We start from the raw sequence: 56806 nt of genomic DNA on the forward strand, positions 1-56806 counted from the left end.
CCCCTGGCCACGGCGCCTCAGGTCGGCGGTCTGGCCGATTCCGTGTTCGATCATGCCCTCGACGACCCCGACCGGGTGGCGCTCGCGCGCAAGGACGCCGCGGGGCGCTGGCAGGACGTGACGTCGGCCGGGTTCCGCGACGAGGTCCTGGCGCTGGCGAAGGGACTGCTGGCGCAGGGCGTGCGGTTCGGCGACCGGGTCGCGCTGATGTGCCGCACCCGCTACGAGTGGACGCTGTTCGACTTCGCGCTGTGGACGGTGGGCGCCCAGTCCGTGCCGGTGTACCCGACGTCGTCGGCCGAACAGGTCTACTGGATGCTGCACGACGCCGAGGTGTCGGCGTGCATGGTCGAGCACGAGGACCACGCCATGACGATCGGCTCCGTGATCGACCGGCTCCCTCATCTGAAGCGGCTGTGGCAGCTCGACGCGGGTGCCGTGGACGAGCTGTTCGCGGCGGGCGAGCAGATCGAGGAGGAGGTCGTGCACCGCCACCGGCGGGCCGTCACCCCCGACTCGGTGGCCACGGTCATCTACACCTCGGGCACCACGGGCCGCCCCAAGGGCTGCGTGATCACCCACTCCCACTTCATGTTCGAGGCCGACACGATGATCGGCCGCTGGGAGCCGGTGTTCCACTCGCGCCCCGGTGACGAGGCCGCCACGCTGCTGTTCCTGCCGCTGTCGCACGTCTTCGGCCGGATGGTCGGGGTCGCCGCGATCCGCGGCCGGGTCAAGCTCGGCCACCAGCCGGTGCTCCAGGCCGCCGCCCTGCTGCCCGACCTGGTCAGCTTCCGGCCCACGTTCGTCCTCGCGGTGCCCTACATCTTCGAGAAGATCTTCAACGCGGCCCGCCGCAGGGCCGAGCGCGAGGGCCGGGCGGGCCCCTTCGACAAGGCCGTCGAGGTGGCGGTGAAGTACGCGGAGGCGATGGAGCACCGGGCGTTCGGCCTCGGTCCCGGCCCGTCGGCGGGCCTGCGGATGCAGCACCAGCTCTTCGAGAAGCTGGTGTACTCCAAGGTCCGTGAGGCGATGGGCGGCCGGGTGCGCCACGCCATGTCGGGGGGTTCCGGCATGGACCGCAGGCTGGGGCTGTTCTTCGAGGGCGCCGGTGTCACCGTCTACGAGGGGTACGGGCTGACGGAGACGACGGCGGCCGCCACCGCGAACCCGCCGGAGCGGGTGCGCTACGGCACGGTCGGCCAGCCGATCCCGGGCACCACCGTCCACATCGCGGAGGACGGCGAGGTCTGGCTGCACGGCGCCAACGTGTTCTCCGGCTACCTCAACGACCCGAAGTCCACCCGGGCCGTGCTGCACGACGACTGGCTGGCGACCGGGGACCTCGGCTCGCTCGACGAGGACGGCTATCTGACGATCACCGGCCGCAAGAAGGAGATCCTGGTGACCTCCGGCGGCAAGAGCGTGTCGCCGGCCGCCCTGGAGGAGCGGGTGCGCTCTCACCCGCTGGTGTCCCAGTGCATCGTCGTCGGCAACGACCGCCCGTACATCGCCGCGCTGGTCACCGTCGACCAGGAGGGCGTCGACCACTGGCTCGCGATCCAGGGCAGAGGGCCGCTGGCCGCGGCGGACCTGGTGCGCGACCCGGATCTGGAGATGGAGATCCGGCGCGCGGTGGTGGCCGCCAACACCCTTGTCTCGCAGGCCGAGTCGATCCGGACCTTCCGTATCCTGGCCCATCCCTTCAGCGAGGAGCACGGGCTGCTGACGCCGTCGCTGAAGCTGAAGCGCAGGGCGATCGAGAAGGCGTACGCGGTCGAGGTGGACGCGCTGTACAAGTGACGCCCGCCGCTCCCTGTGCGGGACTGCGGGAATGTGTGCGGGTATGTGATCGTTGACCTTGCGTACCCACCGACGACGTTAGGATCGACCGCTCGTGAGCCAGGTCCCCTCCATCACCCTCAACAACGGTGTCGCCATGCCGCAGCTCGGCTTCGGAGTCTGGCAGGTGCCGGACGACGAGGCGGAGCAGGTGGTGACCACGGCCCTGGAGGCCGGTTACCGCAGCATCGACACGGCCGCCGTGTACAAGAACGAGACGGGCACGGGCCGGGCCGTCACCGGTTCGGGCATCGCGCGCGAGGAACTGTTCGTCACCACCAAGCTGTGGAACACCGAGCAGGGCCACGACTCCACGCTGCGCGCCTTCGACGCCTCGCTGGAGCGCCTCGGCCTCGACTACGTGGACCTCTACCTGATCCACTGGCCGATGCCCGCCCGCGACACCTACGTCGACACCTACCGTGCGCTGGAGAAGATCCTCGCCGACGGCCGTGCCAAGGCCATCGGCGTCTCCAACTTCCTTCCGGAGCACCTGGAGCGGCTGATCGGCGAGACCTCGGTCGTGCCGGCGGTGAACCAGATCGAACTCCACCCCCGTCTCCAGCAGCAGGCCGCCCGCACGGCGCACGCCGCGCACGGCATCGCGACCGAGGCCTGGTCCCCGCTGGGCCAGGGCAAGGACCTGCTGGAGGTCCCCACGGTCCTGGCCGTGGCCCGCAAGCACGACCGCACCCCGGCCCAGGTGGTGCTGCGCTGGCACCTCCAGCTCGGCAACGTGGTCATCCCGAAGTCCGTCACCCCCTCGCGGATCGCCGAGAACTTCGACGTCTTCGGCTTCGAGCTGGACGCGGACGACCTCGCGGCGTTCGCCGCCCTGGACGAGGGCAAGCGCCTCGGCCCGCACCCGGCGGACGTCGAGGACTGACCCGCAGCGGATCCCGTCCCACCGGCGCGGCCCTCCTGAGCAGTTCAGGGGGCCGCGCCGTGCTGTGCGGCCCCCCGCCGTGCCGTCCCGCCGTGCCGTGCCGTGCCGTCCCGTGTCCGGGCGGGGGCGGGCGGCCGCGGTGTGCCGGTGCGTTGTCGGTGGCCGGTGCGACGATGGTCGGCGTCGTGGCGCGACGGGCGCCGCGGGCGCCCCGTCACGCGGTGACGTGCGGCGCGGGGTGGTGGCACGGGAGGCGATGAGAGTGAGCGGCCCACTGGAGCCGGGGCTCTATCTGGTGCGCAACGCGGGCAGCGGGCTGGTGCTGGAGGTCGCGGGCGGCGCGCGCGGCGGCGGGGCGAGGGTGCAGCAGGCCGCGGAGAACGGCGGGCCCGGCCAGCACTGGCACATCACCCCGGTGCCGAACGGCGGCGGTCTGCACCATCTGGTGAACGAGGCGAGCGGCAAGCGCCTGGACGTGGCGGGCGCCTCCACCGAGAACGGCGCCCGCGTCCAGCAGTGGCGGGCGAACAACTTCGGCGCCCAGGAGTGGACGGTCGAGGAGCACCTCGACGCGCCGGGCACGGTGGCGCTGGTCAGCTTCGTCAGCGGACTGCTGCTGGAGGTCGCCGGCGGCAGCACCGAGGAGGGCGCGGACGTCCGTCAGTGGGAGGACACCGACGGGCCCCATCAGGCCTGGCGGCTGGAGCCCGTGCGCCCGGTGCGGTAGTCCTGCGGGCTCGTCCCGCGCACCCGTTTGAACGCGGCGCTGAACGCGAACGAGCCGCCGTAGCCGACCTTGCGGGCGATGGCCTCGACGGTGGCGTCGCCGTCCCGCAGCAGATCGGCCGCGAGGGCGAGCCGCCAGCCGGTGAGGTAGGTCATCGGCGGCTCGCCCACCAGGCCGGTGAAGCGGCGGGCGAGCCCGGCGCGGGACACACCGCAGGCGGCGGCCAGCGAGGCCACCGTCCACGGGCGGGCCGGTTCGTCCTGGAGCAGGCGCAGCGCCCTGCCGACGACGGGGTCGCCCATCGCCCGGTACCAGGCGGGCGGCCGGGCGTCGGGGCCGGCGAACCACTGCCGCAGCGCGGCGATCAGCAGCAGGTCGAGCACCCGGTCCAGGACCACGCTCTGCCCCGGGTCGTCCCGGGCGATCTCCTCGGCGAGGACGTCCATCACCGGGCAGCGCCAGGTGTCGCCGGGCAGGTGCAGCAGTGCGGGGAGCGCGTCGAGCAGCCGGCCGCTGACCTCGCCGCGCATCTGGTAGGTGCCGATGAGCATGCCGGCCGAGCCGTCCCGGGCGTTGCCCCAGGTGCGGACGCCCAGGTGCATCGACTGCGCCAGCGGCTCGCCCGTCAGCGTGTGGCAGGTGCCGCCGGGGCCGATCCGCGCCTGCGGCGGGGCGCCCGGCCGGTGCGCCACGGTGTACGGCTCCGGGCCGCGGGCGATCGCGAGGTCACCGGGTGTCAGCCGCACCGGCGGGCCGTCCGCGGGCTCGATCCAGGCCTCCCCGTCGGTCACGCACATCAGGCACAGCGGGGCGCCGTCGTCGATGTGCACGGACCACGGCGGCTCCATCACCATGCGCAGCAGGAACGCCCCCCTGGCCCGCGGCCCGTCCAGAAGTCCGGCGAGAGCGTCCATGGGCGCCAGCGTAGACGCACGCACAGGCAGTTGAGCCTCTGCCGCATGGGAAGCGGGGCCGCCGGCCGCGAGTCTTGAGTCATCGCGGAGCACGGACGGCCGCGACGACGGCGAGGACAGGGGTGAGCGGGATGATGCCGCAGGAGAACACGGGTGTCGCGACGGTGCTGGTGACCGCGGCGACGGGCAAGACGGGCCACCGGGTCGCGGACCGGCTGACGGCGCTGGGGCACGAGGTGCGCCGGGGGTCGCGCGGCGGGACGGTGCCCTTCGACTGGGCGGACCGCGCGACCTGGGAGCCCGCCCTGCGCGGCGCGGACGCCGCGTACGTGAACTACTACCCGGACCTCGCGGCGCCCGGCGCGCCCGAGGACATGCGCGCCCTCGGGCGGCTGGCGGCCGGGGCCGGGGTCCGCCGGCTGGTGCTGCTGTCGGGGCGGGGCGAGCCGCAGGCGGTGGTCGCGGAGGACGCGCTGCGCGAGTGCGGTCTCGAGGTGCGGGCGGTGCGGGCGAGCTTCTTCGCCCAGAACTTCTCGGAGGGCGCGCTGGCGGACGGCGTCGCCGCGGGAGAGCTCGTCTTCCCCGCGGGCGCCACGGCCGAGCCGTTCGTCGACGCCGATGACCTCGCGGACGTGCTGGTCGCCGTCCTCACCGACGAGCGCCCGGGGTCCTCGGTGCACGAGGTCACCGGGCCCCGGTCGCTGACCTTCGCGCAGGCCGCCGAGGAGATCGCCGCCGTCACCGGCGGCCCGGTCGTCTACACCGGCGTCACGGCCGGCGCGTACGCCGGCCTGCTGACGGACTTCGGCCTCCCCGCTCCCGAGGCGCGGTGGCTCGCGGAGCTGTTCGCGGAGCTGCTCGACGGGCACAACTCCGCGACGGCGGACGGGGTGCGCGAGGTCCTGGGCCGGGATCCCAGGGACTTCGCGGACTTCGCGAAGGAGGCGTTCGGGACCCGCCCGTAGACGGGCCCGGGGCCGGCGGCGGCGCGCGGGGCGGTTACTGCGCCCCGTGCGCGGCGGCGATGCCGGCGACGCGCCCGGCGAGGGAGAAGTCGCGGTCGGTGAGGGCGTTCACGTCGTGGGAGAGCACGGTCAGGGAGACCGTGTCGTAGCCGAGGGTCAGGTCGGAGTGGTGGTTCAGCTCGTCCTGGATCCGCGCGATGTGCACCACCATGGCCGTCGCCGCGAAGTGCGACCCGAGGCGGTAGGTGCGGGCGATCCGGTCGCCCTCCAGGGACCAGCCGGGAAGCTCCCGCAGGCGGTCCTCGATCTCCTTCTGCGACAGGGGCTCGGTGGGCATGGGCGTGATCCTTCCGGGAGGGGGCGACGGACGGGCACCGTGGAGACGGGGACACCCTAGATCCTTCGATGCCCGGTAAATCGGATGCCCGCACCGGGACGCGCTGTGTACGTTCGACCGGGTGGAACCATTGACCGACAAACAGATCCGCGCGTCCTTCGTGAACTGCACCAAGGGGGACGCCGGCCGGCTGCGGCTCCCCCTCGACTTCGCCGACCTCCCCTGGGACGACCTCGACTTCCTGGGCTGGGTGGACCCGGGCGCCCCGCTGAAGGCGCATCTGGTGCTGCCGCGTGCCGACGGCCCGGTGGGCATCTCGCTGCGTATCCCGTCGGCCGGCCGGACGAGCGCGCTGAAGTCGAGCATGTGCCAGGCCTGTCTGACCGCGCACGCCTCGTCGGGGGTGACGCTCTTCGCGGCGCCGCTCGCGGGCGCCGCCGGCCGCGAGGGGAACACCGTCGGCACCTACCTCTGCGCCGACCTCGCCTGCTCGCTGTACGTGCGCGGCAAGCGGCAGCCGAAGCTGCGGCACGGCCGCTACGAGGAGAGCCTCACGGTCGAGGAGCAGATCCGGCGCACCACGGACAACCTGTGGGCCTTCGCCGACAAGGTCCTCGGCACGCGCTGAGCCCGCCGCCGGGGCGCCGTCCGGCGGGAGGGGTCAGCGGCGGGCGCCGTCCGGGCGTCAGCGGCGGGCGGCTTCCAGGACCTGCCCGATGGTGTCCGCGTCGGCGGCGCTCCTGTCGGGGCGGTGGCGCAGCACCCGCGCGAAGCGCAGGGCGACACCGGCGGGGTAGCGCGAGGAGCGCTGGAGCCCGTCGTAGGCGATCTCGACGACCAGTTCGGGGCGCACGGTGACGGTCCAGCCGTCGTCCTCGACCGCCAGCGCGCCCAGGCGCTCCGTCTGCCAGCGGAGCATCTCGTCGGTGAGGCCCTTGAACGTCTTGCCGAGCATGACGAAGCCGCCGTCCTCGCCCCGGGCGGCGAGGTGCAGGTTGGACAGCAGTCCGGTGCGCCGGCCGCTGCCGCGTTCGACGGCGACGATCACCAGGTCGAGGGTGTGGACGGGCTTGACCTTCAGCCAGGACCTGCCCCGGCGGCCGGCGACGTAGGGCGCGTCCAGCGCCTTGACCAGGACGCCCTCGTGGCCGATCCGCAGGGTCTCGGCGAAGAACTCCTCCGCGGCGGCGACCTGTCCGGCGTCCTCGGGGTCCTCGACGACCCGCCGGCGCACCCGCAGCGGCTCGGGGACGAGGCGGGCGAGTCGCTCGTGGCGTGCGCGCCCGGGCAGGTCGAGGACCTCCTCGCCGTCGGCGGCGAGGACGTCGAAGTAGACGGGTGAGACGGGCAGCGTGGCACGGGCGGCGGCGACGTCGAGGCGGGAGCCGACCCGGGAGGCGATGTCCTGGAACGCCGCGGGCCGCCCGTCGGGGCCGAGGGCGATGACCTCGCCGTCCAGGATGAACCGGTCGCCGGCCAGCCCCCGGGCGCCGTCGGCCACTTCGGGGAGCCGGGCGGTGATGTCGTCGAGGGAGCGGGTGTAGACGCGGACGTCGTCGCCGCGCCGGTGCACCTGCACCCGGATGCCGTCCAGCTTCTCCTCCACGACGCAGGCGGTGCCCAGCGCCGCGACCGCCTCGGTGACCGAGGCCGCGGTGTGGGCGAGCATCGGCTGCACGGGGCTGCCGACCCGCAGCCGGAAGAGCTCCAGGGCCCCGGGGCCGTCGGCGAGCAGGGCCTCGGCGACCCGGGGCAGCGAGCCCGCCAGCATGACCGCGCGCCGCACGTCGGCCGCCGGGGCGCCCGCGGCGCGGGCGACGGCGTCCAGGGCGACGGCGTCGAGCGCGCCCTGGCGCACCTCGCCGGTGAGCAGCCGGATCAGGAAGCGCTGCTCCTCCTCGGTGGCGGCCCCGAGCAGCGCGTCGAGCGCGGCGCGGCGCCGGCTCTGCGCCCCGGAGCCGGAGATCGCGGCGAAGGCGGTGAGGGCGGCGTCGGTCTCGGTGACGGTGAGGGAGGGCTCCGCGGCGGGCGGCACGTCCTCCCCGAGCAGACTGCGGCCGACTCCGATGCGCCCCTGGGGCAGGCGGCCGGACAGGTAGGCGATGACCAGTCCGACGTCCTCCGGCCGGGCCCCGGCGAACAGCTCCGCGAGGGCGGCGGTCTTGCGGGAGCGGGCGGAGGTGGCGGCGACCTCGCGGGACACGTCGGCGAGCCGTGCGAGCAGCATCCCGCCATGGTGCCCCGCCCCGGCCGCCCCACACGTGACGGCACGCGGGGCGTACCGGGCCCCGGGCCCCGCCCGCCCCCCGGCCGAACTTCGACTGGCCGACCAGGGTCTCCCCCTGGTTCACCCGACTCCCCTAACGTTCCCCCGACTTGACCTGACCACGTCGACTTTCGAGGGACGGATCCATGGGGAAGCTCCTGCGTGCGGCATCGACCGCCTTCGGCGCGGCCGCGCTGCTCGCCGCCGCGCTCGTACCGGCCGAGGCCGCCACCACCGCGGCGGACCCGGGGCAGCTGCCCTGGTCGTCCACCACATCGGTGGGGGTGCACAACGCCTATGAGCAGTCGGCGTACCCGTACTTCGCGGACGCGCTGGACTCCGGGGCGGGGATGCTGGAGATCGACGTGTGGACGAACGTGTTCGGGCGGTCGTGGCGCGTCTCGCACGAGAATCCGCTCGGCAACGCCAACAACTGCGCCGGGGCGGCCACCGCGGCCGAGTTGCGCACCGGGTCGCGGAACCGGGACCTCGGCGGCTGTCTCGCCGACATGCGGGCCTGGCACGACGCCAACCCGGGCCACCGGCCGGTGCTGATCAAGATGGAGCTCAAGGACGGCTTCCAGGACAACGCGGGCCGCGGCCCGGACGAGCTCGACGCGCTGCTGCGCTCGCGTCTGGGCGACGCCCTGTTCCGGCCGGCGGAGCTCGCGGGCGGCCATCCGGACCTGGACACCGCGGTACGGGCGGACGGCTGGCCGCTCCGCTCCGCGATGAGCGGGAAGTTCGTCGTCGAGCTGATCCCCGGGACGGTGGAGCAGGGCAATCCGTTCGACTCCCTGTGGACCGACCGGGAGTACGCCCAGCATCTGCGCGGCCTGAAGGCCGCGGGCCGTCTGGCGGAGGCGGGCGCCTTCCCCGCCGTGCTCAAGGCGTCGGCCGGTGATCCGCGCACCCGCTACGCGGATCTGTCGATCCGGCCGTGGTTCGTGGTCTTCGACGGGGACGCCGCCACGTTCACGAACGGTTCGATCGACACGTCCTGGTACGACCGGAACCGCTATCTGGTGGTGATGACGGACGCGCACAACGTCGCCCCGGCCATCGACGGCACCCGCCCCACCGAGGCCCAGGCGCGGGAGCGGGTCGCCCTGCTGGCCGGCCGGCACGCGAGCGTGGTGTCCGCCGACTGGCATCCGCTGCCCGCCGTGCTCGCCACGGTCCTGCCGAGGGGCGGCTCCTGAGCGCGCCGGACAACTCCGGAAACAGCCGCATAAGCCTTGGGTAAAGCATGACGTGAAGTAATACACATCACATCGGGGCCCGCAGGCACCCGGGAACACCCACCAGTGGTTTACCGTTCATCTAAGCGTGGGTGTGGATGGGACAGTGTCCCCGGGCCTCACCTTCTGCCCGCAGGGAAGATCGTTCGGCTGAAGCCCTGCGGAGCGACTCGCCGAGAGGCGACCGCCATGCACACCCACCTCTTGACCGCCCCGGCCGGAAACCCCCGTTCGGCCGGGGCTCCTCTTCCCCCGTCGCGCTCCCCGGCTGACATCAGCCGGGGAGCGCGGCCGTGAGGTCGACCTCCACGAGCTGGCCGCGGTAGCCGAGCCGGCTCACCCCGAGCAGCGTGCTCGCGGTCGTGAACGCCGCTCCCACCACGGAGTCGCCCAGCCGCCGCCACACGGCCGCCAGCACCTCGGCGTCGTCCGTGCACACGTAGACCACCGAACGCACCACGTCCTCCGGACCGGCCCCCACCGCCGCCAGCGCGATGAGCGCGTTGGCCGCGACCTGGTCGGCCTGGCGCTCGGGATCGCCGTCGCCGACGAGCCCGCCGTCCCGGTCCAGCGGACACTGGCCCGCCAGGTACGCGGTGCGCCCCGCCTCGACGACGGTGATGTGGTGGTAGCCGGGGGTCTTGTGCAGCCGCTTGGGGCTGATACGGGTGATCCGGTCGCTCATAGCCTCGCTCATAGCGGCGAGTGTGGGGCCGGCACCCCTCTCGGGCATCTGTTTTTCGGCCACCGGATCCATCCCGTGACCCGCACGGAGCCCCGGCGGGGGCCCGTCGTACCCGCACCCCCCGGGAAGCATCCGCTTTCTCCCGATATACGGCGGTGCAAGGGTCTGGCCATCCGGGCTCCGGAGTTCGAAGGTTGGTGATGCAGGTCACACACGCCACTGGTGCAGCTCGCACACGGCGAGCCCTGCCGTGACGTCGTCCCGGGCGTGGAGCAACAGCACAGCAGCAGGAGGAGCGAGCGATGTCACCTTCCATCGAGCAATCCGTCGAGCAGTCCGTCACGGCCCGTCTGATCAGCGACGCGGCCCCCTCGCCGGGCGTGCCGGTGATCATGCGCTACGTCCCCGCCGACCCGTTCGCCGTCCGGATGGTCTTCCCGCCCGAGGCGTGCCTCGGCGACACCGCCGTGACCTGGGCTTTCGCCCGGGTCCTGCTCGACTCCGGGCTGCGCGCCCCGGCCGGCGACGGCGACGTCCACATCTGGCCGTGCGGCCGGGTCCAGACCATGGTCGAGCTCCGCTCCCCCGACGGCGTGGCGCTGCTCCAGTTCCCGACGGCGAGCCTGCGCCGCTTCCTCGCCGACGCCTACGACGCGGTCCCGGCGGGCGGGGAGAGCGCCGCCCTGGACATCGACCGCGCCCTGGCCGCGCTGCTCGGCGAGGCCGGGGGGTAGCGCCCGGCGCACCGCCCCCGGGGGCGCGGCGGGAGCGGCGGGACATTCCGTACTACGGTCTGCGTATGACAACTGTCGCGCTCGGTACGGGGGTGGGGCCGCTGCTGCGCGGCTGGCGCGAGCGCCGGCGGGTCAGCCAGCTCGAACTCGCCCTGCGCGCCGACTCCTCCGCCCGTCACATCAGCTTCGTCGAGACCGGACGCTCGCGGCCCAGCGAGGAGATGGTGCTGCGGCTCGCCGAACAACTCGACGTGCCCGTGCGCGAGCGCAACGCGCTGCTCCTCGCCGCCGGTTACGCCCCGCGGTACGCCGAGACCCCCGTCGACGCCCCCGCCCTCGGCGCCCTGCGCGAGGGCATCGACCGGCTGCTCAAGGGATACGAGCCCTACCCGGCGCTGGTCGTCGACGGCACGTACACCGTCGTCGCCGCCAACAGCGGCATCACCATGCTGCTCGACGGCGTGCCGGACCATCTGCTCGCCCCGCCGCTCAACGCGATGCGGCTCACGCTCCACCCCGAGGGCCTGGCGCCGCGCATCCGCAACCTGCCCGAGTGGCGGGGGCACCTGCTGGAACAGATGGAGCGGCAGATCGCGCTCGCCCGCTCGCAGTCGCTCCGCCGGCTGTACGACGAGGTCGCCGCCTACCCGCTTCCCGAGCGGGCGGACGGCGACTGGGACGGTCCCGGGCCGGGCGCCGTCGCGGCCCCCTACCCGTACTTCGCGCTCCCGCTGCGGATCGAGCACCGGGGCAGGGTGCTGTCGTTCGTCTCGTCCATCTCCACGTTCAACACCCCGCTGGACGTCACGGTCGCCGAACTGGCCATCGAGACCTTCCTGCCGGCCGACGCCCAGACCGTGGAGCACCTGCGCGAGCTCAGCGGCTGACGCCCTCGGCCGTCTTCAGCGACGACCACTGGAGCACCGCGAATCCGGCGACGGTCAGCGCCTGGAGCACCGTCCACACGGCGCCGACCGTGGTCGGCTCCAGCCACAGCGCGAGCGCGGCGATGCTGAGCACCGCCCACAGCAGGTTGGCGTCCACGACGGCCCGCACGGCCGGGCCGGGCGGCGCCGGGCGGGAGGCGAGCAGCCCGACGGCCGCGCCGTAGCCGAGCAGGAACAGGCCGAGCCCGAGCAGCAGTGTGCTGTCGACGCCCAGCAGCCGTCCGAGCGGCCCGGAGGCCGCCGTGTAGGCGATCCCGTTGACCCCGGTGACCACGGCGTCGAGGGCGAGGAAGCGGCGCAGCATCGTGCGCGGCGCGGTGGTGCGGGCGAGTCCGGCGAGCAGGGCTTGGGACATGGCGGATCAGCCTCCGTCGGCAGGTGGTCGAGGGCCGGACACCGGGCGGAGTGCGCCGCCCGGTACCCGGTGCCCACAGCCTGCCGGGGTCGGGGCGGGAGGTCGATTACGCCCGAGGTAATGGGGCGGCGGCCGGCCCGGGGGGCGGACGGCCCGCCCGCGCCCGGGACGGCTCCGGCGTCAGCCGTCCCCGTGGGGACGGATCACGGTGACGCCCGCGCCGGGCGCGGTGCCGAGGGCCGTCAGGGCGGCCGGGACGGCGTCGAGGCCGATCTCCCGGGTCACCAGCAGGTCCGGGCGCAGGGCGCCGGAGGCCACCATGGCCAGCATCGCCGGGTAGTCGTGGGCGGCCATGCCGTGGCTGCCGAGGATCTCCAGCTCCAGCGCGACCACCGGCGCCATCGGCACGGCGACCTCGTCGGGGAGCAGGCCCACCTGCACGTGGCGGCCCTGGCGGCGCAGGCTCCGCACGGAGTTCGCGCAGGTCACGGGTGATCCGAGGGCGTCGAGGGAGAGATGGGCGCCGCCGCCGGACGCCCGGTGGACCGCCTCGGGCACGGCTCCGGCGGGCAGCGCGGAGGCGTCCACGCAGACCTCGGCGCCGAAGGTCCGGGCCAGTTCCAGCGCTCCGGGCGAGACGTCCACGGCGACGACACGCGCTCCGGACGCGGCGGCGATCATCACGGCGGACAGCCCGACACCGCCGCAGCCGTGCACCGCGACCCACTCCCCCGGCCGCACCCGGCCCTGCCCGACGACGGCCCGGAAGGCGGTGGCGAACCGGCAGCCGAGGCCGGCCGCCGTCGAGAAGGACATCTCCTCGGGCACGGCGACCAGGTTGGTGTCCGCGTGGCGGACGGCGACGTACTCGGCGAACGACCCCCAGTGGGTGAAGCCCGGCTGCTCCTGGCGCTCGCAGACCTGCTGGGCGCCGCGCGCGCAGGCGCCGCACCGGCCGCACGCGCAGATGAAGGGCACCGTCACCCGGTCCCCGGCGCGGCTGCCGCGCACATCGTCGCCGACGGCCACGACCACGCCGGACAGCTCGTGCCCGGGCACGTGCGGCAGCGCGATCCCGGGGTCGTGTCCGGCCCAGCCGTGCCAGTCGCTGCGGCACAGCCCGGTCGCCTCGACCCGGACGACGACGCCGTCCCGTGCCGGCACCGGATCGGGGACCTCGCGTATCTCCGGGGTCCTGCCGAACTCCTCGTACACCACCGCTCGCACGCGCTCACTCCTCCACGCCGCCGGTGCGGTGCCCGAGGGCACCGCCCGCGCCCGTCCCCTGCGGACGGGCAGGTCTCCACCGCCTCGGCCGGCCGCCGGCCGGCCGGGCGTGCGCCGGTTCGAGGGGTATCTGCGGCCCCTGGCCCTCCCGCAGCCAGCGGCGGAGCACCCGGTGCACCTGCTCGGCGCCGGCCAGCGTCTCACCGGGAGCGACCGGCGGGGACAGCTCCAGCGGCGACAGCAGGAACGGCAGCGACTGCTCGCCGCCGAGCCCGCCGTGCGACCCGATCTGCTCCTCGAAGGCGTGCACCACCCCCGTCCGGGGGTCGAACATCGAGTTGACCATGATGTCGGCGACGTGCGGGAAGGAGTCCGTGCGCCGGACCGCGTCCGCCGCCCCGGGGCCGAAGACCTCCAGCGGTCCGCCGTCGCCGTCCTTCAGCGCGGCGACGGGCTGTGCGGCCCCGTCCCCGCCGAGCACCAGGGAGCCGTGCTCCTCGCTGCGCACCAGCAGGAAGCCGACGCCGGGATGGTCGGCGAGCGTCGACAGCAGCGCGGGATGGCGCCGGTCGATCTCCTCGCGGCTCATGCGGTGGGGCACGTCCGGGAACGAGACGAGCGCGAGGTTCCCGGACGCCAGCACGATCGGGTCCGGGCCCGTCGCGGGCACGTCCTCCTCGCCGCCGGCGGCGGGCCCGCGGTGCAGCGCGGTGCGGACCGCGTCGCGCGCGGCGTCGCGCGCCTCGGCGCCGCTGCGGGTGCGCACGGCACGGCGGGAGACGGGCAGCCCGCAGCCGGCCCGCACCAGGTCGCGCAGGGTCAGCCCGTAGGCGCCCTCGAAGGTGCTGCCCGGGCTCTGCCCGTGGTCCGACAGGAGCACGATCCGGTAGGGGCGGGGGGCGTGCTCGGCGGCCTTGGCGAGCAGCGCGATCGAGCGGTCGAGGCGCTCCAGCACGTCCTGCGCGTCGCGGCTGTGCGGTCCGGAGTGGTGGGCCACCTCGTCGTAGGCGACCAGGTCGGCGTAGACCGCGGTGCGGCCGGCGAGCATGTCCCCGATGACGGCGGCGACGACCACGTCCCGCTCGACGACGGTCGCGAACGCCCTGATGAACGGGTAGAGGCCGCCGCGTCCGACGCGCGGTTCGTCCCGCCGGACGCGGGCGCGCACGGACTGGCCGATCTCGCGGCACACCTCGGCGACGAAGGAGACGGCGGTGCGGACCGCGTTGGCCGGGTCGGAGAAGTACGCGAAGTAGCCCGCGCGGGAGCGGTTGGCGCGGCCGCGGCGGGCGGCCACCGACAGCACGAGCGCGAGCTGGTCGGCCCCGCCGCTGAACAGGTTGCCGCGGCTCGCTCCGTCGACCGTCAGCAGTCCGCCGTCGGCCGTCCGCTCGACGGCCCGGCGCTGGAGCTCGGCCGCGCTCGCGGGCCGGTTGCTGACGACGATCTGCCGGGTGTCCTTCTCGTACCAGCGGAACGCCGGCACGTCGTGGTTGGAGCCGTGCAGGATGCCGAGCTGGCTGGCGCCGGTCTGGCTGGACCAGTCGGTGCGCCAGGGGGTGAGCCGGTGGGTCGCGCCCAGCCAGGAGGCCACGGTCGGCATCACCCCGCTCTCCGCGGCGCGCAGCAGCACCGCGTGGCCGACGCCGTCGAGCTGGACGAAGACCGTGCCGGGCGCGTCGCCGCCGCCGGCGAGCTCCCGCACACCCCGGCGGCGCCGGTCGGCGAGCCGGGACAGCCGGCGCCGGTAGGCGTCGTCGTCGCGCACGGCGAGCGCGGTGGACGTGGCGGAGGCGACGGCCGACATCACGGCCGCGACCACCACCGCGGTCTCCGGGTTGGCGACGCCCCGGCCGTCGGGGATCAGCCACAGGGCGAGCAGCAGCAGCGACCCGTTGAGGAAGAACACCAGCAGGCCGAGCACCAGCGCGGGCACCAGCAGCAGCGCCCGCACCACCACGGGCCACACCAGCGCGCCCAGCAGGCCGAAAGCGCCCGCACCCCAGGCGGCGGTGACGGCCGTCCGGGTGATCGAGTCCCCGTCGGCGGACTGCAGCCGGAAGTCGGGCAGCAGCCCCGCCAGCGCCAGCATGGTCAGCGTCGACACGGCCCATACGACGACCACCCGGACGACCGTCCCGCCCGCCGAGCGCCATCGCCATCGACCCACGTACCGTCACCTCACCCCTCGCTCAGGGTCTCCAGCCTGGCACAACGCAGGAGCCGTCCGTGCCCCGAGCCCCTCCGCTCCGGGGCCGCGGGGCGGCACGGCCCGGCGGACCGCCGTGCTCCGGGGTGGATCACGCCCGCCGGGGAAGGAGGTAACAGGTCTTAGGCTCGTACGGGCGGGGATGTCGGTGAGGAGGGCGGCGCGTGCCGGTGGAGGTCACATGGTGGGGTCATGCCACCTGCACGATCGAGGACTCCGGGGTCCGGGTGCTGACGGATCCGCTGCTGGTGCGCCGGCTGGCCCATCTGCGCCGGCGGCGCGGGGCGCTGCCGTCGCCCGACGCCACCCGCGCCGACGCCGTGCTCGTCTCCCATCTGCACTCGGACCATCTGCATCTGCCGTCGCTGGCCAGACTGGCACCCGGCACCCGGCTCGTCGTGCCGCGGGGCGCGGGCGACGCGGTGCGCGGGCTGCGGCGGGTGGCGGGGGCGGCCGGGCTGGACGTCACGGAGGTGGCGCCGGGTGACGTGCTGCGCGTCGGCGACGTGCGCGTCCGGGCGGTGACCGCCGCGCACGACGGCCGCAGGATGCCGTTCGGGCCGCAGCTCTGCCCCGCCCTCGGCTATGTCGTCAGCGGTGAGGCCGACACCTACTTCGCGGGCGACACCGGGCTGTTCGACTCGATGGCCGACGAGGTGGGCCCCGTCGACGTGGCGCTGCTCCCGGTCGGCGGCTGGGGCCCGTACCTCGGCCACGGCCACCTGGACGCCGGGCGGGCCGCCGAGGCCCTCGCGGCGCTGTCGCCGCGCGCCGCGGTGCCGGTGCACTACGGCACGTACTGGCCGATCGGCATGGACGCCGTACGGCCCCACGAGTTCTACGCCCCGGGCGACGAGTTCGTCCGCAAGGCGGCCCGGATCGCGCCGAAGGTGTCCGTGCACCGGCTCGCGCACGGCGAACGGGTCAGACCGGAGGACGGCCGGTGATCCTCGATCTGTCCGAGACGGTGGGCGGACTGGGCGACGCCATACGGCAGTTGCCGCCGGAGTCGACCCAGCAGGCCGTCGGGCTGCCCTCGCTGTTCCTGCTGGTGGCCCTCGGCGCGCTGGTCCCGGTGGTGCCCACGGGGGCGATCGTCAGCACGGCCGCGGTGGTGGCCTTCCACCAGACCAGCCCGCTCTCGCTGCTGTTCGTCTTCCTGGTCTCCTCCTTCGCCGCGTTCCTGGGCGACGTGGCGCTGTACTGGCTGGGGCAGCGCGGCGTCCGTTCGAAGAACGGCTCCCGCTGGCTGGCCGCCCTGCGCGACCGGGCGGCGCCCGAGCGGGTCGAGCAGGCCGGGCGGAAGCTGACCGAGCACGGTGTCACCGTGCTGGTGCTCTCCCGGCTGGTCCCGGCCGGGCGGATCCCCGTGATGCTGGCGTGCCTGATGGCCGGGATGCGGATGCGCGACTTCGTCCGCGGCGACGTGCCGGCCTGCCTGGCGTGGTCGGCCACCTACGGGGTGATCGGCATCGTCGGCGGCTCGCTCTTCCCGGAGCCGTGGCAGGGCGTGGTGGCGGCCATCGCGCTGACCGTGCTGCTCAGCGGCGCTCCGGCCCTGTGGCGGAAGGTGCGGCACCCGCGGCACGCGGGGTGAGGGGGCGGGCGGAGCCCGCGCGAACAGGGCGGCAGCGGGCGGTGCCCCCACGAACGAGTGCGCGGCCGGGGCGGGACGGCGGGGGCGCCCGCGCGACGGCCGCCGGGGTGTGCCGGGCCGTCCGCTGCGGACCCGGGCCGCGCGCGGCCCTGCGACCCCTCCGGCACCGCTCCGCCGAGGAGCACCCAGGACCCGCGGTCCGGTGCACGACGCCGTGGTCCGTGCACCGGAGGTGTGGGGGCACGGGGGCATGGCCCGCGCCCGCAGGCCCGCAGGCGCCGGGGCGGGGCCGTGTTCCGTGCCGGGAGGGGTGGACGCGCGGGGGCGCCGGTCAGCGCAGTTCGTCGAGGACCGTGCCGAGGTGCCGCAACGCCTCGCGCACCGGGGGCAGTTCCAGCGGACGGTCGGAGCGCAGGGCGGCGAGCTGCCCGTCCGCCGCGGTCCCGAGCAGCGGGCCGGTGGAGAGGCGGACGCGCAGGGCGCCCAGTTCGTCGCCGAAGCGGTGGCCCCCGGGGACGGAGGTGCCGAGCCGGTCGCTCAGGTACTCCTCCAGCTCCATGGAGTCGCCGACGCCCCGCTCGGCCAGTCGCGCCCGCAGCGGCCCGAGATCGGCGTACAGATGGCGGCCCGCCTGCGGGGGCCGGGCCAGCGCGCCCGCGGCGAGCACCGTCCGGTGCACCGCGTCGCCCAGCCGCGCGTGCAGCGCGTTCGCCTCCCCGGTCCGGCCCAGGACCGCCGGGGGCTCCCCGAGGACATGGGCCGCCGCGGCGGCGACGGGGGCGGGGAGGACCGCGCCGAGCGCGGTGAGGACGTCGAGGGTGCGGGCCCGCCGGGCGGCGCCCTCGGGGCCGGCCGGGAAGCGGGCGACGGCGACGGGCCAGGCCGCCGGGGTCAGCGCACCGACCAGGTCGCTGATCACCGTCACGTCCCCGGGGCACATCTCGGCGGGGCTGAGCAGCACGGTCTGGCGGGGCTCGTGGACGGTGTCGCGCCAGGTCTCGTCGCTGATGATGTGCAGCCCTTCGCCGACCGCCGCCTCGCACGCCTCGCGGACCGTCTCGGGCGGGGCGACGGTGCCGGTGGGGTCGTCGGCGACGGACAGCAGGAGCAGCCGCGGCCGGCCGCCCTCGGTGCGCACCCGCCGTACGGTCTCCAGCAGCGCGAACGGGTCCGGTACGCCGCCGCACTCGGCGGGCGTGGGCACGTGGTAGGCGGGCCGGCCGAGCAGCCGGGCCTGCGGGGCCCACCAGGCGGGACAGGGGCGCGGCATGAGGACGTCGCCGTCGTGGGCACCGAGCAGGGCGAACAGGAGCGGCTGCGCCCCGGACGCGGCCACCACCTCGCCCGGGGCGCTGTGCAGTCCCCGGCGGGCCCAGTAGCCGCAGGCCGCCTCGCGCAGGGCCGGCCCGCCGCCGGACGGCTCGCCGGTGGCGGTGTCGCGGGCCCCGGCGAGCACCGCGGCCGACTCGCCGAGTACCGGCAGTCCCGTCTCCGGCGCGTACGGCCCGTACCGCACGGGCCCCCGCCCTCCGGCCGCCGTCCCGTCCATGCCGCCACCCTTCCCGCCGCTTCTCGCCGCGACCGCCCTCGGGCCGTACCGCCGTCGTGCCGGTGGGCGGTCCGTGCCCGGCACGCACCGGGGCGGGTGCCCGTCCCACGAGCCCTTTATACGAAGGTTCGGCGTGGGCCGCGCGGGGTGGGGTACGTCACCCGTGAGGCCCTGGTGTCGCGTACTCGGCGCGTCAAGGGGTATGCGCCCGGCATGGCAGACCTTCACAGACAGTCCACGGGCTCCCGCGAGACCTCCGGCCTGCGCGCCCTGCTGAGCTCCTGGGACAGGCAGGTCTTCACCGGCGTGGCCTCGCGCGAGTGGCCCGGCGCCGAGCCGGTGCTGCCCCGGCTGAGCAGGAGCGCCAACCACGGGCTGCTGTGGTTCGGCGCCGCGGCGGGCATCGCGGCGCTGGGCCGCGACGCGCGCTCCCGGCGGGCGGCGGTGCGGGGCGTGGCCTCGCTGGCCGTGGCCTCGGCCGTGATCAACACCGTGGGCAAGCGGTCCGTGCGCCGCGCCCGGCCGCTGCTGGACGCGGTGCCGGTGATGCGGCAGCTCAAGCGCCAGCCGTTCACCACGTCCTTCCCCTCCGGGCACGCCGCTTCGGCCGCGGCGTTCGCGACCGGTGTCGCGCTGGAGTCGAAGGGGTGGGGTGCGGTGGTCGCGCCGGTCGCGGCGTCGGTGGCGTTCTCACGGGTGTACACGGGTGTGCACTATCCGAGTGACGTCCTGGTGGGCACGGCGCTCGGCGTGGGCGCCGCGCTCGCCGTACGGGGCGCCGTGCCGACCCGTTCGCAGATGCCCGCGCCGGGCCGGCCCCGTGAGCACGCTCCCGCGCTGCCCGGCGGCGAGGGCATGGTCGTGGTGGTGAACCGGGAATCGGGCTCGGCGGACTGCGCCCCGGCGGTGCGGACGGCGCTGCCGCTGTCGGAGGTCGTCGAGTGCGCGCCGGACGAGCTGCCGGTCGAGCTGGCGAAGGCGGCGGGGAGCGCGCGGGCCCTCGGCATCGTCGGCGGCGACGGGACGGTCAACCTGGCCGCCACCATCGCCGCGACCCACCGGCTGCCGCTGGCCGTCTTCCCCGGCGGCACGCTCAACCACTTCGCGTACGACCTGGGCATAGAGTCCGTCGTCGACACCTGCCGGGCCGTCGAGGCCGGCGAGGCGGTCGGGGTGGACCTCGGGCGCTTCCGCCCCGGCCCGGGGGGCCGGCCCGATCCGGGCTACTTCGTCAACACGTTCAGCCTGGGGGTCTACCCGGAGCTGGTGCGGATCCGTGAGCGCTGGTCGCCCCGGATCGGCTCCTGGCCGGCGGGCATCCTGGCGGCGGGGCGGGTGCTGCGCGGCGAACACCCGCTGGAGGCCGAGATCGAGGGCAGGCGCCGGCCGATGTGGCTGCTCTTCGCGGGGAACGGCGTCTACAAGGGGGTCGGCCCCACCCCCGGGCACCGGCACAACCTCGCCGACGGGCTGCTCGACATCCGGGTGGTGCACGGCGGGCGGCTGCCCGGTCTCCGTCTGCTCGGCGCGGCGCTCGCCGGCAAGCTGAACCGCTCCCCCGTGCACGCCGCCCGCCGGCTGCACCGGCTGCGCATCGGCGGCCTCGCCCCCGGCACACTGCTCGCCTACGACGGCGAAGTGGCCGAGGCCCCGCGGGACCTGGTCGTGGACAAGGTCGTCGACGCGCTGACGGTCTACCGGCCGCAGCGTCTGCTGTAGGAAGCGCCGAGGGCGCCCCGGGCGCCGGGGGGCCTCTGCCCGGATTGACCCGGGCGCCGGGGGATCCTCTGCCGGATTGACCCGGGCGCCGTTGGGGATCGTCCGGGAGTCCCGGTCCGTCGCCACCGTGAGCCGGGCCCTCTCCGCGCAGGTCGCCGCCCCTCCGCGGGGGCACCCGGGCGCCGGGGGATCGTCCGTGTGACCCTCCGCGGGGTCCGCCCGGGCGCCGGGGATCGTCCGGCGGGTCCGCCCCGGACGCCGGGTGACCCACCGCGGGATCGCCCCGGCCGCCCGGGTGGCATCCGCGGGGACGGCAGAATCGCGCCATGCGGATTCTGATCGTCACCGCCGGTTCCCGGGGCGACGTCGCGCCCTTCACCGGCCTCGGCCGGCGCCTGCGCGACGCGGGCCACGAGGTGGCCGTGGCCGCCCACCCGTCGTTCGCCGCCCTCGTCACCGGGTGCGGCCTCGTCCACCGCCCGGTGCCGGGCGACCCCCAGGAGCTGCTCCGGGCCTGGTCCCGGGCCGCGTCACGGGAGGAGACCCGGGCGCTGACGCGGGCCTACGCGGACGGCCTGGCCGACGGGGTGGCGGACGCCGTCGCGGCCGGCACCGACCTGGTGCTCACCGCGTTCGGCCCGGCGCCGCTCAGCAGGACGGCCGGGGCGGCGTTCGGCGTCCCCGTCGCCGGCACCTACCTCACCCCGGCGTTCGCCACCGCCCGGTTCGCGCTGCCCGGCGCGCGGAACTCCGACGGCACCGGTCCGCGCGACCGTCTCGCCGCGGGCCGGGCGGTGCTGGCACGGGCCGAAGGGGTCTTCGCGGGCGCCGTGGCCCGGTTGCGCGACCGCTTCGGGCTGCCCGACGGCACGCCCTCGGCGGCCGGAGACCTCCGGCCGGTCTTCCACGGCTACAGCCCGCTGGTGGTGCCGCGTCCAGGCGACTGGCCGTCCGGGGTCGGGGTGAGCGGCTACTGGTGGCCCGCCCGGCCGGACGGCTGGCGGCCCCCGGCCGAGCTGGCCGACTTCCTCGGCGCCGGACCGCCCCCGGTGTTCATCGGCTTCGGCAGCATGGCCCCGGGCGAGGGCGAGCGGCTCGGGGAACTGGTGACCTCGGCGGTGCGGCGCGCGGGGGTGCGGGCGGTCGTCCAGGCGGGGTGGGCCGGGCTGAACGGCTCCGGCTCCGGCTCCGACGTGCTGGCGATCGGTGACGTCCCGCACGACTGGCTGTTCCCCCGGACCGCCGCCGTCGTCCACCACGCGGGGGCGGGCACCACCGGGGCCGGTCTGCGCGCCGGGGTGCCCGCGCTGCCGGTGCCCGTCATGGCCGACCAGCCGTTCTGGGCGTCCCGGCTGTGCGAGCTGGGCGTGGCGCCGCGGGCTCTGCCGTTCCACGACCTCACCGCCGAAGCCCTCGCCGACGCGATCGGGGCCTGTGTGTCGGAGCCCTCCCACCGCCACCGCGCGACCGCACTCGCCCGCCGCATCACCGCGGAGGACGGCACCGCCCCGGTCCTCGCCCACATCGAGGGGCGCGCCCCGGCGGGGGCGGGCTGAGCGGCGCGGGGTGCCGTCGCCGGGCGGAACGGGCTGAGCGGGACGGGTGCCGTCGCCGGGCGGGGCGGGCTGAGCGGGGCGTGGTGCCGTCGCCTGCGGGGGCCCGGCCCGGCGACCGCCCACCGAGGGCCGGGCGGCCGCCGAGGGGCGGGCGGCCCGTTCGGTACGGGGGCGGGCCGAACGCGGCGGCGTGCACCGTCGCGGGTGGTGCCGACCGAGTCGGTGACGGCCGGCGGCCGGGAGCCGCCGTCGAAGGACGTCGCCCCTGGGCGGGTGCGCCTGGAAGGTCGCCCCTGGGCGGGCTCGCGTGGTGGGGCGGGCGGGAGTCCCGTCCTCCCGCGTCGGGGCCTGGGCGCCGGCACTCGTCCGCGCGGCGTCGCGATGAGCGAGGGCGCACGGCGCCGGGGGCGACGCGGGTGCCGGGGGCGACGCGGGTGCCGGGCCGCGCCCCGACCGCCGCTGCCCGCAAGCCTGCTGACGGGGCGTCGAGCCAGGCCGGCGGGGGCCGTAAAACGGATCGACGCGCCCCCGGTGACTCGCGCACCATGGCCGTACCGCCGTGGGCGGCCGGCCACGGGGGTGTCGGCCGACCGGTGGGCTCCGGCGTCCCGTGCCCCTCGGCCCGGGCGCCGGCCTCTCGGGCCGGAGACGGGGCCGGAACGATTCGTGAGCGTCGCGCCCCCGGACCGGGACGGGCCGCAGGCGTCCGGCCCTCGCCGGAACGGGCCGAACGTGTCGCGGCCCCGGGACCGGAACGGGCCGCGTGCGTGGTGGTCACCGGCCGGAGCGGGGCGTACGGCCCGTCGGGCCACCGGCCGGAACGGGCCGTACCGGCACCCGCATGCCGCCTCGTCGCGGCCTAGCGTTCCCGGAACCGCCGTACGTAGCGGCGCTGCCAGGGTGTCTCCACCGCGTGCCGGTCGTAGTGGGCGCGGACGTAGGCCACCGCCGCGTCGGGCGGGACGCCGTCGAGGACGGCGATGCACGCGAGCGCCGTGCCGGTGCGCCCCCGGCCTCCGCCGCAGGCGACCTCGACCCGTTCCGCCGCGCAGCGCCGCCATGCCTCGCCGAGCAACTCCCGGGCCTCGTCACGGTCACGGGGCAGCAGGAAGTCGGGCCAGCGCAGCAGGCGCGCCTCCCAGCCGGCCGGCGGGGGCGGCCGGTCGAGCAGGTACACCGCGAAGTCCGGCGGCGGCCCTTCCGGCAGGGGGCGGCGGAGGCCGCGGCCGCGGATCAGGCGCCCGGAGGGCAGGCGCAGCACCCCGGCCACGTGCTCGTCCCAGGTCTCTCCCACGGCACCATGATGCCAGCCACGGCCCGTCCATCATGTGAAACGGATATCTCGTCATCCGATACGGCGGCGTACCGTTGATCTCCTCGCCCCAGCGGCGTCCCACCGATGGAGAAGGGTTCCGCCATGCCGAAGGAGACCGCCGTGTACACCCACGGCCACCATGAGTCCGTCCTGCGCTCGCACACCTGGCGCACGGCGGAGAACTCGGCCGCCTACCTGCTCGGTGAACTGCGGCCCGGTGCCGAGGTCCTGGACGTCGGCTGCGGTCCCGGCACCATCACCGCCGACTTCGCCGCCCTGGTCGCCCCCGGCCGGGTGACGGCCGTCGACGCCGCCGAGGACGTGCTGGACCGGGCCCGCGCGCACGCGGCGGAACGCGGCCTGGACAATGTCCGGTTCGCGGTCGCCGACGTCCACCAACTGGACTTCCCCGACGACTCGTTCGACGTCGTCCACGCCCACCAGGTCCTCCAGCACGTCGGCGACCCGGTCCAGGCGCTGCGCGAGATGCGCCGGGTGTGCCGCCCCGGGGGCGTGGTCGCCGCGCGCGACAGCGACTACGGCGCGTTCACCTGGTACCCCGCGCTCCCGGGGCTGACCGAGTGGCAGCGGCTGTACTCCCGTGTCGCCCGCGCCAACGGCGGCGAGCCGGACGCCGGACGGCACCTCAAGTCCTGGGCCCGCCGGGCCGGTTTCACCGACGTCACCTGCACGGCCGGCACCTGGTGCTTCGCCACCCCGGCCGAACGCGCCTGGTGGAGCGGACTGTGGGCGGACCGCACCACGGCCTCCGTGTACGCCCGCCTCGCGGTCGAGGGCGGCCACGCGACCCCCGAGCGGCTCGACGCCGCGGCGCAGGCGTGGCGGGAGTGGGGCGCCGACGAGGACGCGTGGTTCATGGTGCCGCACGGCGAGATCGTGTGCCGGGTGGAGTGAGCCCGGGCGCCGTCGCCCCGGCCGGGACGCGCGGTCCCCGGCGCTCCCCCGCGCCGGGGACCGCGCGTCCCGCCCCTCCCCCGCACCGGTCGCAGATGCGCAGCGATCGCACCTGGTGGGCGCGGGTATCACCGCTGTAGCCGCAATCGGGTTCCTGTGCCACGGTGTTGCGCATGGAGGGGACGGGGCACCATCACCATCACCCCCGGCGCGGTGCGCGGTTGCGGCACCGGGCGGGGCATGTCGTACGGCCGCACGGGCACGAACCGGCCGACCGGGTCGACGCGGCCATGGAGGCGTCGCGGGACGGGATGCGCACGCTGTGGATCTCGCTCGCCGTGCTGGGCGCCACGACGGCCGTGCAGGCGGTGATCGTCGCGCTGTCCGGGTCGGTGGCACTGCTGGGCGACACCGTGCACAACGCCGCCGACGCGCTGACCGCCGTACCGCTCGGGATCGCGTTCGTGCTGGGGCGGCGCGCCGCCGACCGGCGCTACACCTACGGGTACGGGCGCGCCGAGGATCTCGCGGGGATCGTGATCGTCGCGACGATCGCGGCCTCCGCGGTGGTGGCCGCCTGGACGGCCTTCGACCGCCTGCTGCACCCGCGCGACGTGGGGCATCTGTGGGCGGTGGCCGCCGCGGCACTGGCCGGCTTCGCCGGGAACGAGTGGGTGGCGCGGTACCGGATCCGGACGGGGCGCCGGATCGGATCCGCCGCGCTCGTCGCGGACGGACTGCACGCCCGGGCCGACGGGTTCACCTCGCTGGCCGTGCTGCTCGGCGCGGGCGGCGCCGCGCTGGGGTGGCGTGCGGCCGACCCGGTGGTGGGGCTGCTGATCACCGTCGCGATCCTGGTGGTCCTGTGGGACGCCGCCCGCCAGGTGTGCCGGCGGCTGATGGACGCGGTGGACCCGGCGCTCGTCGACGCGGCGCACACGGCGCTGCGGTCGGTCGAGGGGGTGCTGGGGACGGGGCAGGTCCGGATGCGGTGGATCGGCCACAGCCTGCGGGCCGAGGCCGAGATCGTGGTCGCCCCCGAACTGACCGTCGTCGAGGCCCACCGGCTGGCGGTCGCGGCCGAGCACGCGCTGCTGCACGCCGTGCCCCGGCTGACGGCCGTCACCGTGCACACGGACCACCCGGCCCCCGACGGCGATCCGCACGCGGAGCTCGCGCACCACGGACGGACGGCCGTGCCGGGCGGCTGAGGGTGCCCGGTGTCGTTCACCGGAGCGGCCAACTACCCTCGCCCGCATGGAGATCCTCGGAACGACCCTGCGCATCTGTGTCGACGACCTGGACACCTCGGCCGCCTTCTACGAACGGCTCACCGGGGCCGTCCCGCTGCGGTTCGAGCGCGGCGGGGTGTCCGTCGCGGCGGTCGGCTGCTTCCTGCTGATGAGCGGTCCGGAGGCGGAGCTGGAGGTGCTGCGCAAGGTGTCGGCGACGATCGCGGTGGAGGACGTGGACGCCGCGTACACCACGCTCACCGGCAACGGCGCCCAGGTGATCGCGGGCCCCGTCCCGACCCCCGCGGGCCGCAACCTGATCGCGGTGCACCCGGACGGATCGGTCTTCGAGTACGTGGACCGCAGGGTCGTCCAGCAGTAGGCGGGGCCGGCTTCCCGGCGCCTACGATCGCCCCCATGTCAGGTCCCGTACTCGTCATCGAACTGCCGGAGCCCGTCTCCCCCGCCGGGATGCGGCGGTTCCGTGCCCTCATGGCAGGCCTCTCCTCGCGCTGCGAGGAGAAGCGGCCGGGGTCCTTCGACGTGCACGTGGCGGTGGAGCGCCTCGGCATCGCACCTTCGCGGGAGGATCCCGCGTGGACGTATCCGCTCTCCCTCCTCGGCGGTGCCCCCGACGAAGGGCTCGCGGCACTGGCTGGCCCAGACCCCCGGCGCGACGACCCGAACCGGCCCTTCGACGTCTACCTGATGGGCCCCGGCGTCGGCGACGAAGGCATCTTCGAGGCGGAGCACGCGGACGCGCCGGCGGTGCCCGCCGTCCTCGGCTTCACTCCCACCCACGCCGTCAACGTGAGCGCGGCCTGCAACCGGCCCGTCGACCATCTGGCCACCGCGCTGCTCACCGCGGCCGTGATGGACGTCATCGGCGGTGTGGCCTGTGCCGAGCTGAGGGACGGGCAGGCTTCACTGGTGGCCGAACTCCCCGGCCTGCTGGGGTTCACCGGCGAGGACCCCCCGGACGCGCTGGGCTCCGCCGACTTCCTGAGGGCCTGGGCCGCGCTGCCCGGCTTCCGACTGCTGAAGTAGCCCGGGCTGCCCGGCGCCCGCGCCGTCGCGGCCCGGGACCCCGCCGGGCCCCCCGGGCCGCGTCCGACGGGCGGTCAGCCGTCGCCCTGCATGCGGAAGTCGTAGTGCTCCGGCAGCGGGTCGTCGGTGATCCGGGCCCACAGCTCCCCCAGCACCGCGGCGCCCTCGCGCAGGTCCGCGACCTCGATGTCGGCGTCGAGCACCGCGCGGGCCTCGTCCGCGCGGCCCTCGGCGATCAGGACCATGACGTGCAGGAGACGGAAGCGGCCGCGCTCCCGGACGGACGGCGGCAGCCGGTCCCACACGGCGCGGGCGTCGGCGGTGCGCCCGGCGGCGAGGAGGGCCTCGACGGCCTCCCGGCCGAGGGCGGCCACCGCGGCCGTCCGCTCACCGCCGTCACCGCGGTCGCCGTCACCGCCGTCGGAGCCCTCGCCGTCACGGCTCTCGGCGCACAGTTCGCCGAAGGCGGCCGCGTAGTGGTCGGCGGCCCTTCCGGGGTGCCCGCCGGTGAGGTCGGCGACGGCCAGGCAGCGCAGCAGCGGCCAGCGGGAGGAGGCGCGCCGCAGTCCGCGTTCCCAGCTCCGCACCGCCTGGGCGAGGTCACCGGCGTGCCACTGGGCGATGCCGAGGTGGTACTCGGTCAGCGGCTCGGCCGGAGCGGTCTCCAGCATGTCCCGCCAGTGCGGGGCGACCAGCGTCGGACCGGGCGCGGCGGCGTCGTGCGCGGCGGGCAGCGCCCCCGTCTCCAACAGCGCCCGCCAGGGCGCCTGTTCCGGGCCGAGCGCCGAGGGGTCGAACGGGGTGCCGGGCAGTTCGTGGCCGGCCCGCAGCACTTCGAGGGCGCCCCATCCGGAGCCGGTGGCGAGGCTCTCGCCCGGTTCGGTGTCGGCGCAGGGCAGCCACGCCCGGTAGGCGGCGTCGACGGCCTCGCGGGGCAGCGCCGCCGCCAGCCGTGCCGCCGTCTCCGCGCGGGCCGCGGACCAGTCGTCGCCGTGCACGAGCGCGGGGTCGGCGTCGAGCGGGCCGTACGCCTCCAGCCAGCTGATCTCCGTCTCCGGTTCGAGGCGCAGGTGTTCGAGCTGGGTGCGGGCGAGCCCGGCCTGGATCTCGGCGTAGCCGCGCGTGCCGGGTTCGGTCAGCCAGCGCTGCCAGCGTCGGCCGCCGCGCCCGGAGCCCCAGACGAACAGCTTGCGCCCGCGCAGGGTGTCGGTGGACGTCTGCACCAGGCCGTGTCCGCCGGCGTCCAGCGCGGCGATCCACTTGCGGTCGCCGTCGGGCACCTCGTAGAACCAGTCGGCGGAGTGGGTGGTGCGCAGCGGGTAGGTGCGGTCGGCCCGCTGCCCGTCCGGGCCGGAGGCGGAGCCCCGGCCGGAGGCGGAGACGGGGACCGGGACGCGGCGCAGGCTGCGGGTGTAGCCGAAGTGCCAGGCCTCCTCGGCGGGCGCGAGGATCCGGGTGCCCTCGTCCTCGTCGACGGCGGTGTTGGACCACCAGTAGAGGGCGGCGGGGCGCTCGTGGGGGTTGCGCACCCGGACGCCGACATGGAGGAAGTCGGAACCGTCCGGGAGCCACAGGTCGACCTGGAAGGGCAGGTCGCGCAGCCGCTCCCACTCCCACAGGCGCAGCATCGGCCCGCCGTCGGGGGCGGTGACGACGGCGGCGTGCAGCGGGGCGCAGGCGAGGGCGGTGTGGCCGGTGGCGCCGATGTTCCACTCGATGCCGCCGGAGAACCAGGCGCCGGCCAGTCCGAAGGCGGCGGGCTGGAGGACCGGGTTGCGGTGGAGCAGTTCGCGGCCGGTCGGCTTGTGGTGCAGGGAGTGGACGCGACCGCCGAGACCCGGCAGGACGGTGACGCGCAGCCGTTCGTTCTCCAGGACGATCGCGTCGAGTGCGGTGGGCGTGCGGTCGCGGCCGTAGCCGTCGAGGACGCGCACGGGCAGCACGGTGTGCAGCGGCTCGTAGCCGATCTGGCGGGCCATGTCACGGGGCAGCCCGCGCCTGGTCTCCTCGTCGAGGGTGTGCGGTCCCCGGACGGGGCGCAGGGCCGGCAGCGGGTTCGGCGGGCCCAGGGGTGCGGCGGGCAGGGTCAGTTCGGCACGGCGCACGGTGGTGGGCACGGCAACCTCGTCTTCGTCGGGGGTGCGCCGGGCTGCGGCCGTCCCCGGTGGCCATCGGAATGACCATGGAACATCCCGGTGGGGCGGTGCGGCCAGGGGCGGGCGCGATATTTCGGTTGCGTGTGCCCGGCGCCGTTCTACGCTCGTCGGGCCGGTGGGCGCGGTCCGAGGGGCCGGGCGGTCCGGCCGGCACGGGGGAAGCACGGCGGAGGCACGACAGAAGGTGGCGTCGGGATGAGTACGCAGCACACGTACCGGGTGATCGTCCGGGGTGCGTGGGAGGGTCTGACGGAGGAGGGGCGCACCGCGCTGCTCGCGGAGGTGGACCGGCACGACGGGCTGGGGGCGATCCGGTTCACCGAGGAGGGTTCGCTGGCCTACGACCGGGCGCTGCGGCGCTTCACCTACCGGTTCGTCGTGGTGTCGGACGCGGCCGACGGCGAGGAGATGGCCGAGGTGATCGCGGAGGACCGGGCGCGGACGGCGCTGGCCGCGCTGGGCCACGGGCACGGGGAGCTGAAGTGCTCGGCGACCGACATGGACACCATGAAGGTCAACGACAAGGGCCGCCGCCGGCGCTGACGGCCCGTGCCGCGGTCCGTGGCACGGCCCGGTGACGGCCGCGACCGGTCCGTCGCACGGCCCGGTACCCGCCTCGACCGGTCCGTGGCACGGCTCAGTGCCCGGCGCGACCGGTCCGTCGCACGGCTCAGTGCCCGCCGCGACCGGTCCGTCGCACGGCTCAGTGCCCGCCGCGACCGGTCCGTCGCACGGCTCAGTGCCCGCCGCGACCGGTCCGTCGCACGGCTCAGTGCCCGGTGCCGGCGGCCGCCGCGGCGGTGTCCAGCGCCGGCACGTGGAGCGTCAGCGTCCGGGCGTCGGCGTCGAGTGTGGCGGGCACGCCGAGCGGCATCGTCAGCGCCGACTCCCCGTGGCCGAAGCCGAACTCCTCCAGGACGGGGACGCCCAGGGTGCCCAGCCGGTCCAGCAGGACGGCGCGGACGGAGGCGTACGGGCCGCACTCCGCCCAGGAGCCGAGGACCACGCCCGCGACGCCGGCCAGCCAGTCGGCGCGCAGGAGCTGGGTGAGCATCCGGTCGATGCGGTAGTCCTCCTCGCCCACGTCCTCCAGCAGCAGGATCCCGCCGCGGGCACCGGGCCGGGTGTGCGGGACGGCGAGGTCGCCGGCGAGCAGCGCGAGGCAGCCGCCGAGGGTGACCCCGGTGGCCCGGCCCGGGGTCATGGTCCGGGCGCCGGGCAGGGCTTCGAGGGTGCGCACGGACTCCGGGTCGAACAGGGTGGCCCGCAGGTGCTCCTGGGTGCGGGCGTCCTTGAGGAACGTCAGCGCGCCCGGCATGGGCCCGTGCAGGGTGGCGATGCCCGCCCGTACGGCGAACGCCTCGTGGAGGGCGGTGATGTCGCTGTAGCCGACCAGGACCTTGGGCGCGGCGGCGCGGACCGCCGTCCAGTCGACGAGGTCGGTCACGCGCTGGACGCCGTAGCCGCCGCGGGCGCAGAAGACCGCGGAGACGGTGGGGTCGCACCAGGCGTCGGTCAGGTCGCGGGCGCGTGCCCCGTCGGTGCCGGCGAGGTAGGGCAGCGACGGGTGGGTGTCGAGGACGTGGGGCATGACGACCGGGTCGAGGCCCCAGCCGCGCAGGACGTCGAGCCCGGCGTGCAGGCGGTCGGCCGGGACGGGCCCGCTGGGGGCGACGACGGCGACCCGTGCGCCCGGGGTCAGGCGCGGCGGGCGGGTCAGCGGGGGCACGCTGCTCATGTGCGGAGCTCCAGGTCGGGTATGCCGGGGCTCATGTGCGGAGCTCCAGGTCGGGTACGTCGGGCCGGTCGATGCCGAAGGTGCGCGTGTAGAGGGCGAGTTCGGCCTCCAGGGCGCGCTGCACGGTCTCGGCCCTGCGGAATCCGTGGCCCTCCCCGGGGAAGGCGATGTACGCGTGGGGGACGCCCCGGCCCGCCGTCTTCGCGAGGAAGCGCTCGCACTGGGCGGGCGGGCAGATCACGTCGTCGAGGCCCTGGAGGAGCAGGAACGGCGCGGTGATCCGGTCGACGTGGTTGACGGGCGAGCGGTCCCGGTAGCGGCCGGGGACGTCGGCGAGCGGGCCGACGAGCGACTCCAGGTAGCGGGACTCGAAGTCGTGGGTCTCGCCGGTGGCCCAGGCGTACAGGTCGAGGATCGGGTAGACGATGGTGCCGCAGGCGTAGACGTCGGTGGTCGTCAGGGAGACGGCCGCGGTCCAGCCGCCGGCGCTGCCGCCGCGGACGGCGAGGCGCGCGGGGTCGGCGGTGCCCTCGTCGGCGAGGGCCTCGGCGACGGCGGCGCAGTCCTCGACGTCGACCACGCCCCACTGTTCGCGCAGCCGTTCGCGGTAGGCGCGGCCGTAGCCGGTGGATCCGCCGTAGGCGACCTCGGCGACGCCGATGCCGCGGGAGGTGAAGTAGGCGATCTCCAGGTCGAGGACGAGCGGGACCCGGCCGGTGGGACCGCCGTGCGCCCGGATGATGTACGGGGGCAGCTCGTCGTCGGGGGCGGTGCGGTCGGGGCTGTGCGGCGGGTAGACGTGGGCGTGGATCTCGCGGCCGTCGGGGCCGGTGAAGGTGCGGAGCAGCGGCTCGGGGTAGTAGGCCGGGTCCACCGGGTCGGCGTGGGCGCCCGCGACGACGCGGGCGTGGCCGGTGCGGGTGTCGAGTTCGACGACCTCGTAGCCGCTGCGCGGGCTGGCGGCGACGCCGTAGACGCGGTCCCCGCAGACGGCGAGGGTGGGGGCCCACTCGGTCCAGGGGCCGGGGGCGTCGACGAGTTCGCCGGTCTCGGCGTCGAGTATCCCGAGGGCGGTGCCGCCGGTGCCGTGGACGACGGCGACGGGTCCGGCGGGCAGGGGGTGCAGCCACCGGGAGCCGAGCGTCCACAGGGCGCCGCCGAACTCCTCGGCACGTCCGGGGCAGAGCGCCACGGCGGGGCCGAAACCGCCCTCGCCGCCGTCCCCGGGGCCCTCGCCGCCTGCGGCGGGCGCCGCGCGCACCGGCTCCCACCAGCCGCTCGCGTCGGAGAGGTACAGCAGGGCGCCGTCGGGGGCCCAGGCCACCTGGCAGACCGACTCGGTCTCGCTCCCGGCGACCGCGCGGGCGCCCTCGAAGGGGCCGTCCCCGGCGACGCGGGCGACGATCACCTCGGTGCCGTCCCAGGGCATCCGCGGGTGGTCCCAGGCGATCCAGGCGGCGCTGCGGCCGTCGGGCGAGACCTCGGGCCCGGTGACGAACCGGTGCCGTCCGTCGGAGAGTTCGCGGACGGCGCCGCGGTCCCCGGCGGCGGAGCCGTCGAGGGGGACGGCGGCGATCACCCGGCGCACATCGGTCGGCGAGGGGCCCGTGAACTCCTCCAGCACGCACCACACCTCGCCGTCGCCGAGGCGCAGCCGCGGGTCGGCCCAGCGCAGGCCGCCGCCGGTGGCGGACAGGGGGGTCAGCGGGCGGGGCACGGCGCCGGGGACGTCCGGCTCGTAGGCGTAGAGTCGCTGGTCGCCGAAGTGGACGAAGACGATCAGCGGTCCGCCGGACGGGCGGGCCGCGCCGGCCCAGGGCAGTCCGCCGTACTCGGTGACCCTGCTGCGCACGTTCCACGGAGCGGGGAGCACGGATTCCCCGCTCCCGTCGGCGCGCAGCCGCACCAGTGCGCGGCGGCCGTCCTCGGCGGGGCGGGGCGCGGTCCACCAGACCTCGTCGCCGACGACGCCGAGGTGGTCGGGCCGGCCGTCGTGGCCGGCGGCGAGGGCCGCGCCGATCGGCGACGGCCAGGTCCCGTACGGTCCGGTGGGGAGCATCGGGGGCCTCCTAGGCGGACTGCAGGAAGTGGTCGAGGACGCGGACGCCGAAGTGGAGGGCGTCGACGGGGACGCGTTCGTCGACGCCGTGGAACAGGGCGTTGTAGTCGAAGCCGGGCGGCAGCTTCAGCGGGGAGAAGCCGTAGCCCGCGATGCCGAGCCGGGAGAACGCCTTGGCGTCGGTGCCGCCGCCCATGCAGAAGGGCACGGTGCGCGCGTCCGGGTCGAAGCGCTCGACGGCGGCCCGGAGCCGGGCGAAGGTCGGACCGTCGACGGGGGCCTGGAGGGGGATCTCCTGGTGGTAGTAGCCCCAGGCGACGTCCGGGCCGGTCAGCTCGTCCAGGGTGGCGGTGAACTCCTCCTCGCCGCCGGGGACGACCCGCCCGTCGACGTGCGCGCCGGCCCGCCCCGGGATGACGTTCACCTTGTAACCGGCGTCCAGCATCGTCGGGTTGGAGCTGTTGCGCACGGTGTTCTCGACGATCCGCGCGGCCGGGCCGAGGGCTTCGAGGAGCGCGTCCACGTCGAAGGCGGGGTCGTCCAGGTCGGCTTCGAGGCCGTGCAGGGCGGCGAGTTCGGTGAGGGCGGCGCGGACGGTCGGGCTGAGCCGGACCGGCCAGCGGTGCTCGCCGATGCGGTGCACGGCGGCGGCGATCCGGGTGACGGCGTTGGCGTGGTTCTTCTTGGATCCGTGGCCGGCGCGGCCGTCCGCGGTGAGCCGCAGCCAGGCGGTGCCGCGCTCGCCCGCGCCGATCGGGTACAGGGACATGCCGTTCGCATGCACGGTGTACGCGCCGGACTCGCTGATGCCCTCGGTGCAGCCCTCGAAGAGGCCCGGGTGGGTGTCCGCGAGGAAGCGGGAGCCGTCGATCGCGCTGTCCTCCTCGTCGGCGGTGTACGCGATCACGATGTCACGCCGGGGGCGCACCCCGTGGCGGGCCCAGGCCCGGACGACGGACAGGACCATGGCGTCCATGTTCTTCATGTCGACCGCGCCCCGGCCCCAGACGACGCCGTCGCGGACGTCGCCCGAGAAGGGGTGGACACTCCACTCCGACGGCTCCGCGGGGACGACGTCGAGGTGGCCGTGGACGAGGAGCCCGCCGGCCGACGGGTCGGTGCCGGGGATGCGGGCGACGACGTTGGCGCGGCCGGGGGTGCGCTCCAGCAGCACGGGGTCGAGCCCGGCGTCGGTGAGCCGTTCGGCGACGTACTCCGCGGCCGGCCGCTCCTTGCAGTCGCCGCCGCCCCGGTTGGTGGTGTCGATGCGGATCAGGTCCGAGGTGAAGGCGACCACCTCGTCGAGTGCGGTGGCGTCCACGGCGGTCGGGGGTGTCGTCATCTCAGCCATACTGCTCCTCCACGGCCGCCGAGACGATCGTGGTGACCGCCTTGAACGTGCGAATTGCTTCGTACATGGTGTCGCTGGTGTAGGCGACGCGCCGTTCGCCCCGGGCGCGGGCCACGCCGGGGACGACGGTGGCCGCCGCCGCCAGGTGCTCGGCGTCGAACTCGACCTCGACGGTGAACGGGCCGCCGCGCACCGGCTCGTGGCGGACGGCGAGGGCCGCCGCCTCCTTGGCGGCGGCGCGGATGTCGGCCGCGGTGCGCGCGGGGGTGCGGCACACGGCGGCATAGCGCGAGACATGGTCCTTGACGGCGACCTTCAGCGCGCCGGGCGCGTAGCCGAGGGCGTCCTCGCAGGTCAGGTCGTCGCCGGTGACGAGGACGACGGGGACGCCGTACTCGGCGACGACCTGGGCGTTGAGCAGGCCCTCGCTCGCGCGGGCGCCGTTCAGCCAGACGCCGGTGATGGAGTTGGCGAGGTAGGTGTGGGCGAGGACGCCCTCGGTGCCGGCGCCGGTGTGGTAGCCGACGAAGGCGATGCCGTCGACGTCGCCGTGCTGGACGCCCTCGACCATCGACAGCGACTTGTGGCGGCCGGTGAGCATCTCGGCCCGCTCGTCGAGCTGTTCCAGCAGCAGGTTGCGCATCGTCCAGTGCGCCTCGTTGACGATCACCTCGTCGGCGCCGCCGTCGAGGAAGCCGAGGACGGCGGCGTTGACGTCGGAGGTGAACAGCGTCCGGCAGCGTTCCCACTGGGGGGTGCCGGGCAGCACGTCGGCCGGCCAGGTCACGCCGGTGGCGCCCTCCATGTCGGCGCTGATCAGGATCTTCACGGCTCGCTCCCGTTCGCAGGTCCGAGGACGCGAGTCTAAGGGCTGGGGTCCGCCGTGACGATCATGCGGGACCGGTGCTCCCGCGGGCCGTGCCAAGGCCCGGCGCGGCGGGGCGTCCGGCGGGTGGCCGGGCGCCCCGCCCGGGGTCAGCCGAGGACCTTCTCCAGGGCGCCGAGCGCGCCGCGGAGCTCGTCCGCCGTGATCGTCAGCGGCGGGGCGATGCGGATCGTGGTGCCGTGGGTGTCCTTGACGAGCACTCCTTCGGCCATCAGCCGTTCGCTGATGTCGCGGCCGGTGCCCAGGGACGGTTCGATGTCGACCCCGGCCCACAGTCCGCGGGCGCGGAAGCCGGTGACGCCCCTGCCGAGCAGGGCGGTGAGGCCCTCGCGCAGCACCTCGCCGAGCTCGGCGGCCCGGCGCTGGTACTCGCCGGTGGCGAGCAGGTCGACGACGGCGGAGCCGACGGCGGCGGCGAGCGGGTTGCCGCCGAAGGTGGAGCCGTGCTCGCCGGGGCGGAGCACCGACATGACGTCCCGCCGGCCGACGACCGCCGAGACGGGCACGATGCCGCCGCCGAGGGCCTTGCCGAGGAGCAGCAGGTCCGGCCGGACGGACTCGTGGTCGACGGCGAGGGTGGTGCCGGTGCGGCCGAGGCCGGACTGGATCTCGTCCGCGATGAACAGGCAGCCGGCCCGGCGGGTGGCCTCGCGGACGCCGGCGAGGTAGCCGTCGTCGGGGATGAGGACGCCGGCCTCTCCCTGGATGGGCTCGACGAGGACGGCCGCCGTGGTGTCGTCGAGGGCGGCTTCGAGGGCGGGCAGGTCGTTGTAGGGGACGACCCGGAAGCCGGGGGTGAACGGGCCGAAGCCGGCGCGGGCGCTCTCGTCGGTGGAGAAGCTGACGATGGTGGTGGTGCGGCCGTGGAAGTTGCCGTCGGCGACGACGATCGTGGCCGCTCCGGGGGCGACGCCCTTGACCTCGTAGGCCCATTTGCGGGCGATCTTGACGGCGCTCTCGACGGCCTCGGCGCCGGTGTTCATCGGCAGCGTCATGTCGAGGCCGGTCAGTGCGGCGAGGCCCTCGGCGAAGCCCGCGAGGCGGTCGTTGTGGAAGGCGCGCGAGGTGAGGGTGAGCACGTCGAGCTGCCGGTGGGCGGCGTCGATCAGACCGGGGTGGCGGTGGCCGAAGTTGAGCGCGGAGTACCCGGCCAGCAGGTCGAGGTAGCGGCGGCCCTCGACGTCCTCGACCCAGACGCCCTCGGCGCGGGCCACGACCACCGGCAGCGGGTGGTAGTTGTGCGCCAGGGTGTCCTGCTCGGCGCGGATCAGCTCGGCGGACGAACGCGCGGGGCGGGTGCCGCCGGCGGAGTCGGGGCGTGCGGTGGCTCCGGTCGCGCCGGAGCGTTCGGGCGTCAGCGTCATGCGCGGATCTCCTGGGTGCAGCACTTGATGCCGCCGCCGGCCTTGTGGAACTCCGACAGGTCGACGGGGACGGGGACGTAGCCGTGGGCGGCGAGCCGGCCGGCGAGGGCGCCGGCCTGCGGGGCGACGAGCACGTGCACGCCGTCGGAGACCGAGTTGAGGCCCCAGGCGACGGCGTCCTCGCGGGTCGCGGTCACGGCGTCGGGGAACATGCGCTCCAGCACCTCGCGGCTGCCCGGGGAGAACGCCTCCGGGTAGTAGCAGACGTTCGCCGGGGCGCCGCCCGCGCCGTCGTCGAGGACGAACAGCGCGGTGTCCAGGTGGTAGAAGTACGGGTCGACCAGGGTCAGGGAGACGACGGGGGTGCCGAAGTACTCCTGCACCTCGCGGTGGGCGTCGGTGGTGGTGCGGAATCCCGTGCCGGCGAGGACGAATCCGCCGACGGGCACCAGGTCGCCCTCGCCCTCGCACACGGCGACGGACTGCTGGACGGTGAATCCGGCGGACTTGAACCAGGTCTCGTACGCGGCCTCCTCGCCGCGGCGTTCGAGTGCGTGGAACCGTGAGCCGAAGACCCGGCCGCCCAGCACGAGGGCCGAGTTGGCGGCGAACACCATGTCCGGCAGGCCCGGTTCGGGTCCGACGTTGTCCACGGTGTGACCGAGTCCGAGGTAGGTGTCGACGAGGTGCTGCCACTGGGAGCGGGCCAGGTCGCGGTCGACCGGGGTGTCCGTGCTCATCCAGGGGTTGATCGCGTAACTCACGTCGAAGAAGCGGGGTTCACAGACCAGGTAGCGCCTGGCGCGAGGTACACGCTGTGCTGACACCGAAGGGGTCCTCCTGCCGTTGTCGCGATATCCGGTGACGCATGTCCGGTGACAAGCCAACGGTAGGAATCGGGACGGACCGGGGACAAGAGGCGTCCCCTGCGTGTACGCGCAGGAATGCTGCGTCGTCGGGCCCTTCGGCGCCGGTTTCCCTCACTCCTGCGGAAACACCCCGGTGGACGGGGGCCCCGGCTCCCCCGGGAAGGGCGCCTGCGGCACCGTCGCGGCGCCCGCCGGCGCGGCGAGGGCGGCGCCGGCCTCGGGGCTGGCGGTCAGCAGATGGGAGAGGACCATGTAGCTGATGGTCTTGCGGATGAAGGGCTCGGTCCTGATGCGCTCCAGCACCTCCTCGAAGTGCTCGACGTCGCGCGCCCGGACGTGCAGCAGCGCGTCGGCGCCCCCGGTGACCGTCATCGCCGCCATGATCTCCGGATAGTCGCGCACCACCTCGGCCAGCCGCCGCGGCGGGGCGGCGCCCTCGCAGTAGACCTCGACGTACGCCTCCGTGCGCCAGCCCAGGGCGGAGGGGCGGACGGTGGTGGTGAACCCGGTGATGACGCCCTCCTCGCGGAGCCGGTCCACCCGGCGTTTCACCGCGGTCGCGGACAGCCCGATGGCGGTGCCGATCTCGGTGAAGCTCGTCCGGGCGTTCTCCACGAGCGCGGCGACGATCTTCCGGTCGAGTTCGTCGAACGGCGCGGATCTGGTGGTCATCTCGGGGTTCCTCCGGAAGCTGTGGGGCGGCCCTCGGCCGCCCTATCGGACCACGACCGCCCCGCCCCCGGCCACCACGCCTCCGGGGAGGCGCGGGGCCGCGCAACGTTCAGTCGGCGTGGCCGAGTTGGAGGTCGCGCTCGGTGCGGCCGCCGCCGGCGACCTGGAGGACGGTGGCGACCGGCGGGTAGCCGGCGGCGATGACGGTGTACTCGCCGGACGACAGGTCGACGAAGCGGAAGGTGCCGTCCGAGCGGGTGGTGAGGGTGTCGACGACGTTGCCCGCCGCGTCCAGCAGGGTCACCCGGGCGTCCTCGACGGGCCGCCCGTCGCCGGCGCGGACGGTGCCGCGCAGCACCGCTCCCCCGGCCAGCTCGATGTCCTGGCGGGTCTCCCGCGAGGACTGCACGCTCACGGGGTGGGCGGCAGGCCGGAACGCGGGGGCGCTGGCGGCGAGGGTGTACTCCCCGGCGACCAGGTCGGTGATGACGTAGCCGCCCTCCCGGCCGCTGCGGGTGGAGGCGACCACGTCGCCCCGCACGTCGGTCAGGGTGACGGCCGCGTCGCGGACCGGGGAGCCGTCCGCGGTGAGGACGCAACCGGCCAGCCGGCCCGCGCCGCCGAGGACGACGTCGAGGTCGACGGGCCGTTCGCCGACGGTCACCGTGACGGCCTGCGGCTGGTGCCCGCCGGCGGCGGCGATCATCACATAGGGGCCGGGGCCGGGCGCGCTGAGCGCGTACCGCCCGTCCTCGCCGCTGGCGCCGCGTCCGACCTGGCGCCCCTGGACGTCGATCAGCGTGAGCGCGGCGCGGGGCACGCTGCTGCCGTCGTGGTGCTGGACGGTGCCGCAGACGGGGACGCCGGCCGGCAGGGGCGCGGCGGCCGGCGCGGGCTCCGGCACGGCGGCCGCGGCGGCGGCGCGCGCGTGCGGGACGGTGGTCGGCTCGGCGGCGGGCGTGTGGTGGGACACCAGGGGTTTCTCCTTGAGGAAGAAGGCGAGGACCAGGCCGAGGACGAGCACCGGCACCAGGAAGAGGAAGATGCGCGGCATCGCGTCGGCGTAGGCCTGGATGTAGCCGTCGCGCAGGGCGGGCGGCATGGCGTGCACGGCCTGCGGGGTGATCGACTCGGGGTCGGGCAGTCCGGCGCCCGCGGGCAGGCGGACGGCGAGCGCGTCGGCGAGCCGGTCGGCGAAGAGGGTGCCGAAGACGGCGGCGCCGACGCTGCCGCCGATCTGGCGGAAGTAGTTGTGCGCGCTGGTGGCCGTCCCGAGGTCGGAGGGCGGCACGGCGTTCTGCACGGCGAGGATGAGCACCGGCATCACCAGGCCGATGCCGAGGCCGAGCACCGCCTGCCAGATGCCGTACTCCAGCCGCGGTGTGTCCGTCTCCAGGCGGGAGAGCAGCCACATCCCGGCGGCCGAGACCGCGCCGCCGAGCAGCGGGTAGACGCGGTAACGGCCGGTGCGGCTGATGAGCTGGCCGGAGACGACGGAGGCCACCACGATGCCGCCCATCATCGGGAGCATCAGCAGCCCCGACTCCGTGGCGCTGGCCCCGTCGACCATCTGGAGGTAGGTCGGCAGATAACTGGCCGCGCCGAAGAGGGCGATGCCGATGACGGCCCCGACGAGGGAGGTGACGGTGAAGACGGAGTCGCGGAACAGCCGCAGCGGGATGAGGGGTTCGGGCGCGCGGCGTTCGACGGCGAGGAAGAGCAGGGTGCTCAGCAGGGCGCCGGCGCCGAGCGCGAGGACGGTGCGCGAGCCCCAGGCGTACTCGGTGCCGCCCCAGCTCGTCAGCAGCACCAGGCAGGTGGAGGCGGCGGCGAGGAAGACGGTGCCGAGGACGTCGATCCGGCCGCGCGCGGCGGGCTTCGGCAGCCGCAGCACCAGGGTCACGACGAGCAGGGTGACCAGCCCGAAGGGCACGTTGAAGTAGAAGCACCAGCGCCAGGAGGCGTGGTCGGTGAAGAAGCCGCCGAGCAGCGGTCCGGCGACGGAGGCCAGCCCGAAGGCGGCGCCGATCAGGCCCATGAACCGGCCGCGCTCGCGGGCGGGGACGATGTCGGCGATGATCGCCTGCACCCCGATCATCAGCCCGCCGGCGCCGACGCCCTGGACGGCCCGGAAGGCGATCAGCTCGTTCATCGTGCGCGACCAGCCCGCGAGCGCGGAGCCGACGACGAAGACGACGATGGCGAACTGGAACACGCCCTTGCGGCCGAAGAGATCGCCGAGCTTGCCGTAGACGGGGAGGCCGATGGTGGCCGTCAGCAGATAGGCGGTGATCGCCCAGGACATCCGGTCCAGGCCCTGGAGGTCGCCGACGATCTTCGGCAGGGCGGTGGCGACGATCATCTGCTCCAGCGCGGCGAGCAGCAGCGCGAGCATCAGACCGAGGAAGACCAGCCGTACGCGGCGGGGGCTGAGCGGGGCGGGATCCGGCGGCAGGGGCGGTGGAGGTCCGGCGGGTGTGCCGCCGGCCGCGACGGCCTGCCCGTCCTTCACCAGGGTGATGCCGCCCACGTGTCTGCTCCCCTCGTCGCCCTGCGCGGGGTCATTCTTCGCATCGGGGAGGAAGTCGGAGCAACTCGGGCGGGAGGGCGGCGGGGGCCCCAACAGGGCCCCACGGGGGCGCACTTGGGGCGCTCATCAGGGGCTTTCCCGTGGCGCGGCACGCGCGGGGCGCGGGCCGCGCCGCGGGGAAGACCACCCGATCCGGTGAGCCGCGGCGGCGGGCGGGCCGCCGCGGACCGGACCGGCGGCCCGGGGCGGCCCGCCGGACTTCCGGCGGGCTCGCGCGCCGGGGCCCGGACGCGCCGCCGGGTTACGCCTTCTCCACCTGGCCGGCGAGGTTGGCGAGCAGGGCGTCGTAGATCCGGGCGAGGCCCTTGGGGGCGAAGGTCCGCTCGAAGAAGCCGCCGATGCCGCCGGCGCCGTTCCACACCGTGGTGACCACGGCGCGCGAGGCGCCCTCACCGGCCGGGGTGACCCGCCAGGTGGTGACCATCGAGGAGTTGCGGTCCTTCTCGACGAGCTCGCCGTCGGTCGGCTCGGTGACCTCCAGCAGGCAGTCGCGGATGCGCTTGCTGGTGGCCTGGAGCTTCCAGTGGACGAGGGTGCCCTCGCCGTCGCCCCCCTCGCGGACCTCGTACTCGCTGAAGTGCTCGGGGAGGATCTTCGCGCGGGTGCCCTCGTAGTCGGCCAGGGCGTCGAACACCGTCTCGGCGTCCGCCTGGATGATCCGTTCCGTCGTGGCCTCGACCTGCGCCATTCCTTACTCCTCCACTCGCTCCAGCGGGACGGGCACAGCCAATCACCTCGGACGCCGCCCCCCAAATCCGGCTTGCGTCGATCATGGGAACAGGTGTTCTATTCAGGGGAACGGCAGAGGCAGCGGCCACGAGGAGGCACCCGATGCGCTGGGACAATCTGGCCGAGGACCCGGGGACGGGCGGCGACTCCGCCCTCTTCGGCACCTCCGCGGTGACCACCCGCACCTTCGACACCCCCGAGTTCCGGGGCATCACCTTCCACGAGGTCAGGGCGCGTTCGATCCTCAACCGGGTGCCCGGGGCCTCGCGCATGCCGTTCGAGTGGACGGTCAACCCCTACCGGGGCTGCACCCACGCCTGCGTGTACTGCTTCGCCCGCCGCACCCACAGCTATCTGGACCTCGACACCGGGCTCGGCTTCGACAGCCAGATCGTGGTGAAGGTCAACGCGCCGGAGCTGCTGCGCCGTCAGCTCGCCTCCCGCCGCTGGCAGGGCGCGCACGTGGCGATGGGCACCAACGTCGACTGCTACCAGCGTGCCGAGGGCCGCTACCGGCTGATGCCGGGCATCCTCCAGGCGCTGCGCGACCACGCCAACCCCTTCTCGGTGCTCACCAAGGGCACGCTGATCCTGCGCGACCTCGACCTGCTGCGGCAGGCCGCCGACGTCACCGAGGTCGGCATCTCGGTCTCCGTCGGCTTCACGGACCCGGAACTGTGGCGCACCGTGGAGCCCGGCACGCCCTCCCCCGAGCGCCGGCTCGGCGTCGTCCGCGCCCTGACCGGCGCGGGGATCGGCTGCGGGGTGCTGATGGCCCCGGTGATCCCCTTCCTCGGCGACCGCCCGGAGCAGCTCCGCGCCACCGTCCGCGCGATCGCCGCCGCCGGCGCGACCTCCGTCACCCCGCTCGTGCTGCATCTGCGGCCCGGGGCCCGCGAGTGGTTCATGAGCTGGCTGCGCGCCCACCACCCGCACCTGGTCGAGCGCTACGAGCGGATGTACGCGGAGGGCGCCTACGCCCCGAAGTGGTACCAGCGGCGCGTCACCCGGCAGGTCCACGAACTGGCCGCCGAGTACGGCATCGGTCCCGCCTCGCCCCGGAGCCGCCGCGCGCTGCCGGAGCCCGCCGCGCAGGAGGCACCCGTTACCTTGGAGCCGACCCAGCTGACACTCCTCTGACGGCTTGTCGCGTAGCGTGAAGGAAGTCCGGCGGGCAGGGTGACGTCCGACACCGGACACGGAGGGGCGCGAGGCGATGACGGTGAAGGTGCGGGACATGACCGACGGCGACCGGGAGGCGGTCGCCGCGATCCGCGTCGGCGGGCGGCGTCACGCCTACGCCGGCCTGCTGCCCCAGTCGCATCTCGACTTCATGGACGCGGCGGCGGACGCCGCGCGGCGGCACGCGGACCTGGCGGGCGCCGCCGGCACGGTGAACGTCGTCGCCGAACAGCTCGGCGACGTGATCGGCTGGGCCTGCTACGGCCCGTCCCGCGCGCCGGACGCGACCGTCGACGGGTGCGAGCTGTACGCGATCTACGTGCTCCCCGAGCGGATATCGTCGGGCGTCGGGCACGCCCTGATGGCCGAGGTCACCGGCCGCGCCCGCGCGAAGGGCTTCGTCCGCATGGAGTTGTGGGTCCTCAAGGAGAACGCCCGCGCCCGGCGCTTCTACGAGCGCGCCGGTTTCCTGCCGGACGGCACGGAGGAGCCCTTCGAGGTGGACGGCACCCGGGTGCCCGAGGTCCGCTACACCCGCCGCCTGGCCTGACCGGCCCGCGCTCCGGCGTCCGCCGGACCCGCCCGGCGCGACCGGTGCCGCGCCGGTGCCCCGCCCGCGGACGCGCCCCGGCACACCCGCACCCGCACCGGGCCTCAGCCGCCGTGCGGCGCGGGCTCCGGCGGGACGCGGTCGGCGCGGACGGTCAGCGCGGCCGTCACCCACAGCGACAGGGCGCAGCCCAGACCCACCACCGTGCGCACGCCCGCGTCGGAGGCGCCGGTGAGCGCGAGCACCAGTCCGGCCGCGCCGACGGCGACGAGCAGCGCCGCGGGCAGCCGCAGCCGGGGCTGGTCGAAGGCCGCGGCGAGCGGCACGAAGTGCGCACCGACCACCAGCGCGACCAGCGGCGGGATGAGCTCCGGCACCCCGCCTCGCCCGCATCCCACCGCGATGGCCGCGATCAGCAGCCACTGCACACCGTTGACCTGCGCGAAGCGGCGCCGCTGCGCCGGCGGCGGCGGACCGCCCGCCGATTCCGGCAGCAGCCGCGACGCGGCGTACATCAGTCCCGCCGCCACGGCGCACCCCGCGACGGCGCCGGTCACCACCACCGCCGTGCCGAACGAGCCGATCCCCAGCAACAGCCAGCCCACGCCGAACAGCGCGAGAAATCCCACCCCTGATCTGAACATGATCGAACTCTGTGCGCCCGGACCGCGCCCGGTCAACTCCCCTGCGGGGACGGCTTCGCGTCCAGTCGTGCCAGGGCGGCCGACGCCGCGGCCGTGAGCCTCGGGTGCGGCACGGCCGAGGCGAGGACCGCACGGGCCCGGGCGTCGCCGAGGGCGCCGAGGCCCTCCACACAGGCGAGGGCCAGGCGCCAGTGCGGATCGCCGGGCACCAGGCGCCGGCCGAGGACGGTGATCAGCGCGGGGGCGGACTCGGGGGCACGCAGCCGGGTGAGCAGACGGACCGGCACCAGCGCGTAGGCGACGCGCAGTTCATTGGTGGCGAGCGCGGCGGCGGCGCGGGGCGTGCGGGTGTCGCCCAGTTCGTACAGGGCGTGGGCGGCGCCGACACAGCGGTCGGGGTCGCGGTGGTTGAGGAGCAGCACCAGGGACTCGAAGGCGCGGCTGTCGCCGGCGCAGCCGAGCCGGTAGGCGGCGATCTCCCGCGCCCACAGCGGGCGTTCGCCGGCCGTGAGCTCGGCGGCGAGTTCGTCGCGGTCGGCGGTGAGCAGCAGCCGCTCGAAGGCGGCGCCGCCGCCTGATTCGCGGCGCAGACGGTGTGCGAGCGACCGTAACTCCTCGTCCATGTCTGTCAGGGTATCGGCGGTGCGCACCGTTTCGGGGCGGGATCCAGATCACAGCGGCGGGAATCCCACGGGGGCTGGCGCGCTCGTTACTGGCCGGTTACTCTCATGTGAGCGGGTACCCCCCGCGTTCCGCGGCGGCCTGGTGACGCAGCCGCCCGCGGGAGCAGTCGGTTCGGCCGTTGTGCCGTGCAGTACGACGAGACGTGGGACAGCGTCCGTCGGCCCTTGTGAATGCCCGTGGTCACGCCCCTCGTGGCGCCGCCCTCCCGGGTCGGACCCACGACGGTCTCCCGAGCGCATCGTCGCGCGACACCTCCGCCCGCCCGGCGTCCTCACGCCCGTCCGGCACCGTCCGCGCTCCCTCACCAGTCGTCACTCATCCCTGGAGTCCCGTGATGGACACCCCTCTGCACACCATCGCCGTCGTCGGTCTCGGCACCATGGGTGCCGGCATCGCCGAGGTGCTCGCCCGCGCCGGCCGCGAGGTCGTCGGCATCGACGTCAGCGAGGCCGCCGCCCGCCGTGCCACCGACGCCCTGGAGGCGTCCACCGCCCGCGCCGTGGAGCGCGGCCGGATCACCGAGGAGGAGCGCCGCACCACGCTGGCCCGCTTCCGTACGTACGCCGACCTCCGGGCCGCCGCCGACGCCGATCTCGTCATCGAGGTCGTGCCGGAGACGTACGAGATCAAGCAGCAGGTCTTCCGGGAGCTGGACGCGATCGTCCGCCCGGACACGATCCTCGCCACCGGCACCAACGCCCTGTCGGTGACCCGGCTGGCCGCCGAGTCCCAGCACCCGGAGCGCGTGCTGGGCCTGCACTTCTTCAACCCGGCCCCCGCGATGAAGCTGGTCGAGGTGGTCTCCTCGGTGCTGACCTCGCCGCCGGCGGTGGAGTCCGTCACCGCGCTCGCCCGCGACCTGGGCAAGGAGCCGGTCGCGGTGGGCGACCGGCCCGGCTTCGTCGCGGACGGTCTGCTGTTCGGCTACCTGAACCAGGCCGCGGCGATGTACGAGTCCCGCTACGCGTCCCGTGAGGACATCGACGCGGCGATGCGGCTCGGCTGCGGTCTGCCGATGGGGCCGCTCGCGCTGCTCGACCTGATCGGCATCGACACCGCCCGGACGGTGCTGGAGGCCATGTACGCCGCCTCCCACGACCGTCTGCACGCGCCGGCGCCGATCCTGGGCCAGCTCAGCGAGGCGGGGCTGACCGGCCGCAAGGCGGGCCGCGGCTTCTACACGTACGCGGAGCCCGGCTCCACCGAGGTGGTCGCCGACGCGCTGACCCCCCGGGCGGCCGCGGACGCGGCCGGCGGGCGGGCGGTCTCCTCGGTCGGCGTGGCCGGTTCGGGCACCATGGCCAGCGGTATCGCGGAGGTCTTCGCCAAGGCCGGGTACGACGTCGTGCTGGCGGCCCGCAGCCAGGAGAAGGCCGAGCACGCCAAGGCCCGGATCACCAAGTCCCTGGGCCGCTCGGTGAGCAAGGGCAGGATGACGCAGGAGGCGTGCGACGCCACGCTGGCCCGGATCACCCCGGCCGGTTCGCTGGACGCCTTCTCCGGTGTCGACCTGGCCGTGGAGGCCGTGGCCGAGGACCTGGCGGTCAAGCAGCAGCTCTTCGCCACCCTGGACAAGGTCTGCAAGCCCGGCGCGGTGCTGGCCACCACGACGTCCTCGCTGCCCGTCGTCGCCTGCGCCCGTGCCACCACGCGTCCCGAGGACGTGATCGGCATGCACTTCTTCAACCCGGCGCCCGCGATGAAGCTGGTGGAGATCGTCCGCACGGTCCTGACGGCGGACGACGTCCACGCGACGGTCCGCGAGGTCACCGCGAAGATCCGCAAGCACCCGGTGGACTGCGGCGACCGCGCCGGGTTCATCGTGAACGCGCTGCTCTTCCCGTACCTCAACAACGCGATCAAGATGGTCGAGGAGCACTACGCGACCCTCGACGACATCGACGCCGCGATGAAGCTGGGCGGCGGCTACCCGATGGGGCCGTTCGAACTGCTCGACGTGGTCGGCCTGGACGTCTCGCTGGCCATCGAGAAGGTGCTGCACCGCGAGTTCCGCGACCCGGGCCTGGCCCCGGCGCCGCTGCTGGAGCACCTGGTGGCGGCGGGCTGCCTCGGCCGCAAGACGGGTCGCGGCTTCCGCGAATATGCCCGGCGCTGACGCCTCGGCGGGGTGGGGCGGGCTGCTCGGTCCGGGCGGCCCGTCCCCGTCCCCCGCGGACGGGGCCCCTCCCCCGGCGGACCGGGGGTGCGACCCGCGGACGCACACGGAGGCCGGCATGGAGTACGTTCAAGTCATGCCGCAGCCTGCCGATCCGTCCCGACGCCCGCTTCGCGCCGGTTCCGCCCCCGATGCCGCGGAGAGCGCCGCGGGCTCGAAAGCCGCCGCCCAGCGGCTGAGGATGCGCCGCGAACTGGCCGCTGCGGCCATGGAGTTGTTCGCCACCAAGGGGTACGAGGCGACGACGGTCGACGAGATCGCCGCCGCGGCCGGGGTGGCGCGGCGCACCTTCTTCCGCCACTTCCGCTCCAAGGAGGAGGCGATCTTCCCGGACCACGACGACACCCTGGTCCGGGCGGAGGCGGTGCTGAACGCGGCGCCGCCGCACGAGCACCCCCTGGACACGGTGTGCCGCGGCATCAAGGAGGTCATGCGGATGTACGCGTCCGCGCCCTCCGTGTCCGTCGAGCGCTACCGCCTGACCCGCGAGGTGCCGACGCTGCGGGAGCGCGAGATCGCCTCGGTGGCCCGCTACGAGCGCCTGTTCACGCGCTATCTGCTGGGCCACTTCGACGAGCGCGACCACCACGACGGCAACGACGACCCGCTGCTGGCCGAGGTGGCCGCCTCCGCGGTGGTCACGGCGCACAACCATGTGCTGCGGCGCTGGCTGCGGGCCGGCGGGCAGGGCGACGTGGAGGCGCAGCTCGACCACGCCTTCGCCATCGTGCGGGACACCTTCGGCAGCGGCATAGGGGCCGGCCGCAAGGCCGGGCACACCGCCGCGGCGGCGCACGACGCGCCGGCCGCCGTACGGACCGAGGGCGAGGTCCTGGTGGCGGTGGCGCGGACGGACGCGCCGCTCAGCGAGGTCATGCGCACCATCGAGAAGGCCCTCCGGGAGGCCTGACCGCCGGCCCGCCGGCCCTGTACGACAGACAGGCGAAGACCGCCCGATCCGGGCGGTCTTCGCCTGTTTCGCGACCCCGTTCGATCGATCATCGCTCATATGTGTCCGGCGGATTGCATCTGAGAGAAATTCTTGGCACGGAGTGTCTTGCCACCTGGCACGGCGTGCCATACGTTGAAGGAGTCCGGGCGGCCGGCGTGCAGAGCACACTCGTACGCCGGCTGTCCCAGCAGCCCCCGGCCGCTCCGCCCGGACGCCTGCGTCACAGGCAACTCCCGTCGCGCCCACAGGCGCCGCCGAAGCAGCTCCATCCGCCGAACCGACGGCACACCTCCACACCCAGCACCGCCCGACGAACCCCTCAGCGTCCCCGCAGGACGCTTCCCGCCGGAGGCAACACCGTGAAGGAAATCCTGGACGCGATCCAGTCGCCGGAGAGCACGTCCGCCGACTTCGCCGCTCTGAAGCTCCCCGAGTCCTACCGCGCGATCACCGTGCACAAGGACGAGACGGAGATGTTCGCCGGCCTCGAGACCCGGGACAAGGACCCCCGCAAGTCGATCCACCTGGACGACGTGCCGGTGCCGGAGCTCGGCCCCGGCGAGGCCCTGGTGGCCGTCATGGCCAGCTCGGTCAACTACAACTCCGTGTGGACCTCGATCTTCGAGCCGCTGTCCACCTTCGGCTTCCTGGAGCGCTACGGACGGCTGTCCGAGCTCACCAAGCGCCACGACCTCCCCTACCACGTCATCGGCTCCGACCTCGCGGGCGTCGTCCTGCGCACCGGCCCCGGCGTGAACGCCTGGACCCCGGGCGACGAGGTCGTCGCGCACTGCCTGTCGGTCGAGATGGAGTCCTCCGACGGCCACAACGACACGATGCTCGACCCCGAGCAGCGCATCTGGGGCTTCGAGACCAACTTCGGCGGCCTGGCGGAGATCGCGCTCGTCAAGTCCAACCAGCTCATGCCGAAGCCGAAGCACCTGAGCTGGGAGGAGGCGGCGGCCCCCGGTCTGGTCAACTCGACCGCCTACCGCCAGCTCGTCTCCCGCAACGGCGCCGGCATGAAGCAGGGCGACAACGTGCTCATCTGGGGCGCGAGCGGCGGACTGGGCTCCTACGCCACGCAGTTCGCGCTCGCGGGCGGCGCCAACCCGATCTGTGTCGTCTCCAGCGAGCAGAAGGCGGACATCTGCCGCTCGATGGGCGCCGAGGCGATCATCGACCGCAGCGCCGAGGGCTACAGGTTCTGGAAGGACGAGCGCACCCAGGACCCGAAGGAGTGGAAGCGCTTCGGCAAGCGCATCCGCGAGTTCACCGGCGGCGAGGACATCGACATCGTCTTCGAGCACCCCGGCCGCGAGACCTTCGGCGCCAGCGTCTACGTCACCCGCAAGGGCGGCACCATCACCACCTGCGCCTCGACCTCGGGCTACATGCACGAGTACGACAACCGCTACCTGTGGATGTCGCTGAAGCGGATCATCGGCTCGCACTTCGCCAACTACCGCGAGGCGTGGGAGGCCAACCGCCTCATCGCCAAGGGCAAGATCCACCCGACGCTGTCCAAGGTGTACTCCCTCCAGGACACCGGCCAGGCCGCGTACGACGTGCACCGCAACCTCCACCAGGGCAAGGTCGGCGTGCTGGCGCTCGCCCCCGAGGAGGGGCTCGGCGTCAAGGACCCGGAGATGCGCGCCAAGCACCTCGACGCCATCAACCGCTTCAGGAATGTCTGAGGTCCCTCCATGACTGAGCGCAAGAAGGACCGGCCCTGGCTCATGCGCACCTACGCGGGGCACTCGACCGCGGAGGCGTCCAACGAGCTGTACCGGCGCAACCTCGCCAAGGGCCAGACGGGTCTGTCGGTCGCCTTCGACCTGCCGACGCAGACCGGGTACGACCCCGACCACGTCCTCGCCCGCGGCGAGGTCGGCCGGGTCGGGGTGCCGGTCTCCCATCTGGGCGACATGCGGCGGCTGTTCCAGGACATCCCCCTGGAGCAGATGAACACGTCGATGACCATCAACGCGACGGCCATGTGGCTGCTGGCGCTGTACCAGGTGGTCGCCGAGGAGCAGGGGGCCGACAGCACCCGGCTCCAGGGCACCACCCAGAACGACATCGTCAAGGAGTACCTGTCGCGCGGGACCCATGTGTTCCCGCCCGGTCCTTCGCTGCGCCTGACCACCGACATGATCACCTACACGGTGGCCCGTATCCCCAAGTGGAACCCGATCAACATCTGCAGCTACCACCTGCAGGAGGCCGGCGCCACGCCGGTGCAGGAGATCGCGTACGCGATGTCCACCGCGATCGCGGTGCTCGACGCGGTGCGCGACTCGGGCCAGGTGCCGGCCGAGAAGTTCGGCGACGTGGTCGCCCGTATCTCGTTCTTCGTGAACGCGGGCGTCCGCTTCGTCGAGGAGATGTGCAAGATGCGCGCCTTCGGCCGCATCTGGGACAAGATCACCCGCGAGCGCTACGGCATCGGGAACGAGAAGCAGCGCCGGTTCCGCTACGGCGTCCAGGTCAACTCGCTCGGCCTGACCGAGGCGCAGCCGGAGAACAACGTCCAGCGCATCGTGCTGGAGATGCTCGCCGTCACACTCTCCAAGGACGCCCGCGCCCGCGCCGTGCAGCTCCCCGCCTGGAACGAGGCGCTGGGCCTGCCCCGGCCCTGGGACCAGCAGTGGTCGCTGCGCATCCAGCAGGTGCTGGCGCACGAGAGCGACCTGCTGGAGTACGAGGACATCTTCGCGGGCTCGCACGTGATCGAGGCCAAGGTCGGCGCCCTCGTCGACGAGTGCCTCGCCGAGATCGGGCGGATCCAGGAGATGGGCGGCGCGATGGCAGCCGTCGAGTCCGGCTACCTCAAGTCGCAGCTCGTGTCCTCGCACGCCGAGCGGCGGGCGCGGATCGAGGCGGGCGACGAGAAGATCGTCGGCGTCAACATCTTCGAGACGACCGAGGAGAACCCGCTCACCGCCGACCTCGACACGGCCATCATGACCGTCGACCCGGCGAACGAGGCACGGGTCGTGGCCAAGCTGCACGAGTGGCGGGCGGGGCGGGACGAGGTCCGCGCCGCGGAGTCCCTCGCGGCCCTGAAGAAGGCCGCGGCCGGCACGGAGAACCTGATGGCGGCCACCGTCGAGTGTGCGCGTGCGGGCGTCACCACCGGCGAGTGGGCCTGGGCGCTGCGGGACGTCTTCGGCGAGTTCCGCGCGCCGACGGGCGTCAGCAGCGCTCCGGTCGCGGTCACCGCGGAGGCCGGCACACCGCTCGCGGCCGTCCGGGAGAAGGTGTCGCGGACGGCGGACGAGCTCGGCGCCGGCCGGCTGCGCCTGCTGGTGGGCAAGCCGGGCCTGGACGGGCACTCCAACGGCGCCGAGCAGATCGCCGTGCGGGCTCGCGACGCCGGGTTCGAGGTGGTCTACCAGGGCATCCGGCTGACGCCGGAGCAGATCGTCTCCGCCGCCCTCGCGGAGGACGTCCACTGCGTGGGCCTGTCGATCCTGTCCGGCTCCCACACGGAGCTGGTGCCCGACGTGCTGGAGCGGCTGCGCGACGCGGGCGCCCCGGACATCCCGGTGATCGTGGGCGGCATCATCCCGAACGCGGACGCCGCCCAGCTCAGGGAGGCCGGCGTGGCCGCCGTCTTCACGCCGAAGGACTTCGGCATCACGGAGATCATCGGCCGTATCGTCGACGAGATCCGCAACGCAAACAAGCTCAGCCCCCTGGAAAGTTCGGAGGTCCCCGCATGAGCACGCCCGTGCACCCGGTGAACCGGCTGCGTCCGCGCCGTTCCTGCCTCGCCGTACCCGGCTCGAACCCGCGGTTCCTGGAGAAGGCCCAGGGCCTGCCCGCCGACCAGGTCTTCCTCGACCTGGAGGACGCCTGCGCCCCGCTCGCCAAGCCGGGGGCCCGGCACACCATCGTCAAGTTCCTGAACGAGGGCGACTGGACGGGCAAGACACGGGTCGTGCGCGTCAACGACTGGACCACCGAGTGGACCTACCGGGACGTCGTCACGGTCGTCGAGGGCGCCGGGCAGAACCTCGACTGCATCATGCTGCCGAAGGTGCAGAGCGCCGAGCAGGTCGTCGCGCTCGACCTGCTGCTCACCCAGATCGAGAAGACCATGGGCTTCGAGCCGGGGAAGATCGGCATCGAGGCGCAGATCGAGAACGCCCAGGGCCTCAACAACGTGAACGCCATCGCCCAGGCGTCGCCGCGGGTGGAGACCATCATCTTCGGCCCGGCCGACTTCATGGCCTCGATCAACATGAAGTCCCTGGTCGTCGGCGAGCAGCCGCCCGGCTACCCGGCCGACGCCTACCACTACATCCTGATGAAGATCCTGATGGCCGCCCGCGCCAACAACCTCCAGGCGATCGACGGCCCCTACCTCCAGATCCGCAACGTCGAGGGCTACCGCGCGGTCGCGCAGCGCGCCGCGGCGCTGGGCTTCGACGGCAAGTGGGTGCTGCACCCCGGCCAGGTCGACGCGTCGAACGAGATCTTCTCGCCCTCCCAGGAGGACTACGACCACGCCGAGCTGATCCTGGACGCCTACGACTACTACACGTCCGAGGCCGGCGGGAAGAAGGGCTCCGCGATGCTCGGCGACGAGATGATCGACGAGGCCTCCCGCAAGATGGCGCTGGTCATCTCCGGCAAGGGCCGCGCGGCGGGTATGAAGCGCACCAGCACGTTCGAGATCCCGGAGGCCTGAGCGCCATGCAGTTCGGACGCACCTACGAGGAGTTCGAGGTCGGGGCGGTCTACAAGCACTGGCCCGGGAAGACGGTCACGGAGTACGACGACCACCTCTTCTGTCTCCTGACGATGAACCACCACCCCCTCCACATGGACGCCAACTATGCGGAGAACACCACGGACTTCGGCAAGAACGTCGTGGTGGGGAACTACATCTACTCGCTGCTGCTCGGCATGTCCGTGCCGGACGTCTCCGGCAAGGCCATCGCCAACCTGGAGATCGAGTCGCTGCGCCATGTGGCGCCGACCTTCCACGGCGACACGATCTACGGCGAGACCACGGTCCTGGACAAGACCCCGTCGAGGTCGAAGAACGACCGCGGCATCGTCCACGTCGAGACCAAGGGCTACAAGCAGGACGGCACCCTGGTGTGTGTCTTCCGGCGCAAGGTGATGGTCCCGACCGAGACGTACATCAAGGAGCGCGGCGGCGAGCAGCCCGGCCGTCCCGACCTCGTCGAGCCCGTGAAGAAGCAGGAGAAGTAGCCATGGCGCGACTCGCCCGGACCGCAGGTCTGACCGACGTCCAGCAGGAGATCCTCTCCACCGTGAGGGACTTCGTGGACAAGGAGATCATCCCGGTCGCCACGGAGCTGGAGCACAAGGACGAGTACCCCCAGGAGATCGTCGACGGCCTCAAGGAGCTCGGCCTGTTCGGGCTGATGATCCCGGAGGAGTACGGCGGCCTGGGTGAGTCCCTTCTCACATACGCGCTCTGCGTCGAGGAGATCGCCCGCGGCTGGATGTCCGTCTCGGGCATCATCAACACCCACTTCATCGTGGCGTACATGCTCAAGCAGCACGGCACCCAGGAGCAGAAGGACACCTTCCTGCCCCGGATGGCGCTGGGCGAGGTGCGTGGCGCGTTCTCGATGTCGGAGCCGGCGCTCGGCTCGGACGTGTCGGCCATCACGTCCAAGGGCGTCAAGGACGGCGAGGAGTACGTCCTGAACGGCCAGAAGATGTGGCTGACGAACGGCGGCACCTCCACGCTCGTCGCCGTGCTGTGCCGGAGTGACGAAGGACACCCCGAGGGGACCGCTCCGCACAAGTCGATGACCACGTTCCTCGTGGAGAAGGAGCCGGGCTTCGGCGAGGTGCGTCCGGGCCTGACCATCCCGGGGAAGATCGACAAGATGGGCTACAAGGGCGTCGACACGACCGAGCTCATCATGGACGGACTGCGCATTCCGGCCAATCGGGTACTCGGCGGGGTCACCGGCCGAGGGTTTTACCAAATGATGGACGGCGTCGAGGTCGGCCGGGTCAACGTCGCGGCGCGTGGCTGCGGTGTCGCGCAGCGTGCTTTCGAACTCGGTGTCTCGTATGCCCAGCAACGTCACACTTTCGGCAAGCCGATCGCCGCGCACCAGGCGATTCAGTTCAAGTTGGCCGAGATGGCCACCAAGGTCGAGGCCGCCCATGCGATGATGGTGAACGCGGCACGCAAAAAGGACTCCGGGGAACGAAACGACCTGGAGGCAGGGATGGCGAAGTACCTCGCCTCCGAGTACTGCAAGGAAGTCGTCGAGGACGCCTTCCGTATCCACGGCGGCTACGGCTTCTCCAAGGAGTACGAGATCGAGCGCCTCTACCGCGAGGCGCCGATGCTGCTGATCGGCGAAGGTACCGCCGAAATCCAGAAAATGATCATTGGCCGTCGACTGCTCGAGGAGTACCGGTCGCAGGGTTGATTGTCGCTTTTAGGTCGGTTACGGCCGGAAGATGATCACACCCTGTCATCATCTTCCGGCCGTCGACTCGGCTTCTGGCTTTCCCAGTTGCGGGTCGTAACCGATAACATCGACGGAAAGCCGCCGTCCCCCTGTTGCCAGCGCGGCATCATCCGCTACGAAGGTCATCCATGCCCCACAGCCAAACCTCTGCACATCGCGACAGCCTCCGTGGCGTGCGTATCGCTCGCGGAGCATCGCCGTGGCTCCTGCCGACCGTCGCCACCGCTGCCCTCAGCCTGGCCCGGTCCCGCCGCTCGCGGCGGGCCGCGACCGTGGCCGTGCCCGTCACCGCACTCGCGGCGGGCATGCTGTGGTTCTTCCGCGACCCCGAGCGCGAGATCGCTCAGGGCCGGGTCATCTCCCCCGCCGACGGCGTGGTGCAGAGCATCATGCCGTGGAAGGACGGGCGTACCCGGGTAGCGATCTTCATGAGCCCGCTCAACGTCCACGTGAACCGCGCGCCGCTGGCCGGCACCGTCACGTCCGTCGAGCACGTGCCCGGTGGCTTCGTCCCCGCGTTCAACAAGGAGAGCGAGAACAACGAGCGCGTTGTCTGGCACTTCGACACCGAACTCGGCGACATCGAGATGGTGCAGATCGCCGGCGCGGTCGCGCGGCGCATCGTCCCGTACATCCCGCAGGGCACCAAGGTCGAGCAGGGTGAGCGCATCGGTCTGATCCGCTTCGGCTCGCGTGTCGACATCTACCTCCCGGAGGGTGTGGACGTCGCCGTCGAGGTCGGACAGACCACGACCGCGGGGGTGACTCGCATTGACCGTGATTGATCCCGACACACAGGCCGGCAACTGGGCCGCCGACGACGAGGACGACGACGCGGAGGAGATGCCGCTCAGTCTGAGGCTGTCGATAGCGGACACCCTCACTCTGGGCAACGCGACGTGCGGATTCATGGCGGTGTACTTCACCACCACCGGAATCCTCATTCCGCACCTCCAGGGCAGCCAGGAGACCGGCATGGCGCGGCACAGCGCCGCGACGGCCGTGATCCTGATGCTGCTGGCCGCGATCTTCGACCTCTGCGACGGACTCGTGGCCCGCAAGCTGCGGTCCTCGCCGATGGGCGCGGAGCTGGACAACCTCTCCGACCTGATCAGCTTCGGGCTCGCCCCCGCGTACTTCGTGCTGGTCTACGGCATGGTCGCGGACGACGCCCACCAGCGGGTCTCGGCGGTGGCCGCGATCGTGGTGCTGCTGGCGGTGGTGCTGCGGCTTGCGAGATTCTCGTGCGTGACCATGAAGGACGGCATGTTCCAGGGCATGCCGAGCCCCTTCGGAGCGCTGACGGTGGTCTCCATCGTGCTGCTGGAGCTGCCCTTCATCCCGACGCTGCTGGCGATCATCGGCACGGCGTGGCTGATGGTCAGCCGGGTCGAGTACCCGAAGCCGCGGGGTGTCCTCGCGGTGGCGATGCTCGGCTGGATCGTGGCCGCGATGGGCATGCTGGCGGCGTGGGCGTTCGACGCGCCCGGCGGCGCGGTGCTCCTCCAGATGGGCTGCGCGCTCCAGATCGTGATGGCGGCGACGATCCCCCTCTTCGCGACCGCCCGTCGCGTGAACACCATCCGGGACAACCGCCGCGAGAACCGCGAGGCCCGGGCGGCCCAGCTCCCGTAAGGGAGACGGGCACGTCCCCCGGGACACCACGAAGGGCCCCGGACACCGCACGGTGTCCGGGGCCCTCGTGCGTGGCCGGTGCGGCGGGGCGGGTGGCGGCCGGGTCGTGGGCACGGGCCGGTGGCTCCCGGGCCCAGGGGTCGGGCCGACAGGTCCTGGGCGGGCGGGCCTGCGGCGGGCCGAAGGCCCCCGGACGCGGTCGCCCCGGACCACCGTGGCGCGCCCGCCCCGGGGGGCGGGAACGCGGAAGGCCCCCGGCGCGGACGCCGGGGGGCCTTCGTGCGCTCTGGGGGGGGCTCAGGCCAGGAAGTCGCGGGCGATGTCCGCCGCCACCCGCTCCAGCAGGGGGCCCGCCTGCGCCATCGAGACCGCCGGGTCCGGTTCCAGGGACGCCAGCGCGTAGGCGCGGCGGATGCCGGCCCGGCCCAGCGCCTCGGGCGGCAGCGCCAGGCGGCCGCAGACGGCGACGACCTCGACGCCCCGCGCCCTCGCGGCGGCGGCCACCCCGGCGGGCGCCTTGCCGTGCAGGGTCTGCTCGTCCAGCGAGCCCTCGCCGGTGATCACCAGGGTCGCCTTCTCCAGGGCGGGCGCGAAGCCCAGCACGTCGAGCATGACCTCGATCCCCGGCCGGAAACGGGCGCCCAGGGCGACCAGCGCCCCGTAGCCGATACCGCCCGCAGCCCCGGCGCCGGGAGCCTTCGCGCACTCCGCAGCCGACGGACCGGTCGCCGTGGTGAGCACCTCGGCGTAGTGGGCGAGCGCGGCGTCGAGGGCGGCGACGTCGTCGGGGCTCGCGCCCTTCTGCGGGCCGTACACCGCGGGGGCGCCCTTGGGGCCCGTCAGCGGGTTGTCCACGTCGCTGGCGAGGATCAGGTCGACGCCGGCGAAACGGGCGTCCAGGCCCGAGAGGTCCGCCGTCGCCAGATCCGCCAGCCCGCCGCCGCCGCGCGCCACCGGCTTGCCGTCGGCGTCGAGGAAGGCGGCCCCGAGGGCCTCCAGCATGCCGGCGCCGCCGTCCGTGGTCGCGCTGCCGCCGACCCCGAAGACGATCGTGGCCGCCCCCGCGTCGAGCGCGGCCCGCAACAGCTCTCCCGAGCCGTACGTGGTGGCCGTCAGCGGCGCGAAGGTGTCCGGCGGCAGGTGCTGGAGACCGGACGCCTCCGCCATCTCCACCACGGCCGTGGTGCCGCGCAGGGCGTACGCGGCGGTGACCGGGTCGCCGAGCGGACCGGCCACCCGCACCTCGCGCCGCTCGAAGCCCGCCGCGACGGCCGCGGCGACCGTGCCGTCGCCGCCGTCGGCGACGGGCAGCGTCTCGACCTCCAGGCCCGGTACGACCTGCCGGAGCCCGGCGGTCACCCGCTCCGCGACCTGCACGGCCGTCAGCGAACCCTTGAACTTGTCAGCCGCCACGAGAACACGCGCCGACCGAGAAACTGCTCCGTCCGTCACCCTTGTATCCCTTGCTTGTCGAACAGGCAGTCGCGCCGCCCCGACCCTATCCGCAGCTCAGGGCCCCCGGCCAGCCCCCGTTCACCCAGCGATACGCCCCGCGCCGGGCGGGCCGGTGCCGTCCTGCGGCCCACCCCCGCGGGCCCGATCCTCTACGCTGCGAGCCGTGACGACCCCGGACTACGCCGCCTACATCGCCTCCCTCCCCCGCGTCCTGGCCGGCGCGGCCGTGCTGCTGCGCGACGGCGCCGGGAGGGTGCTCCTGGTCGAGCCCAACTACCGCGCGGGCTGGGCGCTGCCCGGCGGGACCATCGAGTCGGACCAGGGCGAGACGCCCCGGCAGGCGGCCCGCCGGGAGACCCTGGAGGAGATC

51 protein-coding genes (1 of these 51 running past the window's edge) are annotated in these 56806 nt (G+C 74.3%); 29 read left to right on the forward strand and 22 right to left on the reverse strand.

The genetic code is table 11. From position 1 onward, the window contains the following. The first annotated feature begins 3 nt into the window (after positions 1-3). The 3 genes from JE024_RS05750 to JE024_RS05760 all read left to right on the forward strand — a co-directional run bounded on the left by JE024_RS05750 (position 4) and on the right by JE024_RS05760 (position 3455). Positions 4-1803, forward strand: a complete 1800-nt coding sequence (locus JE024_RS05750) for an AMP-dependent synthetase/ligase (RefSeq protein WP_205376392.1) — start codon at positions 4-6, stop codon at positions 1801-1803. Positions 1804-1897: 94 nt separating this feature from the next. Then, a complete protein-coding gene (locus JE024_RS05755) occupies positions 1898-2728 on the forward strand; it encodes an aldo/keto reductase (protein ID WP_205372546.1) in 831 nt (276 codons plus the stop codon). 256 nt (positions 2729-2984) lie between these two features. Further along, entirely contained in the window at positions 2985-3455 is a 471-nt protein-coding gene (locus JE024_RS05760; protein WP_205372547.1) for an RICIN domain-containing protein, read from the forward strand. Here JE024_RS05760 and JE024_RS05765 read toward each other — a convergent pair. Next, positions 3416-4369: an AraC family transcriptional regulator gene (locus tag JE024_RS05765; RefSeq protein ID WP_205372548.1), complete on the reverse strand. Its 954-nt coding sequence runs from the start codon at positions 4367-4369 to the stop codon at positions 3416-3418. The two genes, JE024_RS05760 and JE024_RS05765, sit on opposite strands and share 40 nt — an antisense overlap. A 131-nt stretch (positions 4370-4500) precedes the next feature. Here JE024_RS05765 and JE024_RS05770 point away from each other — a divergent pair, with 131 nt between their 5' ends. Beyond that, entirely contained in the window at positions 4501-5334 is an 834-nt protein-coding gene (locus JE024_RS05770) for a Rossmann-fold NAD(P)-binding domain-containing protein (protein WP_205376393.1), read from the forward strand. Between the two features lie 34 nt (positions 5335-5368). On the opposite strand, the gene JE024_RS05775 is transcribed toward JE024_RS05770, so the two are convergent. Next, positions 5369-5671, reverse strand: coding sequence for a 4a-hydroxytetrahydrobiopterin dehydratase (locus JE024_RS05775; protein ID WP_205372549.1), 303 nt, complete (start codon positions 5669-5671; stop codon positions 5369-5371). A gap of 121 nt (positions 5672-5792) precedes the next feature. On the opposite strand from JE024_RS05775, the gene JE024_RS05780 reads away from it, so the two are divergent. Further along, the gene (locus JE024_RS05780) at positions 5793-6299 is read left to right on the forward strand and encodes an FBP domain-containing protein (RefSeq protein ID WP_205372550.1); all 507 of its coding nucleotides are present in this window, start codon (positions 5793-5795) and stop codon (positions 6297-6299) included. 57 nt (positions 6300-6356) lie between these two features. On the opposite strand, the gene JE024_RS05785 is transcribed toward JE024_RS05780, so the two are convergent. Then, positions 6357-7898 (reverse strand): ATP-dependent DNA ligase, encoded by a 1542-nt coding sequence (locus tag JE024_RS05785; RefSeq protein WP_205372551.1) that lies wholly within the window; start codon positions 7896-7898, stop codon positions 6357-6359. A 185-nt stretch (positions 7899-8083) separates the two neighbouring features. On the opposite strand from JE024_RS05785, the gene JE024_RS05790 reads away from it, so the two are divergent. After that, positions 8084-9139, forward strand: coding sequence for a phosphatidylinositol-specific phospholipase C domain-containing protein (locus JE024_RS05790; protein WP_205372552.1), 1056 nt, complete (start codon positions 8084-8086; stop codon positions 9137-9139). A gap of 313 nt (positions 9140-9452) precedes the next feature. On the opposite strand, the gene JE024_RS05795 is transcribed toward JE024_RS05790, so the two are convergent. After that, complete coding sequence (locus tag JE024_RS05795; protein ID WP_205376394.1) at positions 9453-9863, reverse strand: RidA family protein; 411 nt, start codon at positions 9861-9863, stop codon at positions 9453-9455. 302 nt (positions 9864-10165) lie between these two features. Between JE024_RS05795 and JE024_RS05800 the strand changes: the two genes are divergently transcribed. Then, the gene (locus JE024_RS05800) at positions 10166-10597 is read left to right on the forward strand and encodes an SsgA family sporulation/cell division regulator (RefSeq protein WP_205372553.1); all 432 of its coding nucleotides are present in this window, start codon (positions 10166-10168) and stop codon (positions 10595-10597) included. 65 nt (positions 10598-10662) lie between these two features. Then, positions 10663-11484: a helix-turn-helix domain-containing protein gene (locus JE024_RS05805; RefSeq protein ID WP_205372554.1), complete on the forward strand. Its 822-nt coding sequence runs from the start codon at positions 10663-10665 to the stop codon at positions 11482-11484. Here the strand turns inward: JE024_RS05805 and JE024_RS05810 are convergent. The 3 genes from JE024_RS05810 to JE024_RS05820 all read right to left on the reverse strand — a co-directional run bounded on the left by JE024_RS05810 (position 11474) and on the right by JE024_RS05820 (position 15296). Then, positions 11474-11899: a hypothetical protein gene (locus JE024_RS05810; RefSeq protein WP_205372555.1), complete on the reverse strand. Its 426-nt coding sequence runs from the start codon at positions 11897-11899 to the stop codon at positions 11474-11476. The genes JE024_RS05805 and JE024_RS05810 overlap by 11 nt on opposite strands. A 180-nt stretch (positions 11900-12079) precedes the next feature. After that, a complete protein-coding gene (locus JE024_RS05815) occupies positions 12080-13126 on the reverse strand; it encodes a zinc-dependent alcohol dehydrogenase family protein (RefSeq protein ID WP_205372556.1) in 1047 nt (348 codons plus the stop codon). Between the two features lie 4 nt (positions 13127-13130). After that, on the reverse strand, positions 13131-15296 hold the full coding sequence (locus JE024_RS05820) for a phage holin family protein (RefSeq protein WP_205372557.1): 2166 nt from the start codon (positions 15294-15296) through the stop codon (positions 13131-13133). A 203-nt stretch (positions 15297-15499) separates the two neighbouring features. Between JE024_RS05820 and JE024_RS05825 the strand changes: the two genes are divergently transcribed. Continuing rightward, on the forward strand, positions 15500-16282 hold the full coding sequence (locus JE024_RS05825; RefSeq protein WP_205372558.1) for an MBL fold metallo-hydrolase: 783 nt from the start codon (positions 15500-15502) through the stop codon (positions 16280-16282). Beyond that, positions 16279-16932 (forward strand): DedA family protein, encoded by a 654-nt coding sequence (locus tag JE024_RS05830; RefSeq protein WP_205372559.1) that lies wholly within the window; start codon positions 16279-16281, stop codon positions 16930-16932. Before JE024_RS05825 ends, JE024_RS05830 begins: the two co-directional genes overlap by 4 nt. A 331-nt stretch (positions 16933-17263) precedes the next feature. Here JE024_RS05830 and JE024_RS05835 read toward each other — a convergent pair whose 3' ends face one another. Further along, a complete protein-coding gene (locus JE024_RS05835) occupies positions 17264-18481 on the reverse strand; it encodes an aminotransferase class I/II-fold pyridoxal phosphate-dependent enzyme (RefSeq protein WP_205372560.1) in 1218 nt (405 codons plus the stop codon). Between the two features lie 213 nt (positions 18482-18694). Between JE024_RS05835 and JE024_RS05840 the strand changes: the two genes are divergently transcribed. Next, on the forward strand, positions 18695-20200 hold the full coding sequence (locus tag JE024_RS05840) for a bifunctional phosphatase PAP2/diacylglycerol kinase family protein (protein WP_205372561.1): 1506 nt from the start codon (positions 18695-18697) through the stop codon (positions 20198-20200). A gap of 326 nt (positions 20201-20526) precedes the next feature. Beyond that, a complete protein-coding gene (locus JE024_RS05845; RefSeq protein ID WP_205372562.1) occupies positions 20527-21756 on the forward strand; it encodes a glycosyltransferase in 1230 nt (409 codons plus the stop codon). A gap of 859 nt (positions 21757-22615) precedes the next feature. Here JE024_RS05845 and JE024_RS05850 read toward each other — a convergent pair. Then, a complete protein-coding gene (locus JE024_RS05850) occupies positions 22616-23050 on the reverse strand; it encodes a phosphatase domain-containing protein (RefSeq protein ID WP_205372563.1) in 435 nt (144 codons plus the stop codon). A 123-nt stretch (positions 23051-23173) separates the two neighbouring features. On the opposite strand from JE024_RS05850, the gene JE024_RS05855 reads away from it, so the two are divergent. From JE024_RS05855 to JE024_RS05870, 4 genes are all read left to right on the forward strand, one after another. Further along, positions 23174-23986, forward strand: a complete 813-nt coding sequence (locus JE024_RS05855) for a methyltransferase domain-containing protein (protein ID WP_205372564.1) — start codon at positions 23174-23176, stop codon at positions 23984-23986. 173 nt (positions 23987-24159) lie between these two features. Next, positions 24160-25197, forward strand: coding sequence for a cation diffusion facilitator family transporter (locus tag JE024_RS05860; protein ID WP_205372565.1), 1038 nt, complete (start codon positions 24160-24162; stop codon positions 25195-25197). Positions 25198-25243: 46 nt separating this feature from the next. Beyond that, positions 25244-25600, forward strand: a complete 357-nt coding sequence (locus tag JE024_RS05865) for a VOC family protein (RefSeq protein ID WP_205372566.1) — start codon at positions 25244-25246, stop codon at positions 25598-25600. A gap of 35 nt (positions 25601-25635) precedes the next feature. Beyond that, a complete protein-coding gene (locus tag JE024_RS05870; RefSeq protein WP_205372567.1) occupies positions 25636-26265 on the forward strand; it encodes a DUF6368 family protein in 630 nt (209 codons plus the stop codon). Positions 26266-26339: 74 nt separating this feature from the next. Here JE024_RS05870 and JE024_RS05875 read toward each other — a convergent pair whose 3' ends face one another. Continuing rightward, positions 26340-28382 carry a DUF5107 domain-containing protein gene (locus JE024_RS05875; RefSeq protein WP_205372568.1) on the reverse strand — a complete coding sequence of 681 codons (2043 nt, stop codon included), beginning with the start codon at positions 28380-28382 and terminating at the stop codon, positions 26340-26342. A 234-nt stretch (positions 28383-28616) separates the two neighbouring features. Here JE024_RS05875 and JE024_RS05880 point away from each other — a divergent pair, with 234 nt between their 5' ends. Next, positions 28617-28964, forward strand: a complete 348-nt coding sequence (locus tag JE024_RS05880) for a DUF6204 family protein (RefSeq protein WP_205372569.1) — start codon at positions 28617-28619, stop codon at positions 28962-28964. Positions 28965-29190: 226 nt separating this feature from the next. Here the strand turns inward: JE024_RS05880 and JE024_RS05885 are convergent, their stop codons facing one another. The 9 genes from JE024_RS05885 to JE024_RS05925 form a co-directional block, all read right to left on the reverse strand. Next, a complete protein-coding gene (locus JE024_RS05885) occupies positions 29191-30159 on the reverse strand; it encodes a S66 peptidase family protein (RefSeq protein WP_205372570.1) in 969 nt (322 codons plus the stop codon). 31 nt (positions 30160-30190) lie between these two features. Next, complete coding sequence (locus JE024_RS05890; RefSeq protein WP_205372571.1) at positions 30191-32218, reverse strand: prolyl oligopeptidase family serine peptidase; 2028 nt, start codon at positions 32216-32218, stop codon at positions 30191-30193. A 10-nt stretch (positions 32219-32228) separates the two neighbouring features. Beyond that, positions 32229-33569 (reverse strand): M20/M25/M40 family metallo-hydrolase, encoded by a 1341-nt coding sequence (locus JE024_RS05895; RefSeq protein WP_205372572.1) that lies wholly within the window; start codon positions 33567-33569, stop codon positions 32229-32231. Beyond that, positions 33562-34398: a M55 family metallopeptidase gene (locus tag JE024_RS05900; RefSeq protein WP_205372573.1), complete on the reverse strand. Its 837-nt coding sequence runs from the start codon at positions 34396-34398 to the stop codon at positions 33562-33564. Before JE024_RS05900 ends, JE024_RS05895 begins: the two co-directional genes overlap by 8 nt. A gap of 146 nt (positions 34399-34544) precedes the next feature. Further along, a complete protein-coding gene (gene rocD / locus JE024_RS05905) occupies positions 34545-35819 on the reverse strand; it encodes an ornithine--oxo-acid transaminase (RefSeq protein WP_244882608.1) in 1275 nt (424 codons plus the stop codon). Further along, positions 35816-36646, reverse strand: a complete 831-nt coding sequence (gene ddaH / locus JE024_RS05910; protein WP_205372574.1) for a dimethylargininase — start codon at positions 36644-36646, stop codon at positions 35816-35818. The genes rocD and ddaH overlap by 4 nt, the downstream gene beginning before the upstream one ends. A 153-nt stretch (positions 36647-36799) precedes the next feature. Continuing rightward, entirely contained in the window at positions 36800-37360 is a 561-nt protein-coding gene (locus tag JE024_RS05915; protein ID WP_244882610.1) for an Lrp/AsnC family transcriptional regulator, read from the reverse strand. A gap of 109 nt (positions 37361-37469) precedes the next feature. After that, positions 37470-39890, reverse strand: coding sequence for an MFS transporter (locus tag JE024_RS05920; RefSeq protein ID WP_205372575.1), 2421 nt, complete (start codon positions 39888-39890; stop codon positions 37470-37472). Between the two features lie 301 nt (positions 39891-40191). Further along, positions 40192-40638, reverse strand: a complete 447-nt coding sequence (locus tag JE024_RS05925) for an SRPBCC family protein (RefSeq protein ID WP_205372576.1) — start codon at positions 40636-40638, stop codon at positions 40192-40194. A 143-nt stretch (positions 40639-40781) separates the two neighbouring features. Here JE024_RS05925 and JE024_RS05930 point away from each other — a divergent pair, with 143 nt between their 5' ends. Continuing rightward, positions 40782-41819 (forward strand): Rv2578c family radical SAM protein, encoded by a 1038-nt coding sequence (locus JE024_RS05930; RefSeq protein WP_205372577.1) that lies wholly within the window; start codon positions 40782-40784, stop codon positions 41817-41819. A gap of 97 nt (positions 41820-41916) precedes the next feature. Next, positions 41917-42411: a GNAT family N-acetyltransferase gene (locus tag JE024_RS05935; protein WP_244882612.1), complete on the forward strand. Its 495-nt coding sequence runs from the start codon at positions 41917-41919 to the stop codon at positions 42409-42411. Positions 42412-42515: 104 nt separating this feature from the next. Here the strand turns inward: JE024_RS05935 and JE024_RS05940 are convergent, their stop codons facing one another. Together JE024_RS05940 and JE024_RS05945 are read right to left on the reverse strand one after the other, a co-directional pair. Continuing rightward, positions 42516-43055 (reverse strand): hypothetical protein, encoded by a 540-nt coding sequence (locus JE024_RS05940; protein WP_205372579.1) that lies wholly within the window; start codon positions 43053-43055, stop codon positions 42516-42518. A gap of 32 nt (positions 43056-43087) precedes the next feature. After that, positions 43088-43678: a HEAT repeat domain-containing protein gene (locus JE024_RS05945; RefSeq protein WP_205372580.1), complete on the reverse strand. Its 591-nt coding sequence runs from the start codon at positions 43676-43678 to the stop codon at positions 43088-43090. Positions 43679-44073: 395 nt separating this feature from the next. Here JE024_RS05945 and JE024_RS05950 point away from each other — a divergent pair, with 395 nt between their 5' ends. The 9 genes from JE024_RS05950 (at position 44074) to pssA (ending at position 54981) form a co-directional block, all read left to right on the forward strand. Further along, complete coding sequence (locus JE024_RS05950; protein WP_205372581.1) at positions 44074-45855, forward strand: 3-hydroxyacyl-CoA dehydrogenase family protein; 1782 nt, start codon at positions 44074-44076, stop codon at positions 45853-45855. Between the two features lie 118 nt (positions 45856-45973). Then, positions 45974-46825 carry a TetR family transcriptional regulator gene (locus JE024_RS05955; protein WP_205372582.1) on the forward strand — a complete coding sequence of 284 codons (852 nt, stop codon included), beginning with the start codon at positions 45974-45976 and terminating at the stop codon, positions 46823-46825. 401 nt (positions 46826-47226) lie between these two features. Continuing rightward, on the forward strand, positions 47227-48564 hold the full coding sequence (gene ccrA, locus JE024_RS05960) for a crotonyl-CoA carboxylase/reductase (protein ID WP_205372583.1): 1338 nt from the start codon (positions 47227-47229) through the stop codon (positions 48562-48564). A gap of 9 nt (positions 48565-48573) precedes the next feature. Next, positions 48574-50595, forward strand: coding sequence for an ethylmalonyl-CoA mutase (locus JE024_RS05965; RefSeq protein WP_205372584.1), 2022 nt, complete (start codon positions 48574-48576; stop codon positions 50593-50595). Continuing rightward, positions 50592-51566 carry an HpcH/HpaI aldolase/citrate lyase family protein gene (locus tag JE024_RS05970; protein ID WP_205372585.1) on the forward strand — a complete coding sequence of 325 codons (975 nt, stop codon included), beginning with the start codon at positions 50592-50594 and terminating at the stop codon, positions 51564-51566. The genes JE024_RS05965 and JE024_RS05970 overlap by 4 nt, the downstream gene beginning before the upstream one ends. A gap of 5 nt (positions 51567-51571) precedes the next feature. Next, positions 51572-52096 carry a MaoC family dehydratase gene (locus JE024_RS05975; RefSeq protein ID WP_205372586.1) on the forward strand — a complete coding sequence of 175 codons (525 nt, stop codon included), beginning with the start codon at positions 51572-51574 and terminating at the stop codon, positions 52094-52096. A gap of 2 nt (positions 52097-52098) precedes the next feature. Next, a complete protein-coding gene (locus JE024_RS05980) occupies positions 52099-53304 on the forward strand; it encodes an acyl-CoA dehydrogenase family protein (RefSeq protein WP_205372587.1) in 1206 nt (401 codons plus the stop codon). Positions 53305-53474: 170 nt separating this feature from the next. Further along, positions 53475-54131: a phosphatidylserine decarboxylase gene (locus JE024_RS05985; RefSeq protein ID WP_205372588.1), complete on the forward strand. Its 657-nt coding sequence runs from the start codon at positions 53475-53477 to the stop codon at positions 54129-54131. Next, complete coding sequence (gene pssA, locus JE024_RS05990) at positions 54124-54981, forward strand: CDP-diacylglycerol--serine O-phosphatidyltransferase (protein WP_205376396.1); 858 nt, start codon at positions 54124-54126, stop codon at positions 54979-54981. Before JE024_RS05985 ends, pssA begins: the two co-directional genes overlap by 8 nt. Positions 54982-55278: 297 nt before the next feature. Here the strand turns inward: pssA and JE024_RS05995 are convergent, their stop codons facing one another. Further along, entirely contained in the window at positions 55279-56433 is a 1155-nt protein-coding gene (locus JE024_RS05995) for a glycerate kinase (protein ID WP_205372589.1), read from the reverse strand. 166 nt (positions 56434-56599) lie between these two features. Between JE024_RS05995 and JE024_RS06000 the strand changes: the two genes are divergently transcribed. Then, positions 56600-56806, forward strand: partial view of an NUDIX domain-containing protein gene (locus JE024_RS06000; protein ID WP_205372590.1) — the beginning only. 285 nt of this gene lie beyond the right edge of the window; 207 of the gene's 492 nt are visible here — the first part of the coding sequence; its start codon is at positions 56600-56602; the stop codon falls past the right edge of the window.

The sequence above is a fragment of the Streptomyces zhihengii genome, from assembly GCF_016919245.1.
GTDB classification, from domain to species: Bacteria; Actinomycetota; Actinomycetes; order Streptomycetales; family Streptomycetaceae; genus Streptomyces; species Streptomyces zhihengii.

Bases quoted from the DNA above. Each gene is read 5' to 3' on its own strand.
- JE024_RS05840 (WP_205372561.1), top strand. From the start codon at position 18,695: ATGGCAGACCTTCACAGACAGTCCACGGGCTCCCGCGAGACCTCCGGC.
- JE024_RS05775 (WP_205372549.1), bottom strand. From the start codon at position 5,671: ATGCCCACCGAGCCCCTGTCGCAGAAGGAGATCGAGGACCGCCTGCGG.
- JE024_RS05985 (WP_205372588.1), top strand. From the start codon at position 53,475: ATGCCCCACAGCCAAACCTCTGCACATCGCGACAGCCTCCGTGGCGTG.
- JE024_RS05925 (WP_205372576.1), bottom strand. From the start codon at position 40,638: ATGGCGCAGGTCGAGGCCACGACGGAACGGATCATCCAGGCGGACGCC.
- JE024_RS05855 (WP_205372564.1), top strand. From the start codon at position 23,174: ATGCCGAAGGAGACCGCCGTGTACACCCACGGCCACCATGAGTCCGTC.
- JE024_RS05810 (WP_205372555.1), bottom strand. From the start codon at position 11,899: ATGTCCCAAGCCCTGCTCGCCGGACTCGCCCGCACCACCGCGCCGCGC.
- JE024_RS05980 (WP_205372587.1), top strand. From the start codon at position 52,099: ATGGCGCGACTCGCCCGGACCGCAGGTCTGACCGACGTCCAGCAGGAG.
- JE024_RS05955 (WP_205372582.1), top strand. From the start codon at position 45,974: ATGGAGTACGTTCAAGTCATGCCGCAGCCTGCCGATCCGTCCCGACGC.
- JE024_RS05795 (WP_205376394.1), bottom strand. From the start codon at position 9,863: ATGAGCGACCGGATCACCCGTATCAGCCCCAAGCGGCTGCACAAGACC.
- JE024_RS05800 (WP_205372553.1), top strand. From the start codon at position 10,166: ATGTCACCTTCCATCGAGCAATCCGTCGAGCAGTCCGTCACGGCCCGT.
- JE024_RS05785 (WP_205372551.1), bottom strand. From the start codon at position 7,898: ATGCTGCTCGCACGGCTCGCCGACGTGTCCCGCGAGGTCGCCGCCACC.
- JE024_RS05950 (WP_205372581.1), top strand. From the start codon at position 44,074: ATGGACACCCCTCTGCACACCATCGCCGTCGTCGGTCTCGGCACCATG.
- JE024_RS05890 (WP_205372571.1), bottom strand. From the start codon at position 32,218: ATGCTCCCCACCGGACCGTACGGGACCTGGCCGTCGCCGATCGGCGCG.
- JE024_RS05885 (WP_205372570.1), bottom strand. From the start codon at position 30,159: ATGAGCAGCGTGCCCCCGCTGACCCGCCCGCCGCGCCTGACCCCGGGC.
- JE024_RS05845 (WP_205372562.1), top strand. From the start codon at position 20,527: ATGCGGATTCTGATCGTCACCGCCGGTTCCCGGGGCGACGTCGCGCCC.
- JE024_RS05835 (WP_205372560.1), bottom strand. From the start codon at position 18,481: ATGGACGGGACGGCGGCCGGAGGGCGGGGGCCCGTGCGGTACGGGCCG.
- JE024_RS05940 (WP_205372579.1), bottom strand. From the start codon at position 43,055: ATGTTCAGATCAGGGGTGGGATTTCTCGCGCTGTTCGGCGTGGGCTGG.
- JE024_RS05770 (WP_205376393.1), top strand. From the start codon at position 4,501: ATGATGCCGCAGGAGAACACGGGTGTCGCGACGGTGCTGGTGACCGCG.
- JE024_RS05965 (WP_205372584.1), top strand. From the start codon at position 48,574: ATGACTGAGCGCAAGAAGGACCGGCCCTGGCTCATGCGCACCTACGCG.
- JE024_RS05970 (WP_205372585.1), top strand. From the start codon at position 50,592: ATGAGCACGCCCGTGCACCCGGTGAACCGGCTGCGTCCGCGCCGTTCC.
- JE024_RS05870 (WP_205372567.1), top strand. From the start codon at position 25,636: ATGTCAGGTCCCGTACTCGTCATCGAACTGCCGGAGCCCGTCTCCCCC.
- JE024_RS05930 (WP_205372577.1), top strand. From the start codon at position 40,782: ATGCGCTGGGACAATCTGGCCGAGGACCCGGGGACGGGCGGCGACTCC.
- JE024_RS05765 (WP_205372548.1), bottom strand. From the start codon at position 4,369: ATGGACGCTCTCGCCGGACTTCTGGACGGGCCGCGGGCCAGGGGGGCG.
- JE024_RS05865 (WP_205372566.1), top strand. From the start codon at position 25,244: ATGGAGATCCTCGGAACGACCCTGCGCATCTGTGTCGACGACCTGGAC.
- JE024_RS05895 (WP_205372572.1), bottom strand. From the start codon at position 33,569: ATGGCTGAGATGACGACACCCCCGACCGCCGTGGACGCCACCGCACTC.
- JE024_RS05790 (WP_205372552.1), top strand. From the start codon at position 8,084: ATGGGGAAGCTCCTGCGTGCGGCATCGACCGCCTTCGGCGCGGCCGCG.
- JE024_RS05760 (WP_205372547.1), top strand. From the start codon at position 2,985: ATGAGAGTGAGCGGCCCACTGGAGCCGGGGCTCTATCTGGTGCGCAAC.
- JE024_RS05860 (WP_205372565.1), top strand. From the start codon at position 24,160: ATGGAGGGGACGGGGCACCATCACCATCACCCCCGGCGCGGTGCGCGG.
- JE024_RS05915 (WP_244882610.1), bottom strand. From the start codon at position 37,360: ATGACCACCAGATCCGCGCCGTTCGACGAACTCGACCGGAAGATCGTC.
- JE024_RS05805 (WP_205372554.1), top strand. From the start codon at position 10,663: ATGACAACTGTCGCGCTCGGTACGGGGGTGGGGCCGCTGCTGCGCGGC.
- JE024_RS05975 (WP_205372586.1), top strand. From the start codon at position 51,572: ATGCAGTTCGGACGCACCTACGAGGAGTTCGAGGTCGGGGCGGTCTAC.
- rocD (WP_244882608.1), bottom strand. From the start codon at position 35,819: ATGACGCTGACGCCCGAACGCTCCGGCGCGACCGGAGCCACCGCACGC.
- JE024_RS05935 (WP_244882612.1), top strand. From the start codon at position 41,917: ATGACCGACGGCGACCGGGAGGCGGTCGCCGCGATCCGCGTCGGCGGG.
- JE024_RS05880 (WP_205372569.1), top strand. From the start codon at position 28,617: ATGAGTACGCAGCACACGTACCGGGTGATCGTCCGGGGTGCGTGGGAG.
- JE024_RS05945 (WP_205372580.1), bottom strand. From the start codon at position 43,678: ATGGACGAGGAGTTACGGTCGCTCGCACACCGTCTGCGCCGCGAATCA.